The sequence below is a fragment of the Methanolobus bombayensis genome (assembly GCF_017873415.1).
Lineage (GTDB): Archaea > Halobacteriota > Methanosarcinia > Methanosarcinales > Methanosarcinaceae > Methanolobus > Methanolobus bombayensis.
Genome location: NZ_JAGGKD010000003.1, coordinates 288357 through 336720, shown reverse-complemented (window position 1 = coordinate 336720; position 48364 = coordinate 288357). Strand labels below are relative to the sequence as shown.

Genomic DNA, 48364 nt, shown 5'->3' with positions numbered 1-48364 from the left:
TGAAAGGTGATGTTCAATTGGAATTTGTTCAGTTTTAACCATAATTTATTATTATAGGTTATAAGTAATAAAAGTTTGGTTAGTAACTATAAATACTCCTTTATTTTCCTCAATAGGGTGCCTTCTTAGCATAGAGTACCCGTTTGCACGTATTTCCCTTGTAAATTTGTAGATCTCCTCTTCAGGCACAAGATACTTTTTAAGAAGGCGGCTGAAAATCTCTACAGATGTTTCATATTCTTCAGGAATGACCTCATCGGCTCCCATCTGGCTAAGCGTTCTGATTTCATTCATATATCGTGTCCTTGCGATGATATGTATTTCAGGATTCATCCTTTTTGCAACATTTATTATTGCTCTTGTTGCGATGAAATCTGAGATTCCGACCACAAGCACTCTGGCAGCTTTTATATTTGCAGAATCAAGAACAACTTCGTGAGTTGCATCTCCATAGTATATTCTTTCTCCTTGATTTTTTTCATGACGTACGGTCTCCGGATTTGTTTCGATGATAACATATGGAATGCCTGCAGTTTTTGCAGCGTTTGAAACTGTTTTTCCATTGAAACCATAGCCAATGATTATTAGATGATCCTGTAATTCTTCATCTTCTTTGACAGGTGCCATACTTTTTGAGTATAGGCCATTGATAAATATTGGGTTCTTAGTCCATTCCAGGACCTTACGTGAGAAATCATGTGAAAATGTCATAACAAAAGGTGTGGCAGCCATTGTAACTATGGAGACTGCAAGGAATGTCTGGTACAGGTCATCATTGAGTAGTCCGAATTCCCGTCCAAAGCTTGAAAGGATGAAAGAGAACTCTCCTACCTGGGACAGGGTCAGTCCTGTAATGATGGTTGTTCTCAGTGGATATCCCAATATAAATGTAACAAGTCCTGATGTGGCAGATTTCAGTAAAAGGACCACAACAGCAAGTATTAGCAGAATGGTGATATTATCAAGGAAAAAACTGACATCCATCAACATTCCGATAGACACAAAGAAGAAGCTTATGAATACATCCTTAAAAGGCAACATATTACCTATTGCCTGATGGCTGTATTCTGACTCCGAAATAATCAGACCTGCAAGAAAAGCTCCGAGTGCAAGTGAAAGGCCTGCTTTGGAAGTAAGCCACGCTGTTCCAAATACGGTGAAGAGAATGGCCAGGAGAAACAGTTCTCTGTTTCTGGTCTTTGCTATCCTGAAAAGTAATTCAGGCATTATCCACCTGGCACTGATTATTACGAACAGGATGATTCCAAGTCCTTTAAGAAGGAAAGCAATAGTACTGTCATCAGAGTTCGAAGGCACTCCTGCAAGTATTGGTGCCAGAAGGATCATAGGGACAATAATGATGTCCTGGAAAATGAGTATTCCAAGCGAGATCTTGCCATGAGGTGTAGGCATCTCTCCTTTTTCCTGTAGTAGTTTAAGAACAATGGCGGTACTGCTCAGGGATACCAGGAATCCGAGGAAAAGTGCAGTACCTGAGCTATAACCTACATATAGGGCAATATAATAGACAAGTATTATAGTGCTCACTACTTGCAGCCCTCCACCCACAAGTACAAGTCTTTTTATCTCCCAGAGTTCCTTGATGGACATCTCAACACCAATTGTGAATAGCAGTAGAATTATTCCAAGCTCGGCAAGTATCTCTACCTGTTCTACTTCATTGATGATACCAAGCATGTGTGGTCCTGCTATGATTCCGGTTACAAGGAAACCAAGCACAGGGGATAATTTGATCCTGTGAAATATCAACAGTATCAGTATCGACAATCCGAAAATTATTTCGACATCGGTGAACAATGCCATTTCCATATTGCTAGCCATTCTTACCTTATTTGAATTAGTGTTATTATAAAAAAAGTTTTTTCATTTCGCTGCCTGTAAAGGCTGTAAGGGTTGGATGGTGATGAAAAATGGTAACGTTTAGAATAGCATTGTCAAAATATGGTTTTAATACGAAAATTAGAAAGGGCTTAAAGACCAGCCCTTTCAACGATTACATCCGCAACTTCTTTTGCATTATTAAATGGGAAGTCATCTGCTGTGAGAAGTCCGCCTGCTTCTCCTGCTGTTACTGATACATCTCCTGACTTGCAGGTTGTCTCTGCTCCTGCAGGGAATGCTGCAAGCAATTTTTCCGGGGTTTCGATTGGGAATGTTGCATCTGTAAGTCCACCGACTATCTGACTGTGTATGTCTTCTTTTACGCTCATTTTACTATCTCCATAGTTTTTAATTTCGTTTTTCAGGTTGGTTGTTTGGTTGCTGATGCTTAACTCCGGAGTGTGTGTCAGCAATACCTAATAGGTAGGTTCTTAATATATACTTAATCGGCACTGTAATATACTTTGTATAATTCAGTGTACGTCACTAACTTTAAACTATCATGCACAAACCTATTTATTCGATAAATGACAATTTTGTTGCATGATTCAGGAAGAAGACCTCAACTCTGATCTCTCTGACATAAAGCACATGCTTTCTGATATCCAGAGTGATATTCGCTCTTTTATGGATTCATCAAACCACCAGCATCTGGACATGATGGTAAATAACGTGAAGAATGACTATTCAGGAGTCATTGTTCGTCATCTTATGGAAGATGCCGGAAAGGGCCTTGAAAAGAATATGGTAAAAAAATGTGAGATGCGCAATGACTGCAAAGGTTTGCTTTCAAACGTTCTGGAAAAAAATGCAGGTCTTATCAGGGGTGGTGTGGTAAATGAAGCTGCAATTGAGGAAAATCGTCTTGAACTTAAACAACTCCGTACAATGGTGCCTTATAACAAATGTGATATCTGCTTTGCAGAAGCATCTGATATTCTCTCAAAACAGGTAACTCTAATGCGTTCCATGAGGATATATGAGACCAATAAGGACAAGCGCAAGGATCTCAGCCAGCTTCCTCCTGAAGAAGTAGTTACCAGTATACTGGAACCTCTCTGTCATCAGAAGCGTTTTGAGATACTCAAGGCAATATCTGCTGAAACTAAAAACTTCTCTGCTCTTTCAAAATTGACAGGTCTGCGGGGTGGAAATCTCTTGTTCCATTTACAGAAACTTATTGAAAAAGGCATGATTATCCAGAGGCATGAAAGAGGTGACTATATGATCACCGGAAAAGGTTTCAAGGTCATGGAAGGTGTCAGTAGCATTTATTCTGCCCTTGAACCTAAGTCTGATGAACAACAGGATCAGGACTCAGAATAAATCCTGTTTATTACTTTTATCTTTTCTTTTTTGATATTATCACAACAATTGCAGTCACAGATATTATCAAAAATGAGATTATAAATCCTATATCTGGCATTGTATTTTCGTTTTGTTCTTCTTTTCCTGCGATCTCTGTTTTTTCAATAATGGTGTCAGTACTTTCCTCACCTGTGATTGATCGGAGTAAGATTTCTGCCTTTTCCAGATATTCTTCGGTTCTTTCTTCATTATGCATTCCCAGACTGCCATCTGCTTTCACAAATTCAATGTATGAAACAGCTTCTTTATATTCTTCCGTCATTTGCTGCTGACTATCATTGTAATCTGATGGACTCAACATTTTGCTGGCATTTTTCCGTAGAATTTCAAGTTGTTGAAGTCTGCTGGAAGTTAGTTCCTGTCTATTGGTGGTTATATTGGAAAGTGATACATCGTGACAGTCATCACAATCACCAGTTTCAGGAAGCTCATCGTGTCCGGTAACATGGCACTTCTTACAACTATTTCCTGAATTGGGGTTTGAAAGCAATGCCGGATCAAAGTTAAATGAATGACCAGTAACTAATTTCTGTTCTCCTGGTTCATATGTTATCGTTGCCATGTGACAATCTATGCATTCCAGGTTTATCGAATGTACTCCATTGGTGTATATGGATCCACTGTACATTTCCCACTGGGGACCGTCTGCAATTATATATCCACTTTCTGCAGCAGAATTCTTTGAACTATGACAGCTTGCACAAAGTTCCTGTGACTCCATTCTGAGTTCTGCATTATGAGGCTCATGGCATATGACACAGGTAACTCTGGATTCGGAACTGTTGTTAGGTGTACCTGTTGAAGATGGTTCAGAATGGCTTTTCATTGAAAGAGGGTCATAGTCACTATTGTTGTATTCGTTCCATTCTTCGTAGACTTTATGATGTTGTCCTGTATGGCAATCTCCGCAAACCTCTGCTGACATATTAAGTGTGGGGATCGCTTCGGAGGGTATTGTGATATGTGTGATGAAACCATCCTCTGGAGGGTCATGGCACATTTCACATTCTGGTGACTCTGGCACCACTTCTCCATACTATATACTATAGAGCCTGGGGGCACTTGCTGCATGGCAGGGGACGCATGTGATGACAGCTGTTTTATCTGAAACTGCTTCTTCGTCATTATAATGTGCAGATGCGGACCATGCTTCGTATTCATCTTCATGGCATTCTTTACAATCTTCAGTAGATGCTGCATTTGCAATGTTTACAAGTGTTGCCATCAATATTATAGCAATGAAAAAAGCTCTTGCTGTTTTCATAAACTGCCCCTGTTCTCTGTTTAAAAGATGGATATGTCGTGTATATAGCTATTTATATGGTAATAATACATTTATAATATTTTATGAATTGTAGGTTGCAAATAAAAAGGATATTGAAAAATAGTAGAGATCAGGCAGAATGAATTTTCTGCCAATGATCTTCATTTCAGATAACAAGTTTAGTATCTTTTTGGTCTGTGCTTCTGGAAGCATTCCCTGCAATAAACAGGTCTGTCCTGGTCTGGCTTGAAAGGAACTTCTGTTTCCTGTCCACAGTCTGAGCATGTTGCTTTATGCATTTCTCTAGGACCGCTTGACCTGAAGTTTCCACCTCTGCCGCCGCCACGATTTCCGTCTCTTGAACCGCCTCTGAATCCACCGTTTCTATCGTCTCTCATATTTATTTTCCTTTGTTGTTTATATTTGATCAGTCAACCATGGGTTAAAATCATTCGCAAGATTCGTTCTATTTTGATTCTTATCAAGTCTACAATTATTGCAGCTGAACATAGTCACAACTAGTGGATACAGAAATTGTACAATACCTTCCGGGTATTTTGTCGTGATGCTGTGTAGCAGTTTTCATTGAGACGGGAACCTCTATCCCGCAATCTATACGATGCTTTCTTGTTAACGATTAACCTAAAAGAAGTAGCCAAATGGAATCATCCTTTTTCTTAACCCGCAAGTAAGTTAACTGTCAATCAAGAATTAGGTTGAATACATATAAAAAGATATGCTAATATGGAAATATGCATTATGGAGAACTTTATAACTTTGTATCCGTAGATGGGTGTATCTTCCTATCCACTGGCTCTTCGTGTCCATTCTAATTTTCCTGCTTGTTAGGTTAAAATTTTCTCAAGACATCCCATATCCCGTGCTTTTTTAATCTCAATTGCTATCCTTCGACCTGTTGATAAATCTGGCTGAATAAGCTCAGAATATGGTGAACCATTGATGTAAGGATTTGTACCGGCAACTATTCTGGCAGATATCTCAAAGACCTTAAACTCCAGCTCATCGGTGAGAACCGTCTCAAGACAGAATGATCCGATAAGTCCTCCAAATAGCTCTATGGACTTTTCGACAACTTTTTCACCCATTTCAAATACTTTAGGTAGTAGTGACTCTCTTAATACCAGAGGAACATTTCCTGTGACCACAAAAGTGGGTTGGATTCCTGCTTCCTCTAATTCTGTAGGGGATCCTAATCTGAAAATCTCATCAGCATTTGATTCTACCCGTCTGTCCATTCCAGTCAGTTCAAGTGTTCCCTGACTTAATCTATAACCATCACCTGATAATGGGGAATAGAAATAATGTAAATAGTACCTGGTCCCAAGAACAAATTCCTGCAGATCATAAACTTCTTTTGAATCAATACTCTCATTAAATTCTGTAATATTTTTGGCAATGAAATATCCTTTTCCACCTTTAGCTCCCTGATACTTAACCATCACAGGGCCGTTTATCTCTTCAGGTGACTTGATTTTACGTGGCATGGGCACACCTGCCCCTTCAAGCCATTTGCGCTCTATTTGCCTGTCTGATTCCCATCCAAGTACTTTGCGATTACCAAAGGTTGGTAATCTGATATTTGCAAAATTCTCTGCACCAAGATATTCCACGAACGAACCATGGGGAATAAGTATTGTGCTCTTATCTGCCAGTTCATCAGTACGTTCAAGTATTTCTTCATAGGAATCCACAGACATGAAACTGTCTGGTTTTGCAAGTGGGAACGCATCATAAAAACGTGGAGGTTCACCTATGCATATTCCAAGTGTTTTAAATCCTTCTTTTTTAGCCCCATGAAAAATTTGAAGGCTTGTATGTGAGCAAACAGTGGCAATTGTGATATCATCCATATCATACTCATCAATCAATTTATGAATATGGTCTGCTGTGACTTCAGTCATTATACTTCCTCTCCCTTGTCAAGGAGATTGTTAATAATTGTCAACTTATTTTTCTCCAGTTCCTGTAGCGGTCTTACATCAAAAACCTGGTTTTTCATTTCAATAATTGTCCTGACTGCCATTTTAAATCCGGGTATGGTTGTGATATATGGTACATTAAATTCGATTGCTGTCAGGCGAATAGCTTTATCATCAGATTCTGGGTCATGGTTATTTATTGTGTTTACCATCAGGTCAATGTCTGAATACATTAATTTGTCATTTTCATCATTTAAAATATTAGGAATATGCAGTCCATATTCTTCCATTATGGTGCTTACTCTGGCATCGCTTACTATTTTGAATTTAAGTTCTTGTAGTTGTCTGATCTCCGGGAGAATACGCAATAATTCGCTTTCTTCCACTGAAACAAATATAGTTCCTTCCGCCGGAAGAGTTGAATTTGCTGCTAACTGTGCTTTACAATATGCCATTTCAAGTGAACTATCAACTCCCATTACCTCACCGGTGCTCTTCATTTCCGGTCCAAGAAGACTATCTGAGCCTTTGAGTTTTATGAAGGGAAATACAGACTCTTTCACAGCTACATGGGACAGTTCTTTTTCAAAAAGACCAAAATCTTTGAGATAAGCCCCTGCCATTACCTTGGTGGCTATCTTTGCAATTGGTAGTCCTGTTACTTTACTTACAAAAGGAACTGTGCGGCTGGCCCTTGGATTTGCTTCAAGGATGTATACACCCTCATCACAAACAACATATTGTATGTTTATAAGTCCGATCACGTTTAATTCAAGAGAAATATCACGGGTGTATTGTTTAATTGTATTGATCACTTCTTGAGAAAGTGACTGTGGAGGAATGACACATGCAGAATCACCTGAATGTATGCCTGCTTCCTCAATATGTTCCAGTATCCCGGCAATATAAACATCCTGCCCATCACAAATGGCATCAACATCCACTTCGATACTATTCTCAAGATATTTATCAACAAGTATCTGTGCCTTTTCTGCTTTAGCAAAATGTTTTTCCAGGGAAGAATTAAGATGTTCATTATCCCTTACAATTTCCATACTTTGTCCACCCAGTACATACGATGGACGTATCATCACCGGGTATCCTATCTTTCCGGCAATATGCATAGCTTTCTTGATAGTGGAAGCCATTCCATGTGAAGGGGTAGGTATATTCAGCTTACTTGTAATTGAACTGAACTTTTCCCTGTCTTCTGTTATATCTATACTATTCAATGAAGTACCTATTATAGGAATTCCGTTGTCTTCAAGGCCCTTTGCAAGATTCAAAGGAGTCTGCCCTCCAAACTGGATGATAACTCCTCTTACCTTTTCTCTTTCTAACACATTCAGAATATCTTCCAGTGTAAGGGGTTCAAAATAAAGATAATCAGAAGTATCATAATCAGTACTGACTGTTTCAGGGTTGCAGTTTATCATCACGGTTTCAATACCAAGTTCCCGTAAAGCATAACATGCATGAACGCAACAATAATCAAATTCAATTCCCTGTCCGATACGATTTGGCCCGCTCCCTATTATTGCAATCTTGGATTCATTCCGGGATGGTTTGATATCGTCACTTTCCTCATAGGTCGAGTACATATAAGGGGTCATGGCTCCGAATTCGGCAGCACATGTGTCTACCATTTTATATGAGGGGAATAATCCCGATTCTTTCCTTAACGTCCGGATATCCTTTTCGCCGGAATTAAGCAATTGCCCGATGCGCATATCTGAAAAGCCCATTATTTTCGCATTTTTCAGGATTTGTATCGGCAGCTTTTGTCTGGTATATGAAGAAAGTTTCTCCTCCATTTCTGCAATATTCTTAATTTTGTGCAGGAACCACGGATCAATTCCCGTTATCTCTGCTATCTGATTTACGTTCATTCCTTTCTTTAAAGCAGATGCGATGCAGAAAAGACGCTCACTGTTAGGGACAGGCAAATATTTAGTGAGTTCCTCCAGAGAGAGTTTTTCAAACTTATCAACAAAAAGCCCATATGCATTTGTTTCCAGGGACCTGACAGCTTTTTGGAGAGCCTCTTCGAATGTTCTTCCGATTGCCATTACTTCGCCTACGGATTTCATCTGAGTAGTCAATACTTCGTCGGAACCCGGAAACTTTTCGAAGGCAAATTTAGGAATTTTTACAACAACATAGTCAATTGTAGGTTCAAAAGATGCAGGTGTCTCTCTGGTAATATCGTTTGGTATTTCGGGCAGTGTCATTCCCACAGCCAGCTTTGCAGCTATTTTTGCTATCGGGAAACCGGTTGCCTTGGATGCCAGAGCAGAAGAACGTGACACTCTTGGATTCATTTCAATGGCTACAAACCTTCCGTCAGCCGGATTCACTGCAAACTGGATGTTGGAGCCGCCAGTATCCACACCGATCTCTCTTATTATCTTTAGTGATGCATCTCTCAGTAACTGGTATTCATGGTCTGAAAGAGTCTGGGTGGGTGCTACGGTTATGCTGTCCCCTGTATGTACTCCCATTGGATCCAGATTTTCTATGCTGCATATTATGACAACATTATCGTCACTATCACGCATTACTTCCAGTTCATACTCCTTCCAGCCCAGAACCGATTCTTCAATAAGTACCTGATCGATTCTGCTGTATTTTATTCCAAGTTCTGCAATGCTTTTTAGTTCTTCTACATTGTGTGCGATTCCACCACCTGACCCTCCCAGGGTATATGCAGGCCTGATTATTACCGGATAACCCAGATCTTCTGCAATCAAAACTGCATCATCAACACTGGAAGCGATGGCACTTCCTGGAACCGGAACTCCAATTTTTTGCAGAGCTTCCTTAAACTCAAGCCTGTCTTCTGCCTTTTTAATTGCTTCAAGATTTGCACCTATAAGTTCAACACCATACTTCTCAAGTACATTAGCTTCTGCAAGTTCAGATACAAGGTTTAAAGCGGTCTGTCCGCCAAGGGTGGGCAGTATTGCACATGGTCTTTCTTTTTCGATGATCTTTGTAAGTATCTCAAAGCTTAGTGGCTCAATATAAGTACGGTCTGAAAGTTCAGGGTCTGTCATGATCGTTGCAGGATTGGAATTAACCAGTATCACTTCATAGCCTTCTTCTTTGAGGGCCTTGCATGCCTGACTGCCTGAATAATCGAATTCGCATGCCTGGCCAATCACTATGGGACCAGCACCGACTATCATTATCTTTTTTAAATCATTTCTTTTTGGCATTACCTGCTGACACTCCTGTTTCTGTCTATTATTTTCATCATATTGTCGAAAAAGTTGTGTGTATCATGTGGCCCTGGTCCTGCTTCCGGATGAAACTGAACCGAATATATGTTAAGTTCCTTGTGCCTGACTCCTTCTACTGTCCAGTCATTAGGATTTAGCATTGTTATTTCAAGCCCGGTCCCTTCCAGGGAATCTCTGTCTACTGAAAATCCGTGGTTTTGAGATGTGATGAACACACGACCTGTTTCACAGTCAATAACCGGATGGTTAGATCCTCTATGTCCGAATTTTAGTTTGTATGTTTTTGCTCCCAATGCAAGGGAAATTATCTGATGCCCCAGACATATACCAAAAAGTGGAACTTTTCCCGCTAACTCTCTTGCTGTAGAGATAGTTTGATCCAGAATGGAGGGATCACCAGGACCATTTGAGATCAAAACAGCATCTGGTTCTGTTTTCAATATTTCACAGGAAGTAGAATCATAAGGAACAAGTGATACATTTACATTTCTTTCTTTCAACTGCCCGATTATGCTGTTCTTTATTCCACAATCAATGACTGTTATTTCAGGTCCGAATCCTCCATTAAATCTCTTGAGATTGCTGGTAGACACCCTGTCTACAACCTCACGTTCTGAAATTGAGGGCTGTGATATTGTTTTCTGAATTAAAGCAGAACTATCAGGCTCATCATGCTCGTATACAACAATCCTGCTTTTCATTGTCCCGTGTTCACGGATTTTTCTTGTTAACTTCCTGGTATCCACTCCTTCTATGCCCGGAACACAATTCTTTTTCAAAAAGGTATCAAGATTCATCTGTGACCTCCAGTTACTTGGAGTCTTGCAAACCTCCTTTACCACAAAGCCACTTGCTTTTACGCTGTCTGACTCACAATCCTCGATACAGACTCCGTAGTTTCCTACCAGTGGATATGTTGACATTAGTATCTGCCCTGCATAGGATGGATCAGTAAGTGATTCTACATAGCCGGTCATTGCTGTATTGAATACCAGCTCTCCATATGTTTCACCTACTGCTCCGAAACCTTTTCCGTATATCACAGTACCGTCTTCGAGCACCAATATTGCTTTTTTCATGATTATCCCAGTGATTTTCGAATTTTTCCCATTTTGTACAATGTCGATCGTGTAAGTTGCAGCAATTCCTGATCCGTATCAATGGCACAATTTTCGGCCAGTAGAACTCCTGGTGGTACCATATCCATTAGAATTCCATAGGAGGGATCACACTCTTTGTTCAGATCAAATATCTCTCTCAGGATATCAACATCCTTAGAAACACATTCCATGAAATCCTTTGAAAGGAATTTGGATGCTGCACTCATGTTTAAATAATCAAAAGCAAATTCAAGATCAGTCTGAAGGGAGGGGAAATACTTTGTAAGCAATCGTTCACAAGCATTTTCCCCCATCTTTTCTCTTACATCTGCTATGGCACATCCTGTACCGATTATTTCTGGAGGTAAGCCTATCGAATAAAATGCACCAGTAAACTTTATTGCCCTTGGAAGATCCAGATTTTTTTCCGGCATGCTGCATTCCAGTTCTTTTTTAATGTCACTACGGCAAACTCCGGATATCTCTGTAATATCGGGTGCATCTCTGGAGTAACCGGTTTTCCCACCACGTGTAAGACGGTCACGCTGCTGTGGCAAAAAATCAGATATATTGTTTATAACAGACGATATACTTTTCATTGCCCTGTTGTAACGGGCACCGAACAATGCTATAATGTTTACAAGTTCTTCTTTTTCGTCATTTGATAATTCATCCGGTGATCTTGAAAGTTTATTCCTTGCATGCCTGACCAAATTTTCTGCGTTCCCTTCTTCATGGTCGTATCTTATGCCGGACTGTAGGGTAAGAGTATCTATTCCACGAAATTCTTCGAAAAAGTTATCAGCGTTTTCAAGACTCACATGTCCTCTGAAAGGAAGAGAACCACCACCGAATATGATTCCTATTTTTGTATCAAAGTTTTTTTCCAATTCATGCAGACTGCTTATGGCATATTTGCATGAGAGTGTACTTGCAACATGTCCGAATGTCAGTGCTGAATCGGATTTACCAATAAAGATCCTGTATCTTTCAAGCTTGTCATTCAGATGGTTCTGGTAGCTAAGTATTGTATTGGCGATAATATCTTTTGCATTCAACAGACCAGGCACATCTTCGATTAAAGGTATTATGCGGGGAGGTTCCATTTCGAACTTGAACTCCTTTTTGGCCAATTCACTCACGTCTATCATATGTTGCTGCGCTTCCACAATCTCTTTGATTGTACTTGTCATGGGATGTACCAGTTCGGAGATCGCCTGGCTATCTGAATATTCATAGGCGCTGTAGTTTGCTTCAGCAACAGACATCATGACCATAAGTTGTCTGAACCTGTTTTCGTGAAATGCACTTGGTGCGCGGGGAGTTATGGATACATCCCTGCCAGGAATTAATTCTGTTTCCTCAATGAGCTGTGAAACAATCTGGACATTTTGGTGATATGGTGTGGTCTTTCCTTCATAATCAGGCATGTATTCATCGCAGCCATATTTTGTAACAGCTTCAACAGCTTCTGTAATCTCTTCCTGGGTGGAGATGTACTTAGAGACTGAATCCGGGTGCTGTGTACACATTACTTTTGGAAATTCGATTTTTGATTTCATATTTGAATCACGCCTTATATGAGAGATTATGACAAGTTATTTAAAATTATTGCAACATATGAGTTAATGGCAATGTATCTGATAAAAACAGGATCCATCCATATCTTTAAATATGTTATAATATATTTGCATATACTTTCATACTATTGGATTAAAAGGTGACCCGATGACTGATGTAACAGTAATACTAGGAAGTAAATCAGACAGAGATGTAGCAAAAAAAACGATAGGCATTTTCGATAAATTCGGTATAGAATATGAAATAACAGTTGCATCAGCACACAGAACACCTAGCAGAGTAATTGAGATCATCGGTGAGGCTCATAAAAAAGATGTAAAGGTCTTCATAGCCGTTGCGGGGCTTGCAGCACACCTTCCTGGTGTCGTAGCAGCACACACAACAAAACCGGTCATAGGGGTTCCTGTAAATGCCGAACTTGACGGAAATGATTCTTTACTCTCCATTGTCCAGATGCCTCCGGGTATTCCGGTTGCATGTGTTGGAATTGGCAGGGGTGACAATGCAGGTATTCTTGCCGCTCAAATAATAGCTGTCAATGACAAGGAATTAGAAGCAAAATTATACGATTACAGAAAAGAACTTGCTGAGAAAGTAGAAAGGGATGCGGTAAGTATATTCGAATAATATAAAGTATAGTTTTTTGAAATTTTGTCGATATAAACTTGAGAATTAGATTCATTTCATGCTTTAAACAGCATTGAAGTATTTCTATTAATAAATGCTAGCATCTTCTAAAGAAGGAAATCTGGATGATGCATATTTTATTTTATTTTATTTTATTTTCGACAATATCAAAGAGAAGTTTCGAAATAGATCATTCATAAATATACTTTACAATACCAATGATTTAGAAGCCATTTTTATTTTGTTATGGTGATCTCTCATAAAGGATGGCATCTAATTTTTCATCCATTTTATTAAGGCGTTCAATGATATTTTCCTGCTTCCCCTTTTCAGCCAATTTATTATAGGCAGGGTATTCATTCACCATCTCTTCTTTCATCTCGTCCATACTATTAATGACCACTCCGATTGCAAAATTAAGAACTATTAATCCACCAATCAATACAAAGGATGTGAAATATAATGCTGCTCCAATAGGGGATGCAGACGGATTTGTGCATTCCAATCTCGCGTTGTCATATCCATATTGGTCACATCCGTACATGTTAATGTACATGACATCGGTCCAATCTTCAAAGGTTACGATTCTAAAGAGTGTCAGTAAAGATGTTTGTAAATTTTCAAAATGAATCGGATCATTTTCTGAAAATGCGAAGGTTCCCATAACTGCATAGATATAAAAAATGATTCCAAGCAACATAAAAACATGGATCATGGAAGGAATACTTTTTAAAAGTGCACCTACGATTAGCCTCATCTTTGGTACTACTGTGATAACTCTAAAAACCCGTAATACTCTTAATAGTCTTAATACAGGTAAAAATGACCCTCCAAGCGGAAGAAGGACACCTATGACAATTACAAAGTCAAAGACATTCCAGGAGTTCTTGAAATATTTTATAGGATGTGGCATTTCTGAAGCTATTTTGAGTATTGCTTCAATTATAAATATTGTAATAATTAATGTATCAAGGATTGCGATAAGATTATGGTGCTTTGCAGAGAAATCAGGATAAGTCTGAATCCCAACCAGTATTCCCGCTAATATAATTGTGGATAGTATAAACGCTTCAAAGTACTTATGAGTAACTATTTTCTTAAGGTTGTCGAATGTTACCATTTTCATCCCTATTTTTTAAGAATATTTTTTTTTATATAGGGGGCAATAATTATATGTGAAATTGAAGGCAACTGTTTTACAAATCTCCTCTGCTTTTCCTGACAATGTATATTCCATGTCATTATTCTCATGGGCAGTTTGATGCAACTTAAAGTTTAAAAATATTATCATATATAATCATATACTTTCATAAAAACTAGCAAAGAGGTAGTTTACATATCTGATGAGTATAAGTATTGTACATTCTGTCATAATGGTATCAGCACACAAAAAGCCTACAAGGTCGCTAAAATAATTGATGCCACTCACAAAGACATATCACAGATTGGTTCATTGCCATAGCAAGATTTACATTATATCTTCGTAGATTTTGGGCGTTTGAAAATAACTCGCATCTGTAAGTTTACTGAAAAACCATCGTTCAATGCGAGGAACAATAAATAATAAACCTACAAAGAAAACAGTCAGCCTTAAAAGTAACCTAACCCTGAAGAATATATTAGAGCTCTATCCAGAGAAGCAGTAACGGCATCAAGGACCATCGGGTCATTGTATCAGTAAGTAAAGTAGCTTCAATAGCTTCAGTGATGGCCCATTGATGGGGATATTTTTCTTTATTAATCATTAATGTATGACTGGGTGGAAAGTACTCATATCTAAAAAAGCAATTTAGCGCCAATATCTATTGATTTAAGTTCCCATGTGTGCTAGAAAGGAATATATCTATCTTAATATTCGTCTTCCATTTTCTTTAAAACTTTTTTACCCTTAGTTGTTAAAGCATATTTTTTCCAGGTTACCTTTTCTGGAGTTAAACATTTAATAAGATCTTTATCTTCAAGCTCCTTCAAAGCGCGGCTTATATTTTGAGTCGATCTATTTGTTTCATGAGCAATATCAGAAGCTTTGATTATAGTGTGATTTTTCATTGCTTCCATAAGTATCAGACGCCGATCGACACTTATGACCCATAAAATCAGTTCATCTACAGAATCTTCATTCAGATTTTCCATTGCTATCTCCTACAATATAGGTGTTCATATCACATTTCACATATTATTTTTCTGTAGATTATTAAATAACTCCTTATAGGCAAGACTAAGGTCTCCGGTATTTTTTCTGAATACATCTTTGTCAAGACTGGATATAACTCCTTTTTCAAAATCAGCTTTTTTCCAAAAACGACATCCATCAGGAGTGCCCACTTCATCAGCAAGGATTATTTTGTTATCAGAGTTTCTTCCATACTCTACCTTGAAATCTGCTAAAATTATATTACTGGTAGCTAGTTCCTGGCTTATTATCTCATTTATTCTTTTTGTGAGATCTGTTATATATTCAATTTCATCTTTGCTTAGCCATTTATTTGCTAATATTTCATCCTTATCTACGGGCCGGTCAACGGCTTCAAACTTAGTAGTAAACTCGATCATTCCACCTGGTATTGGTGAGCCTTCTTTTGGTTCCACGCCTTCGGGGATTACATTGTCGCCTGCTTCAAATCGGCGTAAAAGGGAACCTGCGACATAATTTCTCCAAATTACCTCTACAGGTATTATTTTCAGGCTTTTGACGATCATGCTTGTTGAGGTTGGGCATTCAATATAGTGAGTAGAGATGCCGTTACTTTCCAAAATCTTAAACCAGTATTCAGCTATTTTGCATGTGATCTGCCCTTTTTCATTGTACTCTGACTTTTTTTTACCATCAAATGCGGTTACTCTATCTGTAAATTCAAAAAGAAGAGTTTCTTTTGAGTTTTCATAGATATCTTTTGCTTTTCCTGAAGAAACATAGGTTAGATTCTTTTTTTGCATATGACCTAAATTGCATTCTGTGTTTAAATAACTTATCATATCTTTTAATATACTTGAATCATGTGATTTTTGATATGATGGTAGTGCTAAAACCTGCAATTGAATATTTTATTTCTAAAATATATGAGCTTGGTAATTATTTATCTTTAATGCTTTTCTTGAAAATAGAATAAACTTCAAACAAGTACAATTTTTTATCAGATTTATCCATACTCTAATTAACTCTTAAAAAATACATTATTTTCAATGGTCTGAATAAATTAAAATTTATTACTTAGTAAGTAGGCAGAACAGCATAAAATTACGCCTGTATTCACTTATTTAGTGGACCTGGCGGGATTTGAACCCGCGGCCTTTACGTTGCGAACGTAACGATCTCCCCCTGATCTACGGGCCCAATAAATTTATAATGTTAAAAAAATAAATAAAAAAAAGAGTTGTTGAGAGGTTTAGACAGGTCTTCCGACATCTGTTACTGTAACACTCTCGACGCCTTCTACTGCTGCAAAGGCCTCTTCTACCTTTTCGGTACCACCTTCAATATCACCTACAATAACTACCATTACTATTGCTTTAAGTCCGAAAGCAACAGGTTCTATTTCGTGAGTACCGTATTCTGCACCTTCAGGAATTACTTCGATAATCTTGTCCTTAAGTTCCTCGAGGTCTACATCCACACCAGTAGGCATAATCTTCATTGTTGCTGCTACTTCTCCCATTTATGTCACCTTATGCTCCTGTGAAACCGCATTTTGGGCATTTGTATGGATTGCTCTGCTGTCTGCAGCTTGTACATCTTCCAAGCTCGTTACCACAAACAGGGCATGGGAAACGTACGCAACCTGTTTCTACAAGGCTCTTGTTGCATGTGGTACAATTGTCAACTTTATTTGCCATTTAAAATCTCCTTACTGTGAGTAATTATATGATCAATAGAATACTGAAAATCAGCATGTCAATGATTTCAGTACATACGCAGTATATAATTTAAATATTCCCCTTGATGTGAGTTCCAATTACATTTTTTCCGCTAACAGCATCGATAACCCTTTCTGGATACATTCCATTGACCACAACGCAATCCATCATATTCTCCATCAGAAATCCGGGCAAAGAACTGTCAATGCATGTAACTCCCATCCTTGAAAGTTCCATTGCAGTCATCCATTTCTGGATAATGTCATCAGCCATCACTCCATCGACATCTGTTACCTTAACAAAACGTGATCCTGTTTCTTTTGCTATCCAGGCACCTATGGTGTCGGAAGTAATATTCCAGGAATGTGGAAGTTTGTCAGTTTCCCTCAACATTCTGTACGGCAGAAGCACAGAAACACCCGAAGGGACCTCATGGATATCTTCTACAAAGTTGATATTGGTTTTGTCTATCAGAAAATAAGCATATTGTTCCATTGAAAGTATTGCCATCCAGTGAGCAGCATCATCTCCGATGGAACACTTTTCACTAATATTTCTCACAGAGTCGGCAAATACGCCGCCTCCGGGAACTATCAATATTGAATTGTCATGTCCGTTCTTCTTAATATGGTTTTCAAGTGTAGATATAATAGATGCCGAATGCCTTATCAGGCTTCCACCCAGTTTCACAACCGTCTTCATTCCTGTATTCTCCCTTTATACGTTTCAGACAAGTCCGTTATCATCGCTATGATTCTGTCTTATGCCCATATTAATGGTATCTTCTCAGAGCTTTTATTCTTTTCCCGGCTGTGAAGTTTCATCTTCCATTATTCTTGCAGCGGCATATGCAGGGAAAACTTTTGAGATATCAGCTCCCCATTTCTCAGCAACAGAAATACACTCAAATCCAAGTCTTTTTGCAGCTTCTCTTATCATGAACTCACCAAGTCCCGCAGAAACTATACAATTGAGTCCATTCTTTTTAGCAACAACAGATATGGTTTCACAAAGAAGTCTTATCTGTCTTTCTTTTACCTGAAGAGCTATATTGTATATTTCATCTGATGATATCTCTTCCAGATCGGCACAAACGACCCTTGCCAGTCTTCGCATTGCATCAGTCTTACTTTTGCCTGCTCCGTCTGCAGTTTCACAGGTGTATGATTCTTCTGTGATATCTCCAAGCATCAGATATGCGTCAGCGGTGTTTGCAAAGAGTTCAGAAGAAATGTTGCAGTTACCATCAGCAACCTTTACTTTATCAAGCAAGTAAGCCAGGTTGGTTCTTAAAGTTCCCGCGTAGAACAGTTCGCTGCGCATAAGTCTCGAAAAATCAGTAAGTCCTGCAACATGTTTTCCGTCTTTGATCGGTATAATATCACTGGTTGTACTGCCAACATCCACAAATATACAATCTCCTATCTCTGATCCTATAAGTCTTGTAGATGCAGCCCAGTTGGCAGCCGCAAGGTCACGCAGGTTTTTGGATTCGTCATAGAAGTGCCCATTGCTGTCAATGTATTTTATCTCACAATCAAAAGCCTCTTCTACGGATCTCATTATGAACTGGATACCCTGAAGCTTGTCCTCGAAGCAATCTGCAAGTTCACCGGTCATGACAACGCTGACCATATCCGGCTGTAATTCAGCGGCAATGTTTTCCAGTGACTCGGGTAATGTTGTATCTTTCCAAAGTGGAATATAATGTAGCTCAATTATTTTTCCGTCAGCGGAAGCTATCTTTGTATTTGCGCCTCCGATATCGATTCCTATTATTCTCATATGATGTCCTCAATATCATCTTTAGTGAAAGAACATTCCCCTTTAAGCTCTACTGACTCAGGAAGCTCTCCAAACATATTCATAAGTAATAAATCTCCGATCTCGCATTCAAGGGTTTTTACAAGTCCGAATATTGCGGTTGTAGGTCTTGGATTTACATCTATCACGTAGGGTTTATCCACGTAAACAAAGTCAATTCCAACATATCCGTTGCATCCAAGAGCTTCTACGGTTTTCTTTGCAGTGATAAATATCTCATCTTCAAAGTCTGTTCTGTATGGCACCTGATTACCTTTGTAATCAAATATTGTTTCTCCGTTATTCTCTTTTATTTCTATTAGTTGTTTGTTAAGACTTAACGGAAGGAAGTTCTGTCCGCATATCATGCCAGCGCTGAGGTGCTCTCCTTCGACATACTCGGTTGCAATGTATTCTTCATCTTCATTTTCACCATGGTTCTTAGCAGCAGATGTGAGTCTGACACCTTCTGAAGCACATCCAAAACGAGGTTTAACAACACATTTATTTCCAGTATCCATATCCATTATCTCAGGAACCGGAACAGACTTTGCTTTAAGTATCTCTGTACAGGCCAGCTTGTCAGCACAAAGTCTTGCAGATTCAGAAGAACATCCGAGATTTGTAGTATTTCCTTCTATTATATATGTAAGGTCTCCTAACAGTTCGTCAGGGCCTATAACAAGAGCCGCATCACTTTCATTTGCAGTTTCCTCAAGTTTCTCCATAAATGTGCTTTCGTCAGATATTACAGCATTTCCGCATTTCAGCCTGCTTTCTGAAGTAAGGTAGGTTACATCATGTCCAAGGTTTGTGAAACTGTTGGTAAGTGTACTGATCATTGCTTTGCCTTCCAGCAGTAAAGTTCCTCCCATTCCAATTCCCATGGCGTATTCTGCAAGCAATATTTTCATGATGGATGCAACTGCATTATTTAATATATCCTTTGCTATTATTTTCATATTGTACAATATCTATATTTTAAACAGAGCTATTAAAATAATTTATATCTTGATTCTGATTGTATATGTCTATCATTAGGGCTAATTTGGTACTGTCATCTCTCATTGTAATGCCTTATTAAATTAAAACGACGTTAAAATTTGAAATGACATGATAAATTTCATCGAATATGGGTTATATACTATGACTAATATCTCCATAAGTAGGACTGATACTATATATTTCAGTCAAGGTGCGTCGGGTTGGAGCCGGGTTTAACCGGTTAACGGCGGGGGTACAAAAGTGGTGTCTTTTATCCGATAAGATACAACTTTCATAAAGAAAAGAGATCCGTATCGGAAGCGAGTGAGTAGAAGAGTAAGAAACCATTGTGTTCTCTGGTACACGTAGAATTCAATGGTTCACTCTTCATGCTTAACAATATATCAATTTTTGCCTCTGTAGGATTTCTGGTTTTGATAATAAGCACAACATTGACATGTTTGTCAATGTTATTACACTAAAATCGTGAATTTTGTTTCTTTTAGTTTTCTACAGAGTCTTTTTTTTATTTTGTCGTTTTCGGAGTTTTCAATGTGGACATTTGCTTTTAACTGAAATTATAACGCCGTTATAATTTCTTAAGAACTCATAATTTAAATCTAAATTGCCTTATATACGAAGAATCCTAATTGTAGGATGATGATCGGACAGGGCGGGTCCGGTCATGAAAGTCGCGGGTTGGGGAAGGGGAGTTCTTCAGCCATTGTGGGGGTTAAGTGAAGTGTCACAGTTCTTTGAGGCGGTGCCAGACATGAATGTGGCTATGGTCGCTGAATAAGAAGAGCAGGACATAAAATAGGGGAATCTGCGTTCTTTTGTAGTATGAAAAGAAGCAGGCAATAAAAGGACAGGATAGGTCTGTTCTATCCTGTCTTTTTTACACATGTTTAATGGCGAGGCAGAATTAACATATAAACAACGGAGTATCAAGGATGGGTTCATTAAAACAATGTCCGGAATGTCATGGGGAATTCCATAATGTTTTAAAAGGAATACTTGTATGCAGGTCATGTGGCTACTGGACAAAAGAAAACACAGCAAGAATGGAATCAATGATGTTATATGAGGATGCACATTATTGTGCTAATGAGGGTTAAAAATGGAAATTGGGTCACGAAGGTCCTGTATACGTTGCAGGAATATATTGAAAAAACAGAAACTTGGTATGAATGTTGTCTATTATTGCCCACGATGTGGCAGGATTACCAGTGCTGACCTGGTTTGAACAGATTATTTTTTTTCTATGTGTAAGTTTATTTTTATTAATGAATTATTTATATTATTTTTACCAACTCTTCTAAAATATTCCTTATATTTTTTAACTCTTGATGGTTTCCGGTGGAATAAGTTTATACTGGCTAAATGCGTAACTTATAATTAGCAATAAGGGGGACCATTTTATGCGACGTTCACTGATAGATGTTATCTTCATGTCTGAAAAAAGAAAGAATCTATTGTTGCTCCTTAAAAATGGTCCGCGTAAAATGGATGAGATCCTTGAGGATCTTGATGTCACCCGTCATGCTATACTACCTCAGATAAAGATATTAGTCGAAAATGGTTTTGTGGTCAAGACCAGAGATATCTGCAGACTTACTGAGATTGGTGAAATTATTGTAGAGGATATGGTACCCCTGATGGGCACAATATCTGTTCTTGAGGATAATCATCAATATTGGACAGAACATGACATAAGCCCCGTTCCTCTTCATCTTCTCAAAAGGATAAGGGAGTTACATAGTTGCCATGTATTGGAGCCTGACCTGAATGATATGTTCGAGCTTAATCGGGAACTGGTCGAAAATGCACTTGGATCGAGTTATATAATGGGAGCAACCTCTTTTCTTCATCCGGCTTTCCCTTCGTTTCTATTGGATCTGGTCGAAAACGGTATCGATGTTTCGATCATAATGTCCAAAACTGCTCTGAAAAAACATATACAGGACTATCAGAATGAGTTGGAGGTCTTCCTTGGTAGTAAGAGAGGAAAACTTTTCGAATATCCAGAGGACCTGAAACTGGCATCTCTCTTTATAGCTGATCAGTTCCTGATGATGTGTCTTTTTGACAGAAGTGGGAACTATGACCGTAAAGACCTTGTATTCTGTAATGATGCTGCATTGAACTGGGGAAGGGAATTGTTCGAGTACTATCTTTTGAGGTCACAGCCGATAATAGATCTATAGGCAGAACATTATTGTGTAGATGATCTTAACGTTGCAAACTTATGAGCAATGATATTTTGTATGCCTGTGTTGTATTCAATAATATATACTCGCCATCAATATATTAACAATATCTATATACTATGATTGCTGATAGAGGACTGGGATGAATATGGATGTAAATACTGAAAACCCATTTGTGCAGGCACTTGTTGTTTCTACTACCATGGCAGTTTTCATGATAGGAGTGGCATTTGGGCTAATGAGCATGGCAACAAATGGTCTTGATGTTCCAATGTTTGCAATACTTCTTATCTTTGCAGTTATTTTTATTGTAGGTTCGGTTTATTTCGAATCACGAGGTGCAGACTACATAGGTTCTCTTGCAGGAGGAGCCATTATTAGCTTGGTTGCTACTTTTTCAGTAACTGCTTTTTTCAGTGGTGTCAGGTTTGCTATTGATAGTGGTATTACTGAGATAGGACTTAATCAGGTTGTGTCGGCTCTTGCGATATGCATGGTAGCCAGTATGTTTTTGATACGTGTTCTGCAACATAAGTTCAGCAGTACATTTTAAGTATAATGTTTTTCTTAACTATGCGTTTAAAATATGCATTTATTTTCTCTTTTGTTCATTTCATTTCTCCTAAATAAAAGGAATATACAAAAAGTATTTATAGAACCTCAAACAATCACTAGTTCAATTAGACATTACCGCGCACAGAATATGCGGAGATATTGAGAATGGCTGATGGACCAGAGAAATGTGAAGATTTAGAGTCGAAACCTGTAGAGGAAGGTAAAGTAGAAGAACCTTCTGCTGAGGAGGAGGCCGCACAGCTTCGGGAAAAATTATTGCGCTTGACTGCTGAATTCGATAATTTCAGGAAAAGAAGTGTCCGTGAAAAAGAAGAATATCGTAAATTTGCAGTTGAGCAGATAATCATAGAACTCCTTGAGGTCTATGACAATTTCGAACGTGCGCTGGAATCTGCAAAGCAGACCGATGACATCGATGCAGTGATTACCGGTGTTGAGATGGTTTTCAAACAGTTTACCGGAATACTTGAGAAAGAAGGTCTTGAAAAGATCGAATGTCATGGTGCTGAATTTGATCCGCATCTCCATGAAGCAATGATGCATGTGGAGCATCCTGATCATGATGAAAACACTGTTGTAGATGTCTGTAAGCCGGGTTATTGCCTGCATACTAAAGTTATCAGGCCTGCAATGGTGACAGTTTCGAAGAAACCGGAAGAATAACTAGAAAAATAACTATCGTGTTATGTTTATTCTGAGTTATATCTACTATAAGTATAAAGAAAACACAATTATTAACGATATATTACAATTAATTCATAAAAGAGGTAATTAATATGGGAAAAATATTGGGAATTGACCTGGGAACTACAAACTCCTGTATGGCTGTGATCGAAGGTGGAGAACCTACTATTGTCCCTAACGCAGAGGGAGGAAGAACCACTCCTTCAGTTGTAGGTTTCTCTAAGAAGGGTGAGAAACTGGTAGGTCAGGTTGCAAAGAGACAGCTGATCACCAACTCCGAGAACAGTGTCAGTTCAATTAAAAGACATATTGGTGAGGGTGATTATAAAGTAACACTTAGTGGCAAGGAATACTCACCACAGGAAGTTTCCGCAATGATTCTTCGTAAGCTGAAGGAAGATGCTGAATCATACCTTGGCGAAACAATTACTCAGGCTGTAATCACAGTACCTGCATACTTTAATGACTCACAGAGGCAGGCTACAAAGGATGCTGGTACCATTGCAGGTCTTGAGGTAATGAGAATTATAAATGAGCCAACCGCAGCATCACTTGCATACGGTCTTGACAAGGATGAGGAAGACCACAAAATACTCATTTACGACCTTGGAGGAGGTACTTTTGATGTATCTATCCTTGAGCTTGGTGGAGGAGTATTCGAGGTTCTTTCAACCGCCGGAGATACTCACCTTGGTGGAGATGACTTTGATCAGAAGATAGTTGATTTCCTTGTTGAGGACTTCAAGAAGAACGAAGGTATTGACCTTTCCAAAGACAAGGCAGCGCTCCAGCGTCTAAAGGATGCAGCAGAGAAGGCAAAGATTGAGCTTTCAGGTGTAACATCCACCAACGTCAACCTTCCGTTTATCACTGCAGACGCAAACGGTCAGCCAAAGCACATTGATATTGACCTTACAAGGGCACAGTTTGAGAAGATGACTGCTGACCTGCTTGACAAGACCCTTGTGGCTGTCAACCAGGCAATGAAAGATGCAAAGGTATCAGCATCAGATATAGACCGGGTGCTTCTTGTAGGAGGTTCCACAAGGATGCCTGCAGTAGCTCAGCTTGTAAAGAAGGCAACATCCAAGGATCCATACAAGAACATCAACCCTGATGAGGCTGTAGCTATCGGTGCAGCAATACAGGCCGGTGTACTTGGTGGCGAGGTTCACGATGTACTTCTGCTTGATGTCACTCCACTGACTCTTGGAATCGAGACCCTTGGAGGAGTATCAACACCTCTTATTGAAAGGAACACAACCATTCCTACCAAGAAGAGCCAGGTATTTTCAACAGCAGCTGACAACCAGCCATCTGTGGAGATTCATGTACTTCAGGGTGAGAGGGGTGTTGCTTCAGGTAATAAGTCTCTGGGTAAGTTCACACTCGACGGTATACCACCAGCTCCAAGAGGTATCCCGCAGATCGAAGTTGTATTCGATATCGATGCTAATGGTATCCTCCATGTCACTGCAACGGATAAGGGAACTGGTAAGGAGCAGTCCATATCCATCCAGAAACCAGGTGGTCTTACAGATGAAGAGATCGATCAGATGGTCAAGGATGCAGAGATGCATGCTGAAGAGGACAAGAAGCGTAAGGAAGAGGTCGAGGTCAAGAACACAGCTGAATCTCTTGTGAATGCTGCTGAGAAGACACTTGAAGAAGCCGGAGATGTCGCAACCGATGAGCAGAAGTCAAAGATAGAAGCTGCAATTGCTGACCTGAAGACTGCTCTTGAAGGTGATGATATTGAAGATATCAAGGCAAAGACCGAGGAACTTCAGACTGCTGTCTATGATGTATCTTCCGCAATGTATCAGAAGGCACAGGAAGAAGCTGCAGCTGCAGCATCTGCCACAGATGAGACTGAAAGCTCTTCAGAGTCTGATGATGAGACCATCGTCGACGCAGATTATGAAGTAGTTGACGACGATAAGTAAACACACATGGATAACCCGGGTAAGATACTTTAATCTGGAAGTATCTTACTACCTTTAATTTTAAAATAATAAAAATCACATAATATCATAGGAATCATCCATGTCCACCACACGCGATTATTACGAAATATTAGGTATATCCAAGGATGCCACTGAGTCCGAGATCAAGAAAGCTTATAGGAAGCTTGCTCTGAAATATCATCCGGATAAGAACAAGGAAGAAGATGCTGAAGAGAAGTTCAAGGAAATATCCGAAGCCTATGCTGTACTTTCCGATGCAGAGAAGAGAGAACAGTATGACAGGTTCGGTCATGCAGGTATTGATGGCCGTTACAGTCAGGAGGATATTTTCAGAAATGCAGACTTCGGAGACTTCGCAGATCTTGGCGACATACTTGGAAGTATATTCGGAGGTGGCGGCTTCGGTGGTTTTGGAGGTTTCGGTGGCTTTGGCGGAGGTCAGAGAAGACAGGGACCTATGAGAGGTTCTGATCTGCGCTATGATCTGGGTATCACACTTGAACAGGCAGCAGAAGGTGTGGATACAAAGATCAACGTTCCAAGGGCGGAAAATTGTGAGTCCTGTAACGGTACCGGCGCTAAGGCAGGCACGAGTCCGAAAACATGTCCTACATGTCATGGTTCGGGTCAGGTAACACAGGGTCGTAAAACTCCTTTTGGTACTTTTATGTCAACAAGTCCATGTAATGCATGTCATGGACGTGGTGAGATTATAGATGACCCATGTCCTGCCTGTAAAGGCACAGGTAAGATGAAAAAGGTCCGCAAGATCTCTGTTAAAGTTCCAAAGGGTGCTGACAACGGACTTCGTCTGAAGGTCAGAGGAGAAGGAGAAGAAGGTAGTCCCGGAGCGCCATCCGGTGATCTCTATGTGGTAATCCACGTAGAACCACATGATAAGTTCCAGCGTATGGGTGATGATATTGTTTATGAACAGGTAATATCTTTTGCTACTGCTGCACTTGGTGGGGATGTAATGGTACCAACACTCCATGGTAAAGTGAAAATGAATATCAAGCCTGGTACGCAGACTCACTCCATACTGCGTCTTAAGGGTAAGGGTATGCCACATCTTCATGGCCATTCAAATGGTGATCAGCTTGTGAAGATTATTGTAAGAACGCCAACAAAACTTTCAAATGAGCAAAAAGAGCTTTTCAAAAAGCTCCAGGAACTTGATGGCGGGCCCGATATGAAAGCCAATAAAGGTGGAAAAGGTATCTTTGAAAAAGTAAAAGGTGCTTTTGAAGCGGGCGCATAGCGTCTTTTCATTTTTTAATAATTTTTTACTCTCTTTTTCAGGCCAATTATTTATACTGTCTTACCAGTTGTATGGTAAGGTTTAAAAAGCAATAAGCATATTATGCGGTTTTGTTTTTCGTATCAACGAATATCTCAGTTATGACCTTTTGAAGGTATTATTATGAAAATCGTAATAATTGGTGCTGGTGAGGTAGGTTATCACATTGCTAAGGCTCTTTACCAGACAAATGACATTGTTATTGTCGATCAAAATGAGGAAGCATGCGCTCGTGCAGATGAACTTGATGTTCATGTAATACATGGTAATGGAGCTAATGTTTCCCTTCTTCATGAAACACTGGAAGATGCTGGTCTTCTGGTAGCTGTTACCGGTTCAGATGAAGTTAACATAGTTGCCTGCATGGCTTCAAAGCTCACGGTAAATGACAAAAATAAATTAAAAACCGTTGCAAGAGTAAGCAACCCTGATTATATCGACCAGCCGGTTGCAAAAAGACCGCAAATAGGCATTGATCTGATGATATGTCCTGAACTGGCTCTTGCATCGGAAGTTGCGCAGATACTTGCTATTCCTTCTGCCATTGGTGCAGAGCTTTTTGCAGATGGTAAAGTTGAAATGATGGAATTTGTAGTTCCTGTGGACCATAATCTTGTAGGAAAGCAAATGCAGGATCTCAACCTTGCTAATTGTTGTATTGTAAGCGCTCTTTTCAGGGACACGGAAGTCATCATCCCTCATGGGGAGGATATAATAGAAAACAACGATCATATAGTTGTTATTGGAAAACCTGCATCCATGAAAGAAGTCCGTGATCTTTTCGGGGAAAAGACAGGTAAAAGAAGTAAAGTGCTTATCATTGGCGGAGGAATCGTTGGTTTCTATCTTGCAAAACAGGTTGCTAAGAGTGAATTTGATCTTAAGCTGATTGAATCAGATAAAGAAAGGTCTCTTGTTATCGCAGATGAACTGCCTGGTGTGCTTGTCCTTAATGGTGATGGAACAGATATCAATCTTCTGAAGGAGGAAGACATTTCAGATATGGATGTTGTCATATCCGTGACAAATAGTGATGAGAAGAATCTACTATGCTCTCTGCTTGCGAAACAACTTGGCGTGAAAAAAGTGATTGCCAGATCGGATCGCTCAGATTATGTATCATTATTTGAGATGGTTGGTGTAGACAGTGCTGTAAGTCCAAGGCAGGCAACTGTTAATGAAGTCCTTAAACTTACATTTGGACAGGGAATAGAGTCCATAACAACTATTGAAGGCGAAAAAGCAGAAATCGTGGAATACACAACTTCCAAGAAGTCAAAGATCGTTGGCAAACCTCTGAAAAATGTAAAGTTCCCACCAGGTGCTATTATAAGTATGGTTGTTCATAAAGGCAACACGGTGGTTCCTCGTGGTGAGTATGTGATAGAGGAAGGAGATCGTGTAGTGGTATTCAGTCTCCAGTCTGCAAATTCTGAAGTTGAAAAGCTGTTCAAGTAGTTCCTGGGGAGATGTTTTCTTGAAATATGGGGTCATATTGAACGTTTTAGGTGCTCTTCTAAGGTTTCTGGGCGCTATAATGCTTGTTCCTTTGATAGTGGCTATTTATTATGGTGACTCGCTTTATCCTTTCCTTATTGCGGTGACAATTACGGGCTTAACTGGTATTTTTCTCTCCAAACGTTATAATTCTCCTGATGAATGGAAAGCAAGAGAAGGTTTTGCCATAGTTGCGCTGGGATGGCTTTCAGCTGCTGTCTTCGGTTCGATTCCTTACATGCTGGATGGCATAAGCCCTGTAAATTCACTTTTTGAATCAATGTCCGGTTTTACAACCACCGGAGCTACTGTTCTTCTGGATATCGAAGCCCATTCACGCAGTATACTTTTCTGGCGCAGCATGACACAATGGCTGGGAGGTATGGGTATCATAATGCTTTTCATTGCAATTCTCCCTAAACTTGGGGTTGCAGGAAGGCAGTTGTTCAGGGCAGAAGCTCCCGGTCCAACAGAAGACAAGATCAAACCGAGGATAAGGGAAACAGCAAAAATCCTTTGGATGGTTTATTGTTCTATTTCTTTGATTGAGGTTGTTGCTCTTTTGCTTGCAGGTATGTCTGTATATGATGCAATAACACATACTTTTACCACAATGGCTTGTGGTGGTTTTTCCCCTTATGCTCAGAGTATTGCTTCATTCAATAATCCTCTTATTGAAGGTATCATAACTCTTTTCATGTTCATTGCCGGGGCTAACTTTGCTCTCCACTACCGCACGCTATATACTGACAGGAAAAGTCTTGTAAAGGATGATGAGTTCAAATTCTATGCTGTTGTCATAATCATTGCAACCTCAATACTCACATTCAGTCTCTGGAATTATATGGATGAGACCATATCATCATCATTCAGATATGCGGTATTTCAGGTAATTTCAATCATGACAACAACAGGTTTTGCAACGGTGGATTTCAATTTATGGGTTGATTCTGCAAAGATCGTATTACTTGCAGTAATGTTCATAGGTGGATGCGCCGGTTCAACTTCCGGTGGTATTAAAGTTGTGAGGTTCCTTCTTCTTCTCAAATATGCAAAACGTGCTCTTTTCAAATCTATACATCCACGTGCAGTGCAGCCCATCAAGCACAACAACAAAACAGTTCCTGACGATGTTATGCAGGCAATTGTTTCTTTTGTAGTGATCTACTTTATGATATTTGCAGTGTCAACAGGCCTTCTTTCTCTTATGGGTATGGATATTATAAGTTCTGTCACAGCATCAATTGCAACACTGGGTAACATTGGTCCGGGTTTCGGTCTTGTAGGTCCAATGGCAAATTTTGATGTTTTACCTCTTGTTGGGAAAATATTGCTTATTGCAAATATGTGGATAGGCAGGCTCGAGGTTTTCACTGTTATAGTAATGCTGACCCCTGAGTTCTGGAGAAGGTAAAACATATTATGAAAATCAAATAAAAAAGAAATGCGATAAAGTGATTATATTATCACTTTATTTTTCAAAATCAAGTTCATATTTGACCACAGTCTTGAAAAGAACTCTTAAATCCCATAGGAGTTTCTTGTTTGCTTTGAAAAGCGCATAAAGCAAGTCCAGCAGACTCATACTTGAGAAATTCACTCCTTCAAGTGAATGTCCAAGTGAGTTAAGTTCTCTATCTGTAAATTTGGTGAATGTATCCTTGACTATCAGGCTGTTATTGATCTCACGACCAATGGTTTCCCGCCATTTCTCTTCATACTCATTAAGTGCTTTTGTTGAGACATCACCCTTGGATATAGCGTTGTATGCAACTTCTCCGGCAATCTTTCCGGCTTCCATTGCATTGATGATTCCACCACCTGTGATAGGGTCGGATTGTCTGGCTGAATCTCCTACCAGCATTAATCCGTCAGCAATGGTTCTATCGATACTCCCGCTTACAGGAACTCCACCAATATCTACTTCCAGTATTTTTGCATCCGGGTATTTATCTTTTACAAAATCATTGAGGTAGTCAATTGCATGTTTTCCATTACCTGATTTATTTCCCAGGATTCCTATGCCAACATTAGCCATGTCATTTCCTTTAGGGAATATCCATATATAACCTGCAGGAGCAACTTCATTACCCAGATAGAAATAGCAATAGTCCTGGTCAATGCCTGTACCACTCATAAGGTACTGAGCACAGGTTTCAATGTCTACTGGTTTAAGGGACGTATCGATTCCTGCCCATCTGCCGACCTTTGATTCCACTCCGTCAGCACCCACTACAATTCTAGCTTTAATATCGTATGATTCTCCAAGATGGGATACTTTAACACCTTTGATAAATCCATTTTCAATGATAAGTCCGGTAGCTCTTGTCTTAACCATTACTTCTGCACCGACTTTTGAAGCTTCGTAAGCAAGAGCTCTGTCAAAGATCTTACGTTCAAGAACATATCCTACTTCCCCGCCTGCAATTTCTTCTGCCATTTCTATCATTGTTCCGTCAGGAGTGTAGATACGCGATCCTTTTACATCTGAGCATATCCAGCGATGATCTGGTTCTATGTGCTTTCTGAGCCATACCTTACTTACTCCTTCAGCACACCTTACCGGGTCACCAATCTCCTGTCGTTTCTCAATCAATAAGACACTGAGGCCCTTTTCAGCTGCTGTTTTAGCAGTGATGGATCCTGCCGGACCGGCGCCTATAACCACAACATCATATTCATTTTTCACTTTTTCACCTCAATGGCTCCGACAGGGCATATTTTGGAACAGATGCCGCAAGAAGTACATAGATCATTTACTTCTATCCAGGTTTCGACCAACTCAAGTGCGCCAACAGGACACACACTTACACATGCACCGCAGTATCCGCATTTGAATTTATTTACGTTGATGGTCACCATTATCACCTATAAATTTGTATGATTTGTCATTAATAATTTAAATGGAAATATATCTTTCTAAATCTTTATCAGAATACTAGTAATCAGGGAAACCAATATGGAATAAGGAATATATGTGGTTTATGCATTGCCTGTAGCATTTATCTTTGCTCTGGTCTTGCCTGTTTTCATATCAAACCTTTCATTCACATATCTTTGTGAATTACCACGGCCATGAAGCATTATCTCTACCAGGTCATGTGGTTCGTCAATATCTGTGCTCAACAGGAATGAATCATATATGAAAACAGAACAGTTCCTGCTTTTAGCTATATTGCAATGGTTAAGGAAACTGGAACCATAGTATTTGACATGGTAATTAGAAGGATCTTTTACGAAAATGACGTTTGTTCCTCCTCCTTTGCCGGGGACGATCACAACATCCTCTGTCCTTGAAATAATATCTTCCACGTGTTTTGCTCTTACAAGGGGAAGATCTGCCATTATAATGAATATTGGTTTGATTTCCCGCTCAAGATAGCTATTTATTGCTTCATTAAGGTCGTGTTCACTGAGGATTATATTGACATCCAGATCTTTTGGAACGCCATTATCAGGTGTTGTCAGTATGTCTATTTCTTTGATGCCGGCTTCCTTTAGACTTGAGACTACGTCCTTTAGCATAAGCTCTACAAATTCCTCACGCTCTTTCAGGGTAAGTGCAGGTGAAAGCCTCGATTTGGCGTTTTTCTTTTTATAAGGTATCAATGCTTTCATTGTGTTTCCTCACAAAACGGTTCTTCCGAAATGTCTGTAGTTTTACAGTTCTTTGAACACTCAAGCGATCTTGAACTCCACTTGTTCTGAATCGTTATTGAGAATCGGATTATATGTTGTGTTCCTCTGTAAAGGTCGCCTTCCGGATGTCTTGATAAACCATTCCAGTTCCTGTGCTGACATGAACTGGCCGTTTGTAGAACCTGCAGAAGCCGAGATCTTCTCTTCCATAAGGGTGCCACCGAGGTCATTAACGCCACAAAAGAGAGCTACCTGTGCCAGCTTCTTTCCCAGCTTGACCCAGCTTGCCTGGATGTTTGTGATATGGGTATTAAGAATTATGCGTGCAAGTGCATATAATTGAAGATCCTGTATTCCCGGGGTAGCATACCTGCCTTCTTTTATCATTTCACAGCCGATCTTATTGTTATAGGGCATGAATGTCAGTGGAACGAATTCCGTGAAACCGCCCGTCTTTTTCTGAATATCCCTGATAAGCATTATATGGTCGATACGCTCCTCGATCGTCTCCACGTGTCCGTACATGATTGTTGCGGTAGTGTTGATACCTGTCTGGTGTGCCTTGGTGATTACATCCACCCATTCATTGGTCTTTAGCTTACTCGGGCAGATTATGTCCCTCACTCTGTCAGAAAGTATCTCTGCAGCGGTTCCGGGCATGGTATCAAGTCCTGCATTTTTAAGACGCATAAGTGCCTCATCAACGGTTATGTTGCTCTTCTTTGCTGCATGGTAAATTTCCATTGGTGAAAATGCGTGGGTATGTATGTGTGGGAACTCTGTCTTTACTGATCTTATAATGTCAGTATAAAAATCAATGTCCACATCTGGCAGCAGTCCGCCCTGAATGCAAACCTCTGTGGCTCCCATACTCTCAGCTTCTCCTATTTTATTGAGTATCTGCTGTGTATCCATAATGTATCCTGAATTATCCCTGAACGCACAAAAACCACAGGTTCCAACACATCTGTTTGTGAAATTGATATTGCGGTTTACTACATAGGTTACAGTATCACCTACGGTTTCCTGACGTAACCTGTCTGCAAGTTCGAACAATTTGAACGGCGGTATCTCCAGAAGAAAAAGAGCATCTTCTTTTGTGATTGTACCTTTATAGGCCCGTTCAACAATTTCATTTGGGATAATAGGATTCATAGTTGTCACCGATACTTTTCTTTTGTATTTAAAATGTGTGCCCAATCGGAAATTATATTTCACGATACCCATCTTCATTTGCAAGACCTTTTATAAGATCTTTCAGATTATCGCTGTACCACCCTTTTTTAATGTACTGCGGATAAATTGGAAGTCTTTCCTTAAGTTCGACTTCATGAAGCATCTTTTTTAGTTCTGACACATCTGGCCATTCAGATTCCGGGTTAATCCAGTCAATTGTGGTTGGTGAGATTCCACCAAGGTCACTGGCACCACACTGTATCATAAGATATGGGTCAATAAGGTTCGGTGCAACCTGAATCGCCACATCGTTCGGAAGTATCTCTCTGGCTATCAATACCACTTGCATCATTTCTTCTTCTGTGGGTATCGGCATATCTGCCATAGGAGTATCTGGTTTTGGAATAAAGTTCTGTATAATTACTTCCTGTATGTGCCCGTACTCTTCATGCAGTTCGGCAATGGTCAGAAGAGAATTTATCCTGTCATCCAATGTTTCACCAATACCTATTAGCAGGCCAGTTGTAAAAGGGATATTTAATTCGCCTGCGTAACGTATAGTATTGATTCTCCTGGAAGGGACTTTTCCGGGAGACCCCTCATGCGCTGCTAATTCTGCTGTTGTCTCCAGCATTAATCCCATACTTGCATTCAAAGGTTTAAGCTTCTCAAGCTCCGTATAGTTCAATATACCTGCATTGGTATGTGGCAAAAGACCTGTATTAATGGCTATTCTGCATAATTCACATATGTAGTCAACATTGTTGCTATATCCAAGCTTTTCCAGCCAATCTTTATACTTTGGAACTTCTTCTGCATATTCCCCAAATGTAAAAAGAACTTCTGTACATCCTGCTTTTTTTCCTTCTTCCAGAATAGGCAGGATTTCTTCTATCTTCATCAGTTTTGCATCTGGATCTTCCGGGTCACACCTAAAGGTGCAATACCTGCAATTGTTCCTGCAAATATTTGTGACAGGTATGAAGACATTACGGCAGAATGTGGCAAATTCATCCATTGTTAGTTCCTTGATTTAATTTAACCATTACATAAGTTTTACCGGCAATGATTTTTATATTGATTACGGAATCAAAATTTCCTGCATACAATTCTTTACCCCCAGGGCAATTCCTTCAACTTCGATGCCACCTTTACCTTTCGCTCCATCGCCTACTACATAAAGGTTTGGTATCGGAGTTCTGTTCTGAAGGTCAGCTCCGGAAGGTGATCTGTTCACAGGCCAGTCGTTTGAGTATGATTGTATCAGAAGTACTTCATATTTTTTTCCTGAGAATATGTCCTTGAGGTCTTCAAGTCCCAGTTCTATTTCCCTGTCAAGATTATCAATATTGTTCCAGTGGACACATTGGTGTGCCATTGTAAGGTGTTTTCCGACCGGTGCAAGAGAGGGGTCAACATTTGTTACTTCATTAATTCCGTTCACTCTTTTTGCATAAGGGGTGAGTAAGACGCCACCATGTCCGATAAGTGGTTTGTCGGAGGAAAGGCAGATCTTAATTCCTGCGGATGGCTTGAGACTTTTTGATGTGCGCGTGTATTCATCCATTCCACTAATGTCTGTCTCGGGTCTTATGAGGTTTGCAGTAGCTGGGTGTCCGATATCGCTGATAACAATATCAGCAGCATGTTCATTACCATCTACAATAACTGCGGTAACCCTGTCATTATTAAATTCGAAGCCTGTAACCTCTGAAGATGTGTGTATGGTTCCCCCATTGTTTGTAATGATATCTACAAGTGCATCGGTAACTCCTTTGCATCCTCCCATTGGGATTCCAGGTCCTCCGAAACGGTATAGGTTCTCAATAATGGCAAAAGCTTCTTCCACAGGAACATCTGCACTTTTCAGACTAAGGGCCCATCCAAAGAATGAATCAGAAATACGGTGTGTCCAGTCTTGAGGTATGTGCTTTCTGCACCACTCCTCAAAAGATTGTCCTGTAGGAGGGTTTTTCCTTGTACTTGCGATGTAGTATATGAGTTTAAGGCGATTTAAAATTGAGAATGGAACTTTAAAGTCCTCAAAAAGAAGGTCTTTATGGCCAAATTTGTAATCTGTGTCTTTTTTAGTTCTTGGTATTCTGATGACAGAAACTGGTTTTTTGCGAATGATATCTACATCTGCGCCGACTTCTTTCAGCAGTTGTGAAAGTGGACCTGCAGGTCCGTGCGGTATCATGTGAAGCGCACCGGTGCTCAACTGAAAACCCTGATAGAGAATATTAGTGAATCTCCCTCCGATAATTGGGAGGCGTTCAAAGATCTCTACTTCATATCCTGCTTTTGAAAGCTTTGCCGCACTCAAAAGTCCGCCCAGTCCGGAACCAATAATAATTACTTTCATCCTATGCCTCTATTGCTTTAACCGGACAGTATTCGGCACATACCTTACAATCTATGCAGGAGGAAGTGAAACTTGCCTTTCCCCTGATCACAATGGCTTCAAATTTACAAAAAGCAGCACATTGGCCACATCCTACACAGTTATTATTTACCTTCATGTTGTATTCACCGGATTTCATTGTATAAGGTTTTCAATAATAAAAAGCCTTATTGTTCTCCATTTTATTTTATCTGGTATGATGAATATGGTTCGATGATATTATTTGAAATATCTAACACATTTTTGTCATCTTGCCGTTCAAATAGAAATATTTATTATTATTAAATAACATTTATATTATCATGGATGAAGTAGATCTGGATATATTGGGACACTTATGTAATAATTCCAGGATGCACAGTACTGAGATAGCAACAGCATTGGATCTGGCAACATCGACCGTACATAAGCGAATAGAGAAAATGCGTGAAACAGGAATTATAAAGGAGTTTACTGTTAAGGTGGACACTAACGAGGTTGGGTTGAATGTTACAACATTTATTGGTGTTAATATTGAGCAGAGTAAAAGAATAAATATTATCAATCGTCTGAAAACGATTGATGATGTGCTTGAGGTATATGAATTGCTTGAGCCTTATGACCTGCTTTTAAAAGTGCGGACATTTGATATTCATTCACTTAAGGAAAATGTTCTCCAGGTGTTGGGCAATATGGATGGTATAAAAGAATCTCAGAGCATTCTGACTACTAAATGCCATAAGGAAAAGAGTTGCACGATACTTAAAAAATAGATTAATCGCAAGTGGCTTTTTGATTAGGTGGTTTACAGTTAGAATACTTTTGAATATCATTTCAAAAAGACATACCTCATGATTATTCATGACAGTTATTGCTAACTTTTATATAACATTAAGTACGTTTCTTTTTTGGTGGGCTTATGAAGAAAGAAGTGATTCAGGTAGTTTCCAGAGATAATGGTGAATTGAATTCCAAACAAGTCAAGGCAGCACCATATGAGTTTACTATTGCGACACGTGCAAAATGGGAAATGGTAATTTCAGAAGAGGATATGGAAATACGTGCAGGAGAATTCAAAAAAGTTTCTGTGAAAGAAATACATCTGGATCCTGATATGGTAGCACTTCCATGTACTTTTTCACATCATGCTGTTGTTTCTCTGATAAAGGTGGGTGCAAAAGGGGGTGCAAAACCTGTTGATAGTGACCGTGTTATTAATTCCGCTTATGTTCTGGGACAGGAAAGCGGAAGGATACGCGAGGGTGATCTGCTGGCAGTGCTCAATATATTCCCGATAATGTTCACCCGTGAGGCTATGACACCTCGTTCTCTCAGATAAGGTGGTTATATGGAAACTTGCGTAATATGTGGGGAACTTCAGGACTTCAGGCACTTTGATGGATACAATATTTGTACCACATGCGCGGACATCATGGAAGACGTTATGGGAGAGTATTTCCTTCGAACCATCTGGAAACATGAACCTAAGGCCCATGGTGCCTATCTTAATTATTTAAACAACACAACAAAATATATTTCCGATTATAAGAAGCTGGTAAAGAAATCAGATCAGCATACAAAGGACATAAGTTCCAGGGTAACTGATGCTCTGGAAAATGGTGAAAGTCATCCTTCAAAGAAGCGCTATTTCGAACATATGCAGAAAGTTCTCGAATGGCTGGAAGAAAGTCCGCATTTCTACCATTATTACTTTAAGGACTATTATGTATGTCCTGGTTGTGGTTCTTCTATCTTTGAGAAATATACCCGCAGGGATATTGGTGACTGGATGGTTATTTCGTGTTCGGAATGTGGTACGGTAATTAAAAAATATTTCTCGATGAAAAGCGTTTGAACGCTTTTAATTTATTTTTCAACATCGCGAATTTTATATATGTCAGAAATTAAGTTGATGAAGGCTGACATGGGATATTTTAAAATTTTAGGCAGTGATAACTTTCCAAACTTCCATTTTTCCTTCCTATTATAGTTTTTGGCTGGGGTTTCAGCATCCTGTATTTCGATTGAGACAATTTAAATATGATGAATTATTATCAATTACTAGAACTCTATCTATTGAAAAATATGTCGACAGATATTGTTTGTCTATCCGTACAGGTTGTATAGTTATTTGGGTATTCACTCGCACGAAGGTGTTTTATACAAATAGTCTATGTATCTTTATAACTTTCAGGAGAATAGTTTATGTCAGGAATAATCGATATTAGTAACATAGCCAATAGTTACATACCGGTTGCAATAATCCTCATTGTGGCACTAGTGATGCCTCCTATGACAATGTTAATAGTAAAAATGTTAAGTCCCAGGAGCAAATCATTAGCAAAATACACGACATATGAGGCTGGTTCTCTTCCAAAAGGAAATGCCAGGATACAATTTAATGTCGAGTATTATCTTTATGCCATTGCTTTTGTTCTCTTTGATATTGAAGTCCTTTTCCTTTATCCATGGGCTACTATTTTCAAAGGACATGGTATTGATTATATAGCAACTGTAGAAATGTTAGTCTTTATTTTTGTTGTATTGTTTGGTTATGTGTACCTAATCAAGAAGGAGGCTCTTAAATGGATGAGATAGAGCAGACAAATGCCGAACAAGATGCAGTCTTGGATGTTGGATATACTGATGTTCCGGGAACAATGCTTACAGACTCAAATGCTATCGCTGATTTCCTTAAGAAAACAAAGGTTCAGGATGTTCTCAACTGGGGACGTAAAAATTCATTGTGGTTCATGGTAAACGCAATGGGATGCTGTGGTGTTGAGCTGCTTGCAACAGGTATGGCTCACTACGATACCGACCGTTTTGGTATTATCCCACGTAATTCCCCAAGGCACGCTGATGTGCTCATTATCAGTGGGTACGTAACAAAGAAGTACCTGCCAGCTCTGAAAAGGGTATGGGACCAGATGCCTGCACCTAAATGGGTAATCTGTTTTGGAGACTGTGCAATCAGCGGTGGTCCATTCTATGAGTCATACAGTACTCACCAGAACGTTGACGATATTTTCCCTGTAGATGTTTTTGTACCAGGATGTCCTCCAAGGTGTGAAGCTCTTATTCAGGGTTTTGTTGAGCTCCAGAAGAAGATCGATGCAAAGAAGGACAAAGGTACTGATTATTGAGGTGAAAAAATGGACGCTAATTCTATTATCACTTCACTTAAAGGCAAGTTCCCGGACGACATTTGTGATGATATCATGGAATCCGATATAAGGATCGGTGCCAAAGTGAAGCCAGAAAACGTAGTGGAAGTTTGCCGCTACCTCAAAGAAGACCTGTCTTTCGGACACCTCTGCTGTGAATTCGGAGTAGACTATCCGGACAGGAATGAGATCGAAGTAATATATGTAATAGGTTCCTATGAACATCCGGTTGTTCTTACAATGAAGGCAATCCTTCCAAGGGACAATCCGGAAATTGAATCTGTGGTACCTGTTTACTGGAATGCTAACTGGTACGAAAGAGAAACTTACGAACTGTTTGGTGTGAAGTACCTTAACCACCCCGACCTTAAACCTCTTGTACTTCCTAAAGAGATGCTCGGTGAGTGGCCATTACGTAAAGACTACAAAGGCTTCCCCAACAAGACTGCCAGGAATTTGGTGTGAGGGTTAAATATGGATGAAACAGTTGAACCTTCTGAAATGATAGTACATCTTGGCCCACAACACCCCATGATGCCAGGACCATTCAGGTTGAATGCGAAATTGAGGGGTGAGACCATTGTGGATTCTGAAGTTGAGATGGGCTGGATCCACAAAGGAATTGAAAAAATCCTTGAAAATAAAACATATCTTCAGGGTATTACCATTGTTGACAGGATATGTTACCTAGCAGCAATGACCAATGAAGAAGCTTATGTTGGTTGTGTTGAGAAGCTTGCAGGTATTGAGGTACCTGAGAGATCTCAGTATATCCGTGTTATTATGGAAGAACTTTCAAGAATACAGAGCCATCTGCTTGGTATGGGAGAATATGCTTCCTTTTTAGGCTTTGTAAGTATGTTCATGTATACAATCAGGGACAGGGAAGATGTGATGTCTCTTATTGACTCCGTTACCGGAGCACGTGTCACACACAGTTTCCTGCGTTATGGTGGTGTAAAGGACGACCTTCCTGACGGATTCAAGGACGACGTAAAGTATGTCTTTGGAAACCTGAGAAAAGCTGTTGATCAGTATGAAGAGCTTTACAGGACCGATGATATCTACAGAGCAAGAACTGTAGGAATTGGTGTCCTTACAGCAGATGTTGCAAAAGACCTTGGTGTCTCAGGACCACCTCTCAGGGCAACAGGTGTTGCTTTTGATATCCGTAAGGATGAACCTTATCTTGTTTATGATGACCTTGATTTTAAGGTATGCACACAGACAGATGGTGATGTTTACGCAAGAATCCAGGTACGTCTGGATGAGATGCGTGAAAGTATGCACATCATTGAACAGTGTCTTGACCAGATTCCATCAGGACCACTCTTCCCTGAGGACACTCCGTATGGTAAGAGGTCACCTGTAATGAGAATCCCTGCCGGAGAGGTATTCCACCGTGTGGAGGACCCAAGAGGTGAAATGGGATTCTATATGGTATCCGATGGTTCTGATAAACCATATCGTGTAAAGATAAGAGGACCTGTGTACCCGACACTCCAGACACTCCCTCCACTGCTTAAGGGTGTGACAGTTGCTGATATCGTGTCAATTGCCGGTAGTATGGACACATGTACCAGTGAGGTTGACAGGTGATAATGATGATTGATATAGATATTATCTACAATCCTATCTTGAGGGCAGTTCTTGGACTTTGTCTTATGGGTGCAATATTCGGAGGAGCATGTGTAGCTATTTGGTTTGAGCGTAAACTCTCTGCAGATATCCAGCAAAGATATGGTCCAATGAGAGTAGGTCCTCACGGATTACTTCAGCTCGCTGCAGATGCTATCAAGCTGTTCACGAAAGAAGATATCATACCCAGGAATGCTGACAGATTATTATTTGTTTCAGCACCTATCCTTCTTATGGGGTCTGTTTTCCTCATGCTTGTGGCAATTCCTTTTGGTGCTGTCATCATTGACGGACAGAGTTATCCAATTGCAGCAACAGATATGGACATCAGTATCCTTTATATTGAAGCCATGTCCGCAATCTCTATTATTGGTATATTCATGGTTGCTTACAGTGCAAACAATAAATATTCAGTTCTTGGAGCTTTCAGGAACTTTGCACGTATGATAGGATACGAAGTTCCTCTTGGTATCTGTATTGTGAGTGTCGCCATCATGGCAGGATCACTTAATATAATAGATATCGCTGAGGCACAGAGTCCTATGTGGTTCATAATAATGCAGCCTCTGGGAGCTATTGTGTTCTTCATTGCTCTTATGGCTGATATGGGTCGTCTTCCTTTTGACCAGAACGAATCTGAGGAAGAACTCATTGCCGGTTTTCTCACCGAATACACAAGTATGAGATTCGGTTATGTTTTCTTTGCAGAATATATTCACCTGATTCTTGGTTCAATGCTTGTTGTACTATTGTTCCTTGGTGGATGGAATTTGCCTGTATTCCTGACTGATATAACTATCCTTGGTATAATCCTTCCAACAGTATTCTTCCTGTTGAAGGTAGCTCTGGTGATGCTCTTTATCATAATGATCAGATGGGCTGTTCCAAGGTTCAGGATCGACCAGGTAGTAGACCTGAGCTGGAAAAAACTTCTACCATTGTCCCTGCTTAACCTTGGTTGGGTAATCGGACTTGGCCTGCTGGGGGTGTACTGAAATGGTTATTAAAAATATCATAACAGCAGTAAAGAACATTTATTTTGGCCCGCCTGTAACAAGACAGTGTCCTGAAGTGCCTACAAAGCTTTCAGACAGGTTCAGAGGGTTGCAAAAACTGGATAAAACGAAATGTATAGGTTGTGGAATATGTGCCAACACATGTCCCAACAATTGTATCAAGATAGTCAGGGCACGTGTTAGTCCGGATAGTGACAAGCAGAGATGGTTCCCTGAAATTGACATAGGTCACTGTCTGTTCTGTGGTCTTTGTATCAGTCAGTGTCCAAAGGATGCATTGGAAAGCTCAAAGGTATACCTGACAGGTGTAATCCGCTGGAACCATGAGGATCTTCTCTTTACACCGGACATGCTGGCAAGGGAAATTGACATTAATGCTGAAGAAGAAGCTGGTGAAGAGGTGAGCAGATGGACGCCACAATAGGCACAATAATAGAATTGATCGTCTTTGCGATCCTTGCTCTTGTATCGATAGTATTCTCAATATTTGTAGTTACAGCTAAAGATGTAGTAAGGGCAGCACTTGCACTTGTTGTGACAATGTTCATTGTTGCGGCTTTTTACATAATGCTCAATGCACAGTTCCTTGGTGTTGCCCAGGTACTGGTGTACATCGGTGCAGTAGGTGTATTGATACTGTTTGCTGTAATGCTTACTAAGAAGGAGTTTGGTACAGATGCTGAATAAAGAAATATCATTTACAGCAATGGATATTGCTACATCTGTGTATGACTACCTCAAACCACGAATCTTTGGAATGATAATCGCTTTCCTGTTCCTTGCAGTACTTGCTGTGGCAATTGTGTTTACAGCCTGGCCAGCAATGGATCAGCTCCCTCAGAACATTGAGGATCAGAGTAACATTGAGGCGATCGGAGTTATGATCTTTACTGATTTCGTGGTTCCTTTCGAAATAATGTCTATCGTATTGTTGTCCTCATTGATGGGTGCCATCTACATGGCAAAAGGAGATGATAACAAATGATACCAATCGCATTTTATCTTGCTCTTGCAGCAATATTATTCTCAATAGGTCTTTATGGACTTATGACACAGCGTAGTGGTATTCGTATTCTCATGTGCGTGGAACTCATGCTCAATGCCGCTAATCTTAATCTTGTGGCATTCTCAAGCTACAACCATGATCTTACAGGACAGGTATTTGCACTGTTCTCCATCGCACTGGCAGCCTGTGAGGCAGCAATTGGCTTTGCTATACTGATGGCTCTTTACAGGATGAAGGATACGATCAGTCTTGACCATATTAACGTACTGAGGTGGTAAAAATGGCAGTAGGAGATTTTGCATTTTTAATTCCGGTCCTGCCTGCACTTGCCTTTGTGCTGACTTTCTTCCTTGGGAAGAAACTGCCAAGTGGCGGTGCAATAATTCCAATAGTAGCTATTGCTACATCATTCGTAATATCATTATTAATTACATTGAACCTGCTTGCAAACCCTGAAGAAGTTGTGAGCCAATCATACAGCTGGTTTGCCATGCTCAACATAGGTATCCTTGTTGATCCGCTGGCAGCAGTGATGCTTACAATGGTTACACTTGTAAGTCTGCTCATCCATATCTATTCAGTAGGTTACATGTCACACGACAAGGCACCTTCCAGGTACTTTGCCGAGACAGCACTGTTTACAGCTTCAATGCTTGGTCTGGTTCTTTCGGACAACATCCTCCAGCTCTTCATTTGCTGGGAACTTGTGGGTGTCTGTTCATACCTGCTTATCGGATTCTGGTTCGAGAAGCCATCTGCTGCAACAGCAGCAAAGAAGGCTTTCCTGACAACCAGGGTCGGTGACGTAATGTTCCTTGCAGGTATCATAATCCTGTTCTCGGACCTTTTCAAGATATTCAACGGTACAATCCCCGATGGTGTCTATATACTCAGGTTCGACGAGATATTCGCTCACATTCCGGATATTGCAGCAATGAATGCAAACATCTTTGGAATGGAGGTAAGCCACATCACCCTGATAACACTCCTATTCTTCGGTGGTGCTGTTGGTAAGTCAGGTCAGTTCCCGCTCCATGTGTGGCTTCCTGACGCAATGGAAGGTCCTACAACTGTTTCAGCTCTTATACACGCAGCAACAATGGTTACAGCCGGTGTATATCTGGTTGCAAGAACATTCCCGATGTTCATCGCAGCTCCTGACTCACTCATGGTAGTTGCATACGTTGGTGCTTTCACCGCAATATTCGCGGCAACAATGGGTATCGTCATGAACGACCTCAAGCGTGTACTTGCATACTCCACGATCAGCCAGCTAGGTTATATGATGCTGGGTCTTGGTGTGGGCGCAGCTATAGGTGCTGAAGCAGTAGGTATCTCACTCTTCCACCTGATCAACCACGCATTCTTCAAGGCTCTTCTCTTCCTGTGTGCAGGTAGCGTAATTCACGCAGTAGGTACACATGATATGAGACAGCTTGGAGGTGTTGCAAAGGTAATGCCTATAACGGCAGCAACAATGGTGGCTGCATCCCTTGCACTTGCAGGAATTGGTATTCCGGGTACATCAATTGGTACCAGTGGTTTCTTCAGTAAGGATGCGATAATCGAAAATGCATACCTTTTCGGAGATACGACTGGTGCATGGATACCATATGCACTCTCTATTGTAGCAGCACTTCTGACTTCCCTGTACATATTCAGACTACTTTTCATGACATTCTACGGAAAGCCACGTACTGACTATGGAGGTCACGAGTCACCTGGTTCAATGACAGTTCCGCTTTCAATACTTGCAGTGTTCGCACTGTTCTTCGGTGGTCTGACATCAAAGACATTCAATACTTTTGTAAGTGAGACCTTCGTGAACAATTTCGTAAATATGGATATCCATGAACTTGCATCAATCGGTGGATATCATCTTGCCTCACATGGTGGTCATCATGAACCATTGATTATCCTTTGGATGCCATTGATCGTCGCACTTGCAGGTTTTGTCATAGCTTTCCTTATATACGGATTGAAGATTGTCAATATGGACAGCCTGGTTTCAAGAAACAACCCGATATACAAACTCCTGTACAACAGGTACTATCAGAACGCTATATTCACAGATTTCTTCTCAGTCAAGGTAATCTACGAAGGATTTGCCTTTGCAGGACGTGCCATTGACAGAGGATTTGACTGGACCGTCAACTGGTTCAGCGATCTTACACTGGAAGCAGGTGAATCTTTGCGTCAGTTCCAGACAGGAGCAGTACAGAATTATGCCACAGCAGTAATAACCGGAGTAAGTCTTCTGGTCATTCTTATTAAAGTGGTAATGGAGGTAATCTGATGATGCCGATACTTTCAATGATCGTGCTGATACCTCTGATATTTGCAGCACTTGCATTATTAACAAAAACAAAGGAACAGGCAAGAGCAATAGCCCTTGCAGGTACTGTTATCGTACTGTTACTCACAGTATACATGTACTTTAACTTCGACAGTACTATAGCGGATAACCAATTCAAGGAACTTGTACCGTGGGTAGAATCCCTTGGAATTAACTATCACCTCGGTGTTGACGGAATCTCAATGCCATTGATACTTCTCAATGCTATTGTACTTCCACTGCTCGTTCTCTTCACATGGAACGATGACAGGAAATCACCAAACAAGTTCTATGCATTCATACTCGCAACAGAGGGTGCAGTAATTGGTGTATTCACCGCACTGGACTTCTTCCTGTTCTACATATTCTGGGAACTTACACTCATACCGCTCTTCTTTATGGTGAGCATATGGGGAGGACCCAATAAACACAAAGCAGCAATTAAATTCTTTATCTATACTCACGTGGCTTCCCTTGTGATGCTTCTGGGTATATTCGGACTTTACTTCGCAGCATGGGACATGACAGGAACTCCTACACTGGACATACCAACGCTTATTGCCCAGTTCCAGTTCATTGAATCCGGAATTGCAAAGGATATGATATTCCTTGCACTGCTTTTCGGTTTCATTGTCAAGATTCCAAGTTTCCCATTCCACTCATGGCTTCCTGATGCATATACTGAGGCACCAACTGCTGGCAGTGTGCTCTTTGTCATGCTTAAGATCGGTGGATATGGTCTTTTTAAGATCATGCTTCCAATGTTGCCATTCACAGCATCACCAAACCTGATGATTACCATCATGGCATCCCTTGGTTCAGTAAGTATACTTTACGGTGCATTCCTTGCACTCTCACAGAAGGACCTCAAGAGAATGGTTGCATACTCCAGTGTAAGCCACATGGGCTACGTAACACTTGGTGCAGCCGGTCTGGTTTCACTCTCCGTTTCCGGAGCAATGTTCCAGCAGTTCTCACACGGACTTATCATGAGCATTATGTTCATGTCATGTGGAATTATCAAGAATGTAACAGGCACAAGAATCATCAACGACCTTGGCGGTCTTGCACAGAAGATGCCAAAACTGGCAGTTATTATGGTACTGACATTTATGGCATCCCTTGGACTTCCCGGTCTTAGCGGCTTCATTGCTGAAGTATCCGTGCTTGCCGGAAGCTTTGTGAACCTGCCATCATACGTTATGATTGCACTGGTTGCAATCGTGATAACCGCAGCATATCACCTTTGGGCTCTCCAGAGGGCAATGTTTGGTGTCTATAATGAGAAACTCGGTACAGTAACAGATATCAATACTTATCAGACACTTTCAATGGGTGTCATCGCAATACTCATACTGTACTTCGGACTTAACCCAAGCCCGGTGCTTGAAATGATGTTGACAAACTCAGAACAGATAGTCAGCCTTATGGCTGTAATGGGGGTGTAAATAATGGATCTTATGTTATTAGCACCTGAAATTGTCATTGCACTCACAGGACTGGCAGTATTGCTTATCGGATTATTCCTTCCGACAGGCTCAAAAAAGATTCTTGGCTACCTGGCATCTCTTGGTGTTCTTGTTGCCCTTGGACTGACAATTTCAAGTCTTGGAACTGAAGCACTGGTATTTTATGACACAGTGTCAATAGATGCCCTGTCGCAGTTCTTCAAGATAGTTTTCCTTGTGGTCGCATTACTCTTTACGATCTCAGGAATCAAGTACACTGAGGGAAACAGCAACACAGAGGAGTTCTTTGCGCTTGGGCTCTTTGCAACAATCGGTATGATGTTCGTTGCATCTGCAAACGACCTCATGGTACTCTTCGTTGCATTCGAACTCGCAAGTCTTGCAACCTATGCACTTGCAGGATTTGAGAAGAATAATGCCAAGTCACTGGAAGCAGCCATGAAGTACTTCATCATTGGTTCACTTTCAGCAGCACTTATGCTCCTTGGTATATCATATGTATACGGAGCAACAGGTACAACCAGTATTCCGGAAGTTGCAGCTAATGCAGGCATACTGGCCTCAAGCCCAATGGGCATTGTTGCAGTAGTTCTTCTGATTGCTGGATTCGGATTCAAGATAGCTCTTGTACCATTCCACATGTGGGCACCTGACACATACCAGGGTTCACCATCAGTTGTATCCGCACTGCTTGCAGCAGGTTCAAAGAAGATGGGTATTGTAGCAGCTCTCAAGGTATTTGTGGTTGCACTCATAGCCCTTCAGGCTGAATGGCAGACTGCCTTTGCAATACTTGCAGTAATCACAATGACATACGGAAACGTTGTAGCCCTGAACCAGACAAGTGTCAAGAGAATGCTTGCATACTCCTCACTTGCACAGGCAGGTTACATCACAATGGCATTTGTGGTACTAACACCATTGGCACTTGGCGGTGGTATATTCTATGCACTGTCACACGGTTTCATGAAAGCAGGAGCTTTCATTGCAACAGCCGCTGTAACGTACATGGTACTTTCTGAGAACAAGGAATCACCTGACCCAGATCACATTGATAACTTCAGAGGTCTTGGCAAGAGAATGCCGGTAACTGCTCTCTGTATGACAATATTCGTATTTGCTCTTGCAGGTATCCCATTAACAGCAGGTTACATGAGCAAGTTCGTATTGTTCTCATCAACCATCCAGGCAGGCTTTGCTTGGCTTGCAGTAATTGCAATTCTTAACAGTGCAATTTCACTGGGCTATTATGCAAAGATCGTCAAGTACATGTACTTCCTGCCAACAGACAGTGAGAAGGTCGCAGAACCTTATCCCTACACCGTTGCAATGGTAGTTGCAGCAGTTGGTGTACTTGCAATTGGTTTCTGGTCAGAGCCTTTCATCTACTGGGCAATGGAAGCAGCAAAAGTACTGGTAGGAGGTATGTAAAATGGCAGATTGTGATCTTTGTGGAGTAGCCATTCCAACAGTGGTTCCTGTAAGAGTATTCAAACCAAAGTACGCAGAGTCTTATCCACACGGAATGTGGCAGGGTCTTTGTGAAGGATGCTTAAACGCAGGCAAAAAAGCCCATGATGCACAGGCAGAGTCTCCAAGCTGCGGAGCAGCAGGAGTATGTGATCTCTGCGGTGCAATCGCACAGTTGTACGATGTAACAATCAGCAGACCTTCATTCTCAAAGGGTGCCGAGGACGACACAGTTCAGTTATGCAAGAAGTGCCTTGATTCTATCAATGATGCACAGGAAGCATGGGAAAATCAGAAGGCTGAAGACGAACACGAACACCATTAATTATTAAAATAGAAGACCGGCTTTGCCGGTCCGATCTTTTCTTTTTTGGATAAATATTAATTTGTTTATTTGCGGTTTTAACTTGCTTTTAATAAAATAGCATATATGCTGTACCCGTAAGCAATAGGCTTGTAATTCCCATCACAACCCCACCAAGTGTATAACTTCTCAGAACCTCAGCAGTTTCCAGTTCCGCCAGATCCTTATATATCCAGAAGAACGGGTCATTGAAGTGTGATATAAGAAATGTTCCTGATGCCATAGAAAAGAGAACAATTTCAGCTGGTAGTTCAAGAACTGGGATAAGGGGTATAACTATTGAAGGTGCAACCAGCATAGTAACAACACGTGAACCCTGTACACTCTGTATTGCAACTGCAATAAGGAAAGGAACAAGAATAGCAGGTAAAGGTAATCCTGAAAGCAGGGTTCCCATCTCCTGTCCGACCCCTGTCATTGCAAGGGTGGCACCAAGAGCCCCACCTCCGCACATATCAAGAATGACCACTCCGCTTCTTTTTATTGCTTTTTCAACCCATTTCCTGACAGGATCAAATGTGTATTGCCTGTAAGCAAAGAATATTGCCATAATGACTCCTATCAGGAGTGCCATGTCAGGTGCACCCACAATATCAAACAGGGCTATGTTTGTAAATACATCTGCAAGGATCAGTGTAACTGGAATAGCAATTGGTGAGTAGGCTGCAACCCTGCCGGGTACTTCAATATTCTCATTCTCTTTTTCATTATCTATTATGAAACCGCTCATGTCGCCTGTGCTGCAGAATTTGACAGCATAAAAATACCCTGCAATTGAAACGATGAATGCAATGATAACTC

At 40.3% G+C, this 48364-nt stretch carries 52 protein-coding genes and 1 tRNA gene (1 of these 53 running past the window's edge); 27 read left to right on the top strand and 26 right to left on the bottom strand.

What is annotated here, in order from left to right; translation table 11 throughout:
• Positions 1-51: 51 nt before the first annotated feature.
• Both J2746_RS05680 and J2746_RS05675 read right to left on the bottom strand, forming a co-directional pair.
• The gene (locus J2746_RS05680; RefSeq protein WP_245250000.1) at positions 52-1842 is read right to left on the bottom strand and encodes a cation:proton antiporter; all 1791 of its coding nucleotides are present in this window, start codon (positions 1840-1842) and stop codon (positions 52-54) included.
• A gap of 149 nt (positions 1843-1991) precedes the next feature.
• Positions 1992-2231 carry an MTH865 family protein gene (locus J2746_RS05675; protein ID WP_209617527.1) on the bottom strand — a complete coding sequence of 80 codons (240 nt, stop codon included), beginning with the start codon at positions 2229-2231 and terminating at the stop codon, positions 1992-1994.
• A 214-nt stretch (positions 2232-2445) separates the two neighbouring features.
• Here J2746_RS05675 and J2746_RS05670 point away from each other — a divergent pair, with 214 nt between their 5' ends.
• On the top strand, positions 2446-3228 hold the full coding sequence (locus J2746_RS05670; RefSeq protein WP_209617524.1) for a winged helix-turn-helix domain-containing protein: 783 nt from the start codon (positions 2446-2448) through the stop codon (positions 3226-3228).
• A 16-nt stretch (positions 3229-3244) separates the two neighbouring features.
• Here the strand turns inward: J2746_RS05670 and J2746_RS14665 are convergent, their stop codons facing one another.
• From J2746_RS14665 to ppcA, 7 genes are all read right to left on the bottom strand, one after another.
• Positions 3245-4294 (bottom strand): ammonia-forming cytochrome c nitrite reductase subunit c552, encoded by a 1050-nt coding sequence (locus J2746_RS14665; RefSeq protein WP_209617520.1) that lies wholly within the window; start codon positions 4292-4294, stop codon positions 3245-3247.
• A 12-nt stretch (positions 4295-4306) separates the two neighbouring features.
• Entirely contained in the window at positions 4307-4534 is a 228-nt protein-coding gene (locus J2746_RS05660; RefSeq protein ID WP_209617517.1) for a NapC/NirT family cytochrome c, read from the bottom strand.
• Positions 4535-4713: 179 nt separating this feature from the next.
• The gene (locus tag J2746_RS05655; protein ID WP_209617514.1) at positions 4714-4932 is read right to left on the bottom strand and encodes a CxxC-x17-CxxC domain-containing protein; all 219 of its coding nucleotides are present in this window, start codon (positions 4930-4932) and stop codon (positions 4714-4716) included.
• Between the two features lie 447 nt (positions 4933-5379).
• Positions 5380-6456, bottom strand: coding sequence for a formate--phosphoribosylaminoimidazolecarboxamide ligase (locus tag J2746_RS05650; RefSeq protein WP_209617512.1), 1077 nt, complete (start codon positions 6454-6456; stop codon positions 5380-5382).
• Positions 6456-9692, bottom strand: coding sequence for a carbamoyl-phosphate synthase large subunit (carB, locus tag J2746_RS05645; RefSeq protein ID WP_209617509.1), 3237 nt, complete (start codon positions 9690-9692; stop codon positions 6456-6458). Before carB ends, J2746_RS05650 begins: the two co-directional genes overlap by 1 nt.
• Positions 9692-10795, bottom strand: a complete 1104-nt coding sequence (gene carA, locus J2746_RS05640) for a glutamine-hydrolyzing carbamoyl-phosphate synthase small subunit (RefSeq protein ID WP_209617506.1) — start codon at positions 10793-10795, stop codon at positions 9692-9694. Before carA ends, carB begins: the two co-directional genes overlap by 1 nt.
• 2 nt (positions 10796-10797) lie before the next feature.
• The gene (gene ppcA / locus J2746_RS05635) at positions 10798-12378 is read right to left on the bottom strand and encodes a phosphoenolpyruvate carboxylase (RefSeq protein WP_209617503.1); all 1581 of its coding nucleotides are present in this window, start codon (positions 12376-12378) and stop codon (positions 10798-10800) included.
• A gap of 166 nt (positions 12379-12544) precedes the next feature.
• Between ppcA and purE the strand changes: the two genes are divergently transcribed.
• The gene (purE, locus tag J2746_RS05630) at positions 12545-13024 is read left to right on the top strand and encodes a 5-(carboxyamino)imidazole ribonucleotide mutase (protein ID WP_209617500.1); all 480 of its coding nucleotides are present in this window, start codon (positions 12545-12547) and stop codon (positions 13022-13024) included.
• Positions 13025-13268: 244 nt separating this feature from the next.
• Here purE and J2746_RS05625 read toward each other — a convergent pair whose 3' ends face one another.
• From J2746_RS05625 to J2746_RS05585, 9 genes are all read right to left on the bottom strand, one after another.
• Entirely contained in the window at positions 13269-14150 is an 882-nt protein-coding gene (locus J2746_RS05625; protein ID WP_209617497.1) for an ion transporter, read from the bottom strand.
• A 722-nt stretch (positions 14151-14872) separates the two neighbouring features.
• Positions 14873-15157, bottom strand: coding sequence for a winged helix-turn-helix domain-containing protein (locus J2746_RS05620; protein ID WP_209617493.1), 285 nt, complete (start codon positions 15155-15157; stop codon positions 14873-14875).
• A gap of 36 nt (positions 15158-15193) precedes the next feature.
• Entirely contained in the window at positions 15194-16060 is an 867-nt protein-coding gene (gene purC / locus J2746_RS05615) for a phosphoribosylaminoimidazolesuccinocarboxamide synthase (RefSeq protein ID WP_209617490.1), read from the bottom strand.
• A 226-nt stretch (positions 16061-16286) separates the two neighbouring features.
• Positions 16287-16358: transfer RNA gene (locus J2746_RS05610), tRNA-Ala, on the bottom strand.
• A 52-nt stretch (positions 16359-16410) separates the two neighbouring features.
• Entirely contained in the window at positions 16411-16680 is a 270-nt protein-coding gene (locus J2746_RS05605) for an elongation factor 1-beta (RefSeq protein WP_209617487.1), read from the bottom strand.
• A 10-nt stretch (positions 16681-16690) separates the two neighbouring features.
• Positions 16691-16858, bottom strand: coding sequence for a zinc finger domain-containing protein (locus tag J2746_RS05600; protein WP_209617484.1), 168 nt, complete (start codon positions 16856-16858; stop codon positions 16691-16693).
• Between the two features lie 90 nt (positions 16859-16948).
• A complete protein-coding gene (locus J2746_RS05595) occupies positions 16949-17581 on the bottom strand; it encodes an amino acid kinase family protein (protein WP_209617481.1) in 633 nt (210 codons plus the stop codon).
• Between the two features lie 93 nt (positions 17582-17674).
• Positions 17675-18664, bottom strand: coding sequence for a hydantoinase/oxoprolinase family protein (locus J2746_RS05590; protein WP_209617478.1), 990 nt, complete (start codon positions 18662-18664; stop codon positions 17675-17677).
• Positions 18661-19644 carry an ATP-grasp domain-containing protein gene (locus J2746_RS05585; RefSeq protein WP_245249999.1) on the bottom strand — a complete coding sequence of 328 codons (984 nt, stop codon included), beginning with the start codon at positions 19642-19644 and terminating at the stop codon, positions 18661-18663. Before J2746_RS05585 ends, J2746_RS05590 begins: the two co-directional genes overlap by 4 nt.
• A 975-nt stretch (positions 19645-20619) precedes the next feature.
• Here J2746_RS05585 and J2746_RS05580 point away from each other — a divergent pair.
• From J2746_RS05580 to J2746_RS05540, 9 genes are all read left to right on the top strand, one after another.
• The gene (locus J2746_RS05580; protein ID WP_209617475.1) at positions 20620-20784 is read left to right on the top strand and encodes a vitamin B12-dependent ribonucleotide reductase; all 165 of its coding nucleotides are present in this window, start codon (positions 20620-20622) and stop codon (positions 20782-20784) included.
• Between the two features lie 2 nt (positions 20785-20786).
• Positions 20787-20912, top strand: coding sequence for a zinc finger domain-containing protein (locus J2746_RS05575; RefSeq protein ID WP_209617473.1), 126 nt, complete (start codon positions 20787-20789; stop codon positions 20910-20912).
• Positions 20913-21087: 175 nt separating this feature from the next.
• Positions 21088-21873: a helix-turn-helix transcriptional regulator gene (locus J2746_RS05570; protein ID WP_209617471.1), complete on the top strand. Its 786-nt coding sequence runs from the start codon at positions 21088-21090 to the stop codon at positions 21871-21873.
• 145 nt (positions 21874-22018) lie between these two features.
• On the top strand, positions 22019-22429 hold the full coding sequence (locus J2746_RS05565; protein WP_209617469.1) for a heat-shock protein: 411 nt from the start codon (positions 22019-22021) through the stop codon (positions 22427-22429).
• Between the two features lie 167 nt (positions 22430-22596).
• Positions 22597-23115, top strand: coding sequence for a nucleotide exchange factor GrpE (gene grpE, locus J2746_RS05560; RefSeq protein ID WP_209617466.1), 519 nt, complete (start codon positions 22597-22599; stop codon positions 23113-23115).
• A gap of 113 nt (positions 23116-23228) precedes the next feature.
• Positions 23229-25082 (top strand): molecular chaperone DnaK, encoded by a 1854-nt coding sequence (dnaK, locus tag J2746_RS05555; RefSeq protein WP_209617463.1) that lies wholly within the window; start codon positions 23229-23231, stop codon positions 25080-25082.
• A gap of 100 nt (positions 25083-25182) precedes the next feature.
• The gene (dnaJ, locus tag J2746_RS05550; protein WP_209617460.1) at positions 25183-26364 is read left to right on the top strand and encodes a molecular chaperone DnaJ; all 1182 of its coding nucleotides are present in this window, start codon (positions 25183-25185) and stop codon (positions 26362-26364) included.
• Between the two features lie 162 nt (positions 26365-26526).
• Positions 26527-27861, top strand: a complete 1335-nt coding sequence (gene trkA / locus J2746_RS05545) for a Trk system potassium transporter TrkA (RefSeq protein ID WP_209617458.1) — start codon at positions 26527-26529, stop codon at positions 27859-27861.
• Positions 27862-27880: 19 nt separating this feature from the next.
• Positions 27881-29314, top strand: coding sequence for a TrkH family potassium uptake protein (locus J2746_RS05540; RefSeq protein WP_209617455.1), 1434 nt, complete (start codon positions 27881-27883; stop codon positions 29312-29314).
• Positions 29315-29371: 57 nt separating this feature from the next.
• Here J2746_RS05540 and J2746_RS05535 read toward each other — a convergent pair whose 3' ends face one another.
• The 7 genes from J2746_RS05535 to J2746_RS05505 all read right to left on the bottom strand — a co-directional run bounded on the left by J2746_RS05535 (position 29372) and on the right by J2746_RS05505 (position 35237).
• A complete protein-coding gene (locus J2746_RS05535; RefSeq protein WP_209617454.1) occupies positions 29372-30589 on the bottom strand; it encodes an NAD(P)/FAD-dependent oxidoreductase in 1218 nt (405 codons plus the stop codon).
• Positions 30586-30762: a 4Fe-4S binding protein gene (locus tag J2746_RS05530; RefSeq protein WP_245249998.1), complete on the bottom strand. Its 177-nt coding sequence runs from the start codon at positions 30760-30762 to the stop codon at positions 30586-30588. Before J2746_RS05530 ends, J2746_RS05535 begins: the two co-directional genes overlap by 4 nt.
• A 120-nt stretch (positions 30763-30882) precedes the next feature.
• Positions 30883-31518: a 2-phospho-L-lactate guanylyltransferase gene (cofC, locus tag J2746_RS05525; protein ID WP_209617452.1), complete on the bottom strand. Its 636-nt coding sequence runs from the start codon at positions 31516-31518 to the stop codon at positions 30883-30885.
• 60 nt (positions 31519-31578) lie between these two features.
• Entirely contained in the window at positions 31579-32694 is a 1116-nt protein-coding gene (cofH, locus tag J2746_RS05520) for a 5-amino-6-(D-ribitylamino)uracil--L-tyrosine 4-hydroxyphenyl transferase CofH (RefSeq protein WP_209617450.1), read from the bottom strand.
• 52 nt (positions 32695-32746) lie between these two features.
• Complete coding sequence (gene cofG / locus J2746_RS05515; protein ID WP_209617448.1) at positions 32747-33733, bottom strand: 7,8-didemethyl-8-hydroxy-5-deazariboflavin synthase subunit CofG; 987 nt, start codon at positions 33731-33733, stop codon at positions 32747-32749.
• A 63-nt stretch (positions 33734-33796) separates the two neighbouring features.
• On the bottom strand, positions 33797-35080 hold the full coding sequence (locus tag J2746_RS05510) for a phytoene desaturase family protein (protein WP_209617446.1): 1284 nt from the start codon (positions 35078-35080) through the stop codon (positions 33797-33799).
• Position 35081: 1 nt separating this feature from the next.
• The gene (locus J2746_RS05505; RefSeq protein WP_209617442.1) at positions 35082-35237 is read right to left on the bottom strand and encodes a 4Fe-4S binding protein; all 156 of its coding nucleotides are present in this window, start codon (positions 35235-35237) and stop codon (positions 35082-35084) included.
• Positions 35238-35421: 184 nt separating this feature from the next.
• Between J2746_RS05505 and J2746_RS05500 the strand changes: the two genes are divergently transcribed.
• The 16 genes from J2746_RS05500 to fpoO all read left to right on the top strand — a co-directional run bounded on the left by J2746_RS05500 (position 35422) and on the right by fpoO (position 47524).
• Positions 35422-35871: an Lrp/AsnC family transcriptional regulator gene (locus J2746_RS05500; protein WP_209617440.1), complete on the top strand. Its 450-nt coding sequence runs from the start codon at positions 35422-35424 to the stop codon at positions 35869-35871.
• A gap of 146 nt (positions 35872-36017) precedes the next feature.
• A complete protein-coding gene (locus J2746_RS05495) occupies positions 36018-36437 on the top strand; it encodes a DUF22 domain-containing protein (RefSeq protein ID WP_209617437.1) in 420 nt (139 codons plus the stop codon).
• Between the two features lie 9 nt (positions 36438-36446).
• Positions 36447-36953: a hypothetical protein gene (locus J2746_RS05490; RefSeq protein WP_209617435.1), complete on the top strand. Its 507-nt coding sequence runs from the start codon at positions 36447-36449 to the stop codon at positions 36951-36953.
• 350 nt (positions 36954-37303) lie between these two features.
• A complete protein-coding gene (gene fpoA, locus J2746_RS05485) occupies positions 37304-37696 on the top strand; it encodes a F420H2 dehydrogenase subunit FpoA (protein WP_209617432.1) in 393 nt (130 codons plus the stop codon).
• On the top strand, positions 37684-38244 hold the full coding sequence (locus J2746_RS05480; protein ID WP_209617429.1) for an NADH-quinone oxidoreductase subunit B: 561 nt from the start codon (positions 37684-37686) through the stop codon (positions 38242-38244). Before fpoA ends, J2746_RS05480 begins: the two co-directional genes overlap by 13 nt.
• A gap of 9 nt (positions 38245-38253) precedes the next feature.
• Positions 38254-38730, top strand: coding sequence for a F420H2 dehydrogenase subunit FpoC (gene fpoC, locus J2746_RS14660; RefSeq protein WP_245249997.1), 477 nt, complete (start codon positions 38254-38256; stop codon positions 38728-38730).
• A 9-nt stretch (positions 38731-38739) separates the two neighbouring features.
• Positions 38740-39864, top strand: coding sequence for a F420H2 dehydrogenase subunit FpoD (fpoD, locus tag J2746_RS05475; RefSeq protein WP_245249996.1), 1125 nt, complete (start codon positions 38740-38742; stop codon positions 39862-39864).
• 5 nt (positions 39865-39869) lie between these two features.
• Entirely contained in the window at positions 39870-40898 is a 1029-nt protein-coding gene (fpoH, locus tag J2746_RS05470) for a F420H2 dehydrogenase subunit FpoH (RefSeq protein ID WP_209617427.1), read from the top strand.
• A 1-nt stretch (position 40899) separates the two neighbouring features.
• Complete coding sequence (gene fpoI, locus J2746_RS05465) at positions 40900-41343, top strand: F420H2 dehydrogenase subunit FpoI (RefSeq protein WP_209617424.1); 444 nt, start codon at positions 40900-40902, stop codon at positions 41341-41343.
• On the top strand, positions 41328-41606 hold the full coding sequence (locus J2746_RS14865) for an NADH-quinone oxidoreductase subunit J (protein WP_209617423.1): 279 nt from the start codon (positions 41328-41330) through the stop codon (positions 41604-41606). Before fpoI ends, J2746_RS14865 begins: the two co-directional genes overlap by 16 nt.
• Entirely contained in the window at positions 41596-41904 is a 309-nt protein-coding gene (gene fpoJ, locus J2746_RS14860; RefSeq protein ID WP_209617419.1) for a F420H2 dehydrogenase subunit FpoJ, read from the top strand. The genes J2746_RS14865 and fpoJ overlap by 11 nt, the downstream gene beginning before the upstream one ends.
• The gene (gene fpoK / locus J2746_RS05450; protein ID WP_245250008.1) at positions 41901-42203 is read left to right on the top strand and encodes a F420H2 dehydrogenase subunit FpoK; all 303 of its coding nucleotides are present in this window, start codon (positions 41901-41903) and stop codon (positions 42201-42203) included. The genes fpoJ and fpoK overlap by 4 nt, the downstream gene beginning before the upstream one ends.
• Positions 42204-42205: 2 nt before the next feature.
• Entirely contained in the window at positions 42206-44221 is a 2016-nt protein-coding gene (gene fpoL, locus J2746_RS05445; RefSeq protein WP_209617416.1) for a F420H2 dehydrogenase subunit FpoL, read from the top strand.
• The gene (gene fpoM / locus J2746_RS05440) at positions 44221-45708 is read left to right on the top strand and encodes a F(420)H(2) dehydrogenase subunit M (protein ID WP_209617414.1); all 1488 of its coding nucleotides are present in this window, start codon (positions 44221-44223) and stop codon (positions 45706-45708) included. The genes fpoL and fpoM overlap by 1 nt, the downstream gene beginning before the upstream one ends.
• Entirely contained in the window at positions 45709-47160 is a 1452-nt protein-coding gene (fpoN, locus tag J2746_RS05435; RefSeq protein ID WP_209617570.1) for a F(420)H(2) dehydrogenase subunit N, read from the top strand.
• A 1-nt stretch (position 47161) separates the two neighbouring features.
• Positions 47162-47524 carry a F420H2 dehydrogenase subunit FpoO gene (fpoO, locus tag J2746_RS05430; RefSeq protein WP_209617411.1) on the top strand — a complete coding sequence of 121 codons (363 nt, stop codon included), beginning with the start codon at positions 47162-47164 and terminating at the stop codon, positions 47522-47524.
• Between the two features lie 88 nt (positions 47525-47612).
• On the opposite strand, the gene J2746_RS05425 is transcribed toward fpoO, so the two are convergent.
• A protein-coding gene (locus tag J2746_RS05425) for a GntP family permease (protein ID WP_209617408.1) crosses the window boundary here: on the bottom strand, positions 47613-48364 show its 3' portion. It continues 529 nt past the right edge of the window; 752 of the gene's 1281 nt are visible here — the last part of the coding sequence; the start codon falls outside the window, past its right edge; its stop codon occupies positions 47613-47615.

Excerpts from the sequence above, each read along its gene's own strand:
- J2746_RS05620 (WP_209617493.1), bottom strand. The coding sequence starts at position 15,157 with ATGGAAAATCTGAATGAAGATTCTGTAGATGAACTGATTTTATGGGTC.
- J2746_RS05660 (WP_209617517.1), bottom strand. The coding sequence starts at position 4,534 with ATGAAAACAGCAAGAGCTTTTTTCATTGCTATAATATTGATGGCAACA.
- dnaK (WP_209617463.1), top strand. The coding sequence starts at position 23,229 with ATGGGAAAAATATTGGGAATTGACCTGGGAACTACAAACTCCTGTATG.
- J2746_RS05505 (WP_209617442.1), bottom strand. The coding sequence starts at position 35,237 with ATGAAGGTAAATAATAACTGTGTAGGATGTGGCCAATGTGCTGCTTTT.
- fpoO (WP_209617411.1), top strand. The coding sequence starts at position 47,162 with ATGGCAGATTGTGATCTTTGTGGAGTAGCCATTCCAACAGTGGTTCCT.
- J2746_RS05625 (WP_209617497.1), bottom strand. The coding sequence starts at position 14,150 with ATGAAAATGGTAACATTCGACAACCTTAAGAAAATAGTTACTCATAAG.
- J2746_RS05500 (WP_209617440.1), top strand. The coding sequence starts at position 35,422 with ATGGATGAAGTAGATCTGGATATATTGGGACACTTATGTAATAATTCC.
- fpoA (WP_209617432.1), top strand. The coding sequence starts at position 37,304 with ATGTCAGGAATAATCGATATTAGTAACATAGCCAATAGTTACATACCG.
- fpoL (WP_209617416.1), top strand. The coding sequence starts at position 42,206 with ATGGCAGTAGGAGATTTTGCATTTTTAATTCCGGTCCTGCCTGCACTT.
- J2746_RS05495 (WP_209617437.1), top strand. The coding sequence starts at position 36,018 with ATGAAGAAAGAAGTGATTCAGGTAGTTTCCAGAGATAATGGTGAATTG.
- J2746_RS05655 (WP_209617514.1), bottom strand. The coding sequence starts at position 4,932 with ATGAGAGACGATAGAAACGGTGGATTCAGAGGCGGTTCAAGAGACGGA.
- fpoD (WP_245249996.1), top strand. The coding sequence starts at position 38,740 with ATGGATGAAACAGTTGAACCTTCTGAAATGATAGTACATCTTGGCCCA.
- cofH (WP_209617450.1), bottom strand. The coding sequence starts at position 32,694 with ATGAATCCTATTATCCCAAATGAAATTGTTGAACGGGCCTATAAAGGT.
- J2746_RS05605 (WP_209617487.1), bottom strand. The coding sequence starts at position 16,680 with ATGGGAGAAGTAGCAGCAACAATGAAGATTATGCCTACTGGTGTGGAT.
- purE (WP_209617500.1), top strand. The coding sequence starts at position 12,545 with ATGACTGATGTAACAGTAATACTAGGAAGTAAATCAGACAGAGATGTA.
- J2746_RS05595 (WP_209617481.1), bottom strand. The coding sequence starts at position 17,581 with ATGAAGACGGTTGTGAAACTGGGTGGAAGCCTGATAAGGCATTCGGCA.
- J2746_RS05570 (WP_209617471.1), top strand. The coding sequence starts at position 21,088 with ATGCGACGTTCACTGATAGATGTTATCTTCATGTCTGAAAAAAGAAAG.
- fpoK (WP_245250008.1), top strand. The coding sequence starts at position 41,901 with ATGATACCAATCGCATTTTATCTTGCTCTTGCAGCAATATTATTCTCA.
- J2746_RS05565 (WP_209617469.1), top strand. The coding sequence starts at position 22,019 with ATGAATATGGATGTAAATACTGAAAACCCATTTGTGCAGGCACTTGTT.
- J2746_RS14865 (WP_209617423.1), top strand. The coding sequence starts at position 41,328 with ATGGACGCCACAATAGGCACAATAATAGAATTGATCGTCTTTGCGATC.
- J2746_RS05530 (WP_245249998.1), bottom strand. The coding sequence starts at position 30,762 with ATGGTGACCATCAACGTAAATAAATTCAAATGCGGATACTGCGGTGCA.
- J2746_RS05650 (WP_209617512.1), bottom strand. The coding sequence starts at position 6,456 with ATGACTGAAGTCACAGCAGACCATATTCATAAATTGATTGATGAGTAT.
- J2746_RS05585 (WP_245249999.1), bottom strand. The coding sequence starts at position 19,644 with ATGAAAATAATAGCAAAGGATATATTAAATAATGCAGTTGCATCCATC.
- J2746_RS05590 (WP_209617478.1), bottom strand. The coding sequence starts at position 18,664 with ATGAGAATAATAGGAATCGATATCGGAGGCGCAAATACAAAGATAGCT.
- carA (WP_209617506.1), bottom strand. The coding sequence starts at position 10,795 with ATGAAAAAAGCAATATTGGTGCTCGAAGACGGTACTGTGATATACGGA.
- grpE (WP_209617466.1), top strand. The coding sequence starts at position 22,597 with ATGGCTGATGGACCAGAGAAATGTGAAGATTTAGAGTCGAAACCTGTA.
- J2746_RS05600 (WP_209617484.1), bottom strand. The coding sequence starts at position 16,858 with ATGGCAAATAAAGTTGACAATTGTACCACATGCAACAAGAGCCTTGTA.
- fpoM (WP_209617414.1), top strand. The coding sequence starts at position 44,221 with ATGATGCCGATACTTTCAATGATCGTGCTGATACCTCTGATATTTGCA.
- J2746_RS05680 (WP_245250000.1), bottom strand. The coding sequence starts at position 1,842 with ATGGCTAGCAATATGGAAATGGCATTGTTCACCGATGTCGAAATAATT.
- cofC (WP_209617452.1), bottom strand. The coding sequence starts at position 31,518 with ATGAAAGCATTGATACCTTATAAAAAGAAAAACGCCAAATCGAGGCTT.
- fpoJ (WP_209617419.1), top strand. The coding sequence starts at position 41,596 with ATGCTGAATAAAGAAATATCATTTACAGCAATGGATATTGCTACATCT.
- J2746_RS05670 (WP_209617524.1), top strand. The coding sequence starts at position 2,446 with ATGATTCAGGAAGAAGACCTCAACTCTGATCTCTCTGACATAAAGCAC.
- J2746_RS05490 (WP_209617435.1), top strand. The coding sequence starts at position 36,447 with ATGGAAACTTGCGTAATATGTGGGGAACTTCAGGACTTCAGGCACTTT.
- ppcA (WP_209617503.1), bottom strand. The coding sequence starts at position 12,378 with ATGAAATCAAAAATCGAATTTCCAAAAGTAATGTGTACACAGCACCCG.
- carB (WP_209617509.1), bottom strand. The coding sequence starts at position 9,692 with ATGCCAAAAAGAAATGATTTAAAAAAGATAATGATAGTCGGTGCTGGT.
- trkA (WP_209617458.1), top strand. The coding sequence starts at position 26,527 with ATGAAAATCGTAATAATTGGTGCTGGTGAGGTAGGTTATCACATTGCT.
- J2746_RS05575 (WP_209617473.1), top strand. The coding sequence starts at position 20,787 with ATGGAAATTGGGTCACGAAGGTCCTGTATACGTTGCAGGAATATATTG.
- dnaJ (WP_209617460.1), top strand. The coding sequence starts at position 25,183 with ATGTCCACCACACGCGATTATTACGAAATATTAGGTATATCCAAGGAT.
- fpoI (WP_209617424.1), top strand. The coding sequence starts at position 40,900 with ATGGTTATTAAAAATATCATAACAGCAGTAAAGAACATTTATTTTGGC.
- cofG (WP_209617448.1), bottom strand. The coding sequence starts at position 33,733 with ATGGATGAATTTGCCACATTCTGCCGTAATGTCTTCATACCTGTCACA.
- J2746_RS05580 (WP_209617475.1), top strand. The coding sequence starts at position 20,620 with ATGGGTTCATTAAAACAATGTCCGGAATGTCATGGGGAATTCCATAAT.
- fpoC (WP_245249997.1), top strand. The coding sequence starts at position 38,254 with ATGGACGCTAATTCTATTATCACTTCACTTAAAGGCAAGTTCCCGGAC.
- J2746_RS05480 (WP_209617429.1), top strand. The coding sequence starts at position 37,684 with ATGGATGAGATAGAGCAGACAAATGCCGAACAAGATGCAGTCTTGGAT.
- J2746_RS05675 (WP_209617527.1), bottom strand. The coding sequence starts at position 2,231 with ATGAGCGTAAAAGAAGACATACACAGTCAGATAGTCGGTGGACTTACA.
- fpoH (WP_209617427.1), top strand. The coding sequence starts at position 39,870 with ATGATTGATATAGATATTATCTACAATCCTATCTTGAGGGCAGTTCTT.
- J2746_RS05510 (WP_209617446.1), bottom strand. The coding sequence starts at position 35,080 with ATGAAAGTAATTATTATTGGTTCCGGACTGGGCGGACTTTTGAGTGCG.